57 protein-coding genes and 2 riboswitches (2 of these 59 running past the window's edge) are annotated in these 55614 nt (G+C 68.8%); of the genes, 10 read left to right on the top strand and 47 right to left on the bottom strand.

Annotated elements, in window-relative coordinates:
• From AB0L70_RS21675 to AB0L70_RS21610, 14 genes are all read right to left on the bottom strand, one after another.
• Positions 1-184, bottom strand: partial view of an AbgT family transporter gene (locus AB0L70_RS21675; protein ID WP_363686750.1) — the start only. The gene continues 1484 nt to the left of window position 1, outside the view; the window shows 184 of its 1668 coding nt (coding positions 1-184); it begins with the start codon at positions 182-184; the stop codon falls past the left edge of the window.
• A complete protein-coding gene (locus tag AB0L70_RS21670; RefSeq protein WP_363686748.1) occupies positions 181-1710 on the bottom strand; it encodes a leucyl aminopeptidase family protein in 1530 nt (509 codons plus the stop codon). The genes AB0L70_RS21675 and AB0L70_RS21670 overlap by 4 nt, the downstream gene beginning before the upstream one ends.
• A 21-nt stretch (positions 1711-1731) precedes the next feature.
• A complete protein-coding gene (locus AB0L70_RS21665; RefSeq protein WP_363686746.1) occupies positions 1732-2214 on the bottom strand; it encodes a DUF1269 domain-containing protein in 483 nt (160 codons plus the stop codon).
• Positions 2215-2303: 89 nt separating this feature from the next.
• Positions 2304-2825 carry an RDD family protein gene (locus AB0L70_RS21660; protein ID WP_363686744.1) on the bottom strand — a complete coding sequence of 174 codons (522 nt, stop codon included), beginning with the start codon at positions 2823-2825 and terminating at the stop codon, positions 2304-2306.
• Positions 2822-3256, bottom strand: a complete 435-nt coding sequence (locus tag AB0L70_RS21655) for a hypothetical protein (protein WP_363686742.1) — start codon at positions 3254-3256, stop codon at positions 2822-2824. The genes AB0L70_RS21660 and AB0L70_RS21655 overlap by 4 nt, the downstream gene beginning before the upstream one ends.
• Positions 3257-3313: 57 nt before the next feature.
• Positions 3314-6019, bottom strand: a complete 2706-nt coding sequence (locus AB0L70_RS21650) for a LuxR C-terminal-related transcriptional regulator (protein WP_363686740.1) — start codon at positions 6017-6019, stop codon at positions 3314-3316.
• Between the two features lie 114 nt (positions 6020-6133).
• Positions 6134-6961, bottom strand: coding sequence for a c-type cytochrome (locus AB0L70_RS21645; protein WP_363686738.1), 828 nt, complete (start codon positions 6959-6961; stop codon positions 6134-6136).
• A 119-nt stretch (positions 6962-7080) separates the two neighbouring features.
• Positions 7081-7638, bottom strand: a complete 558-nt coding sequence (locus AB0L70_RS21640; RefSeq protein ID WP_363686736.1) for a hypothetical protein — start codon at positions 7636-7638, stop codon at positions 7081-7083.
• A gap of 64 nt (positions 7639-7702) precedes the next feature.
• Positions 7703-7831, bottom strand: a complete 129-nt coding sequence (locus AB0L70_RS21635) for a hypothetical protein (protein WP_363686734.1) — start codon at positions 7829-7831, stop codon at positions 7703-7705.
• 138 nt (positions 7832-7969) lie between these two features.
• Positions 7970-8470 (bottom strand): class I SAM-dependent methyltransferase, encoded by a 501-nt coding sequence (locus AB0L70_RS21630; protein WP_363686732.1) that lies wholly within the window; start codon positions 8468-8470, stop codon positions 7970-7972.
• 64 nt (positions 8471-8534) lie between these two features.
• Positions 8535-8921, bottom strand: coding sequence for a VOC family protein (locus tag AB0L70_RS21625; protein WP_363686730.1), 387 nt, complete (start codon positions 8919-8921; stop codon positions 8535-8537).
• Between the two features lie 120 nt (positions 8922-9041).
• Entirely contained in the window at positions 9042-9845 is an 804-nt protein-coding gene (locus AB0L70_RS21620) for a DinB family protein (RefSeq protein ID WP_363686728.1), read from the bottom strand.
• Positions 9846-9914: 69 nt separating this feature from the next.
• Entirely contained in the window at positions 9915-11507 is a 1593-nt protein-coding gene (locus AB0L70_RS21615) for a DNA polymerase Y family protein (protein ID WP_363686726.1), read from the bottom strand.
• Positions 11507-12421: a hypothetical protein gene (locus AB0L70_RS21610; protein WP_363686724.1), complete on the bottom strand. Its 915-nt coding sequence runs from the start codon at positions 12419-12421 to the stop codon at positions 11507-11509. The genes AB0L70_RS21615 and AB0L70_RS21610 overlap by 1 nt, the downstream gene beginning before the upstream one ends.
• A 65-nt stretch (positions 12422-12486) precedes the next feature.
• Between AB0L70_RS21610 and AB0L70_RS21605 the strand changes: the two genes are divergently transcribed.
• On the top strand, positions 12487-12951 hold the full coding sequence (locus AB0L70_RS21605) for a PPOX class F420-dependent oxidoreductase (protein ID WP_363686722.1): 465 nt from the start codon (positions 12487-12489) through the stop codon (positions 12949-12951).
• Between the two features lies 1 nt (position 12952).
• The gene (locus AB0L70_RS21600) at positions 12953-13669 is read left to right on the top strand and encodes a PIG-L family deacetylase (protein ID WP_363686720.1); all 717 of its coding nucleotides are present in this window, start codon (positions 12953-12955) and stop codon (positions 13667-13669) included.
• Here AB0L70_RS21600 and AB0L70_RS21595 read toward each other — a convergent pair.
• From AB0L70_RS21595 to AB0L70_RS21535, 13 genes are all read right to left on the bottom strand, one after another.
• A complete protein-coding gene (locus AB0L70_RS21595) occupies positions 13659-14351 on the bottom strand; it encodes a GntR family transcriptional regulator (protein WP_363686718.1) in 693 nt (230 codons plus the stop codon). The two genes, AB0L70_RS21600 and AB0L70_RS21595, sit on opposite strands and share 11 nt — an antisense overlap.
• A gap of 187 nt (positions 14352-14538) precedes the next feature.
• Positions 14539-15477: a zinc-binding alcohol dehydrogenase family protein gene (locus AB0L70_RS21590; RefSeq protein ID WP_363686716.1), complete on the bottom strand. Its 939-nt coding sequence runs from the start codon at positions 15475-15477 to the stop codon at positions 14539-14541.
• 64 nt (positions 15478-15541) lie between these two features.
• A complete protein-coding gene (locus AB0L70_RS21585; RefSeq protein ID WP_363686714.1) occupies positions 15542-16441 on the bottom strand; it encodes an amidohydrolase family protein in 900 nt (299 codons plus the stop codon).
• Position 16442: 1 nt separating this feature from the next.
• Complete coding sequence (locus AB0L70_RS21580) at positions 16443-16835, bottom strand: cupin domain-containing protein (protein ID WP_363686712.1); 393 nt, start codon at positions 16833-16835, stop codon at positions 16443-16445.
• A complete protein-coding gene (locus AB0L70_RS21575) occupies positions 16832-18403 on the bottom strand; it encodes an FAD-dependent monooxygenase (RefSeq protein ID WP_363686710.1) in 1572 nt (523 codons plus the stop codon). Before AB0L70_RS21575 ends, AB0L70_RS21580 begins: the two co-directional genes overlap by 4 nt.
• Entirely contained in the window at positions 18400-19134 is a 735-nt protein-coding gene (locus tag AB0L70_RS21570) for an SDR family oxidoreductase (RefSeq protein ID WP_363686708.1), read from the bottom strand. The genes AB0L70_RS21575 and AB0L70_RS21570 overlap by 4 nt, the downstream gene beginning before the upstream one ends.
• The gene (locus AB0L70_RS21565; protein ID WP_363686706.1) at positions 19131-19826 is read right to left on the bottom strand and encodes a GntR family transcriptional regulator; all 696 of its coding nucleotides are present in this window, start codon (positions 19824-19826) and stop codon (positions 19131-19133) included. Before AB0L70_RS21565 ends, AB0L70_RS21570 begins: the two co-directional genes overlap by 4 nt.
• The gene (locus AB0L70_RS21560; protein WP_363686704.1) at positions 19823-20656 is read right to left on the bottom strand and encodes a fumarylacetoacetate hydrolase family protein; all 834 of its coding nucleotides are present in this window, start codon (positions 20654-20656) and stop codon (positions 19823-19825) included. Before AB0L70_RS21560 ends, AB0L70_RS21565 begins: the two co-directional genes overlap by 4 nt.
• 40 nt (positions 20657-20696) lie before the next feature.
• Complete coding sequence (locus tag AB0L70_RS21555; protein ID WP_363686702.1) at positions 20697-21092, bottom strand: RidA family protein; 396 nt, start codon at positions 21090-21092, stop codon at positions 20697-20699.
• Entirely contained in the window at positions 21092-22180 is a 1089-nt protein-coding gene (locus AB0L70_RS21550; RefSeq protein ID WP_363686700.1) for an Ldh family oxidoreductase, read from the bottom strand. Before AB0L70_RS21550 ends, AB0L70_RS21555 begins: the two co-directional genes overlap by 1 nt.
• The gene (locus tag AB0L70_RS21545) at positions 22177-23016 is read right to left on the bottom strand and encodes an ABC transporter permease (RefSeq protein WP_363686698.1); all 840 of its coding nucleotides are present in this window, start codon (positions 23014-23016) and stop codon (positions 22177-22179) included. Before AB0L70_RS21545 ends, AB0L70_RS21550 begins: the two co-directional genes overlap by 4 nt.
• Positions 23013-23822 carry an ABC transporter ATP-binding protein gene (locus AB0L70_RS21540; RefSeq protein ID WP_363686696.1) on the bottom strand — a complete coding sequence of 270 codons (810 nt, stop codon included), beginning with the start codon at positions 23820-23822 and terminating at the stop codon, positions 23013-23015. Before AB0L70_RS21540 ends, AB0L70_RS21545 begins: the two co-directional genes overlap by 4 nt.
• Positions 23823-23832: 10 nt before the next feature.
• Positions 23833-24858: an ABC transporter substrate-binding protein gene (locus tag AB0L70_RS21535; protein WP_363686694.1), complete on the bottom strand. Its 1026-nt coding sequence runs from the start codon at positions 24856-24858 to the stop codon at positions 23833-23835.
• A 353-nt stretch (positions 24859-25211) separates the two neighbouring features.
• Between AB0L70_RS21535 and AB0L70_RS21530 the strand changes: the two genes are divergently transcribed.
• Both AB0L70_RS21530 and AB0L70_RS21525 read left to right on the top strand, forming a co-directional pair.
• A complete protein-coding gene (locus tag AB0L70_RS21530; RefSeq protein ID WP_363686692.1) occupies positions 25212-26513 on the top strand; it encodes a histidine kinase in 1302 nt (433 codons plus the stop codon).
• 1 nt (position 26514) lies between these two features.
• Positions 26515-27168: a response regulator transcription factor gene (locus AB0L70_RS21525; protein ID WP_363686690.1), complete on the top strand. Its 654-nt coding sequence runs from the start codon at positions 26515-26517 to the stop codon at positions 27166-27168.
• A 3-nt stretch (positions 27169-27171) separates the two neighbouring features.
• Here the strand turns inward: AB0L70_RS21525 and AB0L70_RS21520 are convergent, their stop codons facing one another.
• On the bottom strand, positions 27172-27732 hold the full coding sequence (locus AB0L70_RS21520; RefSeq protein WP_363686688.1) for a MarR family transcriptional regulator: 561 nt from the start codon (positions 27730-27732) through the stop codon (positions 27172-27174).
• A 110-nt stretch (positions 27733-27842) separates the two neighbouring features.
• Here AB0L70_RS21520 and AB0L70_RS21515 point away from each other — a divergent pair, with 110 nt between their 5' ends.
• Entirely contained in the window at positions 27843-28511 is a 669-nt protein-coding gene (locus AB0L70_RS21515; protein WP_363686686.1) for an NAD(P)H-dependent oxidoreductase, read from the top strand.
• A 66-nt stretch (positions 28512-28577) separates the two neighbouring features.
• On the opposite strand, the gene AB0L70_RS21510 is transcribed toward AB0L70_RS21515, so the two are convergent.
• The 10 genes from AB0L70_RS21510 to AB0L70_RS21465 all read right to left on the bottom strand — a co-directional run bounded on the left by AB0L70_RS21510 (position 28578) and on the right by AB0L70_RS21465 (position 40284).
• On the bottom strand, positions 28578-29438 hold the full coding sequence (locus AB0L70_RS21510) for a putative RNA methyltransferase (protein WP_363686684.1): 861 nt from the start codon (positions 29436-29438) through the stop codon (positions 28578-28580).
• 19 nt (positions 29439-29457) lie between these two features.
• Entirely contained in the window at positions 29458-30330 is an 873-nt protein-coding gene (locus AB0L70_RS21505) for an ABC transporter permease subunit (RefSeq protein WP_363686682.1), read from the bottom strand.
• Positions 30317-31195 carry an ABC transporter ATP-binding protein gene (locus AB0L70_RS21500; RefSeq protein ID WP_363686680.1) on the bottom strand — a complete coding sequence of 293 codons (879 nt, stop codon included), beginning with the start codon at positions 31193-31195 and terminating at the stop codon, positions 30317-30319. The genes AB0L70_RS21505 and AB0L70_RS21500 overlap by 14 nt, the downstream gene beginning before the upstream one ends.
• A gap of 437 nt (positions 31196-31632) precedes the next feature.
• Entirely contained in the window at positions 31633-32742 is a 1110-nt protein-coding gene (locus AB0L70_RS21495) for a hypothetical protein (protein ID WP_363686678.1), read from the bottom strand.
• A gap of 115 nt (positions 32743-32857) precedes the next feature.
• The gene (locus AB0L70_RS21490) at positions 32858-33460 is read right to left on the bottom strand and encodes a hypothetical protein (protein ID WP_363686676.1); all 603 of its coding nucleotides are present in this window, start codon (positions 33458-33460) and stop codon (positions 32858-32860) included.
• The gene (bluB, locus tag AB0L70_RS21485) at positions 33457-34821 is read right to left on the bottom strand and encodes a 5,6-dimethylbenzimidazole synthase (RefSeq protein ID WP_363686674.1); all 1365 of its coding nucleotides are present in this window, start codon (positions 34819-34821) and stop codon (positions 33457-33459) included. Before bluB ends, AB0L70_RS21490 begins: the two co-directional genes overlap by 4 nt.
• The gene (locus AB0L70_RS21480; RefSeq protein WP_363686672.1) at positions 34818-36170 is read right to left on the bottom strand and encodes a cobyrinate a,c-diamide synthase; all 1353 of its coding nucleotides are present in this window, start codon (positions 36168-36170) and stop codon (positions 34818-34820) included. The genes bluB and AB0L70_RS21480 overlap by 4 nt, the downstream gene beginning before the upstream one ends.
• A gap of 25 nt (positions 36171-36195) precedes the next feature.
• Positions 36196-36810 carry a cob(I)yrinic acid a,c-diamide adenosyltransferase gene (gene cobO, locus AB0L70_RS21475; RefSeq protein WP_363686671.1) on the bottom strand — a complete coding sequence of 205 codons (615 nt, stop codon included), beginning with the start codon at positions 36808-36810 and terminating at the stop codon, positions 36196-36198.
• 1 nt (position 36811) lies between these two features.
• Positions 36812-38812 (bottom strand): putative cobaltochelatase, encoded by a 2001-nt coding sequence (locus AB0L70_RS21470; protein ID WP_363686669.1) that lies wholly within the window; start codon positions 38810-38812, stop codon positions 36812-36814.
• A 93-nt stretch (positions 38813-38905) separates the two neighbouring features.
• Positions 38906-38985, bottom strand: a riboswitch (cobalamin riboswitch).
• Between the two features lie 57 nt (positions 38986-39042).
• The gene (locus tag AB0L70_RS21465) at positions 39043-40284 is read right to left on the bottom strand and encodes a hypothetical protein (protein ID WP_363686667.1); all 1242 of its coding nucleotides are present in this window, start codon (positions 40282-40284) and stop codon (positions 39043-39045) included.
• Positions 40285-40520: 236 nt separating this feature from the next.
• Here AB0L70_RS21465 and AB0L70_RS21460 point away from each other — a divergent pair, with 236 nt between their 5' ends.
• On the top strand, positions 40521-41207 hold the full coding sequence (locus AB0L70_RS21460; RefSeq protein WP_363686664.1) for a 3-keto-5-aminohexanoate cleavage protein: 687 nt from the start codon (positions 40521-40523) through the stop codon (positions 41205-41207).
• A 106-nt stretch (positions 41208-41313) separates the two neighbouring features.
• Here the strand turns inward: AB0L70_RS21460 and surE are convergent, their stop codons facing one another.
• The 5 genes from surE to AB0L70_RS21435 form a co-directional block, all read right to left on the bottom strand.
• Complete coding sequence (surE, locus tag AB0L70_RS21455) at positions 41314-42078, bottom strand: 5'/3'-nucleotidase SurE (protein ID WP_363686662.1); 765 nt, start codon at positions 42076-42078, stop codon at positions 41314-41316.
• Positions 42079-42090: 12 nt separating this feature from the next.
• Positions 42091-45819 (bottom strand): cobaltochelatase subunit CobN, encoded by a 3729-nt coding sequence (cobN, locus tag AB0L70_RS21450; RefSeq protein WP_363686660.1) that lies wholly within the window; start codon positions 45817-45819, stop codon positions 42091-42093.
• A gap of 34 nt (positions 45820-45853) precedes the next feature.
• Positions 45854-45969: riboswitch (cobalamin riboswitch) on the bottom strand.
• Position 45970: 1 nt separating this feature from the next.
• A complete protein-coding gene (locus AB0L70_RS21445; protein ID WP_363686658.1) occupies positions 45971-46939 on the bottom strand; it encodes a DUF3500 domain-containing protein in 969 nt (322 codons plus the stop codon).
• Positions 46930-47610 (bottom strand): phosphoglycerate mutase family protein, encoded by a 681-nt coding sequence (locus AB0L70_RS21440; protein ID WP_363686656.1) that lies wholly within the window; start codon positions 47608-47610, stop codon positions 46930-46932. Before AB0L70_RS21440 ends, AB0L70_RS21445 begins: the two co-directional genes overlap by 10 nt.
• Positions 47601-48530: a cobalamin biosynthesis protein gene (locus AB0L70_RS21435; protein ID WP_363686654.1), complete on the bottom strand. Its 930-nt coding sequence runs from the start codon at positions 48528-48530 to the stop codon at positions 47601-47603. The genes AB0L70_RS21440 and AB0L70_RS21435 overlap by 10 nt, the downstream gene beginning before the upstream one ends.
• A 44-nt stretch (positions 48531-48574) precedes the next feature.
• On the opposite strand from AB0L70_RS21435, the gene AB0L70_RS21430 reads away from it, so the two are divergent.
• The 3 genes from AB0L70_RS21430 to AB0L70_RS21420 are packed head-to-tail and all read left to right on the top strand — an operon-like array spanning position 48575 to position 51299.
• Positions 48575-49381, top strand: coding sequence for a serine hydrolase (locus AB0L70_RS21430; RefSeq protein ID WP_363686652.1), 807 nt, complete (start codon positions 48575-48577; stop codon positions 49379-49381).
• Positions 49378-50436 (top strand): dipeptide epimerase, encoded by a 1059-nt coding sequence (locus tag AB0L70_RS21425; protein ID WP_363686650.1) that lies wholly within the window; start codon positions 49378-49380, stop codon positions 50434-50436. The genes AB0L70_RS21430 and AB0L70_RS21425 overlap by 4 nt, the downstream gene beginning before the upstream one ends.
• Positions 50433-51299 (top strand): C40 family peptidase, encoded by an 867-nt coding sequence (locus AB0L70_RS21420; RefSeq protein WP_363686648.1) that lies wholly within the window; start codon positions 50433-50435, stop codon positions 51297-51299. Before AB0L70_RS21425 ends, AB0L70_RS21420 begins: the two co-directional genes overlap by 4 nt.
• Before the next feature lie 49 nt (positions 51300-51348).
• Here the strand turns inward: AB0L70_RS21420 and AB0L70_RS21415 are convergent, their stop codons facing one another.
• The 3 genes from AB0L70_RS21415 to AB0L70_RS21405 all read right to left on the bottom strand — a co-directional run bounded on the left by AB0L70_RS21415 (position 51349) and on the right by AB0L70_RS21405 (position 53394).
• Positions 51349-52404 (bottom strand): TerC family protein, encoded by a 1056-nt coding sequence (locus AB0L70_RS21415; protein ID WP_363686646.1) that lies wholly within the window; start codon positions 52402-52404, stop codon positions 51349-51351.
• Positions 52405-52665: 261 nt separating this feature from the next.
• Positions 52666-53013, bottom strand: a complete 348-nt coding sequence (locus AB0L70_RS21410; RefSeq protein ID WP_363686644.1) for an MmcQ/YjbR family DNA-binding protein — start codon at positions 53011-53013, stop codon at positions 52666-52668.
• A gap of 12 nt (positions 53014-53025) precedes the next feature.
• Positions 53026-53394, bottom strand: a complete 369-nt coding sequence (locus AB0L70_RS21405) for a VOC family protein (RefSeq protein WP_363686642.1) — start codon at positions 53392-53394, stop codon at positions 53026-53028.
• Positions 53395-53485: 91 nt separating this feature from the next.
• Between AB0L70_RS21405 and AB0L70_RS21400 the strand changes: the two genes are divergently transcribed.
• Positions 53486-54448, top strand: coding sequence for a hypothetical protein (locus AB0L70_RS21400; RefSeq protein ID WP_363686640.1), 963 nt, complete (start codon positions 53486-53488; stop codon positions 54446-54448).
• Positions 54449-54451: 3 nt separating this feature from the next.
• Here the strand turns inward: AB0L70_RS21400 and uvrB are convergent, their stop codons facing one another.
• A protein-coding gene (uvrB, locus tag AB0L70_RS21395) for an excinuclease ABC subunit UvrB (protein WP_363686638.1) crosses the window boundary here: on the bottom strand, positions 54452-55614 show its 3' portion. It continues 943 nt past the right edge of the window; only the last 1163 of its 2106 coding nucleotides appear in the window; the start codon falls outside the window, past its right edge; its stop codon occupies positions 54452-54454.

Raw genomic sequence — 55614 nt, 5'->3', positions numbered from 1 at the left:
CCTCGGTGGTCACGCTGGCGCCGGTCCAGTCCAGCACCTGCGACAGCACGATCACGATGAAGATCAGCGCGAGGAAGATGATCGCCGGGTGCGGAACCTTGTTGCCGACGCGCTCGATCCCGTCCAGGACGCGTTGCATCCCGCCCTTCTTCACGGGCTTGTCGTGCACCGCCTCGGAACTCATGGCCGCGCTGCCTGGTTCTCGGCGTCCGCGGGCCGGGTGAACGCGCGGGCGAACTCGATCAGCAACTTGGTACCGAAACCGGTCGCGCCCTTGTTCCGCCAGGTCCGCGGTGCCGGAAGTTGCGCCGTACCGGCGATGTCGACGTGAGCCCACGGGCGGCCGTCGACGAACTCCTCGAGGAAGAGCGCCGCGGTGATCGAGCCCGCGTTGATCCCGCCCATGTTGGTGAGATCGGCGATCGACGAGTCGAGCTGCGACCGGTACGAGCGATGCAGTGGGAGCTCCCACACCGGCTCGTCGACGACGTCACCGGCCTGCCGCAACTGCTGCACCACGTCCGGGTCGTTGCCCATCACACCGGCGATCTCGACCCCGAACGTCCGGAGACAGGCACCGGTCAGGGTGGCGATGTCGACGATGGCGTCGACGGGTTCCTCGGTCGCGAGTGCGAGGGCGTCGGCCATCACCAAGCGGCCTTCGGCATCGGTGTTGAGTACCTCGACCGTCTTGCCGTTCCGCATCCTGAGGACGTCGCCGAGTTTCATCGCCGAGCCGGACGGCATGTTGTCCGTACACATCAGGTAGCCCGTGACAGCCGCCGTACAGCCGATGGCCTGCAGGGCTGTCATCGCGGCGAGTACGGCGGCGGCGCCGGTCATGTCGTTCTTCATCTGCGCGTGCGACTCGTCGCTCGGCTTCAGGCTGATCCCGCCGGAGTCGTACATGATCCCCTTGCCGACCAGCGCGATCCGGCCGGTCGGGTCGGCGGGCTGGTAGCGCAGGCGGATCATCCGGGGCGGATCGACACTGCCGCGGTTGACGCCGAGCAGTCCGCCGCAGCCCATTTCGATCAGCTGGTCCTTGTCGAAGACCTCCACGTCGAGTCCGGCCGGCGGACCGAGCTCCTGTGCGACCTCGGCGATCCGGACCGCCGACAACGTGGTGGCCGGGCAGTTCGCCAGATCCCGGCCCAGACAGCACGCCTCGGCAACGATCCGGCCGCGCTCGACCCCGGCGGCGACCTCCTCGGCATCCGCATCCGCCGCGACCACCAGCAGCGACTCGAGCTGTGGCTCGTCGGCACCCGCGCCGACGAAGTACCGCCAGCGGGCCAGCAGCACGCCCTCGGTCGCGGCCTGGGCGAACTCCGCCGCTGAGAGGCCGGTCAGGCGTGACGGCACCTCGATCGCGAGCCGCTTGTGCCACGGGACCGCACGGGCGAACTCGGCGGCCAGATCCCGGATCAGGGTGGCGTCGGCCTCGTCCGCCGTACCGGTCCCGACGGCGACCCGGACCGGTCCCCCGGCTCCGATCTGGACCAGGGTCTGACCTCTGGTGCCGCGGAACCCGGCCGACGCCAGACCCGCGGCGTCCGTACCCAGTTCCTCCGGCGGCTCCGCGCCGGCACCCACCGGCACGGCGAGCGCATCCGCCTCCTGCTCTGCCTGTTTCAGCGAACCGACGGCGACCGCTACCCGGCGCCGGGTCGAAGGAATCGGGTCGAAGTCGTCCGGGGTCGTGTTCACGAAATCTCCTCCGGCACCTGATCAGGACTGGAGGGCCTCGATGAGCTCCTCTTCGCGTTCCTTGGTCAGGTTGGTCTGGATGATCGTCGGGCTGAAGGGCTTGAGCGCGTCGACGACGCGGTCCACGGTGGCCGACCGGGCCAGCAGGAACACCGCCGCCTTGCCTTCCTGCAACTGCGCGCCGACCTGCTTGATCAGGTCGTCGTTGATCCCGACATCGGTCAGCTTGCCGGCCACCGCGCCACTGGCGGCGCCGGCGACCATGCCGGCGATCGGGTTCAGGAAGATCAACCCGATCAAGGTGCCCCACAACGCCCCGCTCGCCGCGGCCGGACCGGTCAGGCTGATCGACTGTTCGATCCGCACCTTGCCCTTGGCATCCTTGTAGGCGTAGGCGGCGTCCTCACGCTGCAACAGCTGCTGCTTCGCCAGGTCCTCGGTCAGCTGGACGACGCGCTCGGCGTCCTCACGACTGTCCAGACCGAGCACCACCAGATGGGTCATCTCCGACTCCTTCGGGGGAAGCTGGCGCGCCCGTACACCGGCGCTGGACGGCCATCCCATCAACCCAGCGCCCCGCCGGCCTCCTCCAATTAGGGTGAATCCGGCCCGGCACCCGCTCGGCGGAGGAAGTCGGACAGCGGTCCGGGCAGCTCGGCCGGCCGTTCGCCCCAGTCGTAGACGACCGCGGTGCCGGCGATCAGGTCGTGCAGGGCGCGATGCTCACGGTGGAACAGGATCAGGACGAACCCGAGTCCGGCCGGCAGCACGCTCAACGGAAACGCACAGACCCGCAGGAAGGCCCGGCCCGGCCGGATCGTCCCGCCGTCCGATCGCACCACCCGCAGTCCGACGATGCCCTGCCCCGGCGTTCGCGCGGCGACCGCGAGGAATCCGAAGGTGTAGCCGAAGGCAAGGACCACCAGCACGGCCGTGGCCTGCGGCGAGGACGGGTCGCGCCGCAACGACGTCGACCAGAACGCGGTGGTGAGCAGATCCAGCCCCGCGAAGCCGATCGTGAACGTCGTGATGATGATCAGTACGTCGAGAACCGCAGCCGCTGCTCTGCTCACCGCGCCGGCGTAGTGACCCGTGACGGTCAGCCGTTGATTCACAGCTGCTCTCGCAACAACACCGGCGTTGTCGGCTGCGCCCGTACGTCCCTGCGCAGCAGCCGATTGACGACCTTGTCGAGTACGGCGTCCAGTCCCGCGAACTGGCGCCGGATCAGGTCGAGCAGTGAGCCGGCCAGCCTGGTCTGGCTCTCGACCACGATCTCCGGCACACCGGACCGGCGTACCAGCTCCTCGACGTCCACGGTCCGCAGTAAGGCGTCGAGGTCGATCCGCTCGAGGAGGCGTTCGGTGTCGATGCGGTCGAGGAGGCGATTCACGTCGACGCGGTCGAGCAGCCGGTTGATGTCTATGCGGTCGACGAAGGCGTCCAGGTCGACGTGGTCGAGGATCAGGTCGGCGGGCACGGTCTCGACCATGCGGCCCGTGACCCTGCCGGCGAGCCGCCCGAGTGCTTCGACGGGGCGTGACATCACCACACACTGGTCTCGGTGCGGGTCCGGCGGATCACCCGCCGCGGGTGAGCCGGATCAGCTGGTCAGGCCGACGGACCGGGCCATCCGCAGCGCCGCGGACCGCTTCTCCACGCCGAGCTTGCGATACAGCGAGATCAGATGCGTCTTGACGGTGTTCTCGGTGATGAACAGCGCCTGCGCGATCTCCGTGTACGAACTGCCGAGCGCGAGTTGGTCGAGTACGTCGGCCTCCCGCGGAGTCAGCCGGATCCGGGCGCCGTTGATCACCGCGTCGAGGCGGCGTGGCGGCGTACTCCGCACGGTGGGCCGGGTCCGCTCCAGCAGGGTCATGCCGCCGGACTCGCTCCAGCCGGCTCGATAGGCGGTCAGCCGCTCGAGCGCGACCGCGGCGAACGGATGCGGGTTCGGGCCGGCCAGGTGCCGGTGCAACCGGTCGAGGAACTCCGGCTCGATACCGGCCGGGGTGAGCGCCAGCAGCATCCGCTGTGGAGTGACCCGGTTGAGGGTGTCGACGAGTGCGACATCGGCTGCCGCTTCGTCTCCCGTGCGCACCAGGAGGATGGTGCGGACCGACGCGGCGGCGGACGCGAGCGGCGGGTAGACGTCCGGCTGGTTCAACGCCTCCTCCAGCAGCTTCAGCGTGGTCTGGGCGTCGCCGCGCACGATCGAGGACATGGCCCGGACCAGCTCGGCCTCGGAGGTGTTCCCGGTCCGGTCGAGTACGTCGGTCTGGGATTCGGCGCCGGTCAGGTCCCCGAGGAGCGTCGCCAGTCCGAACCGGAGCAGCGCGCGGTCCCGGGCCAGGAACGAAGGCACCGGCCCGACCGACGTGGGATCGGCGGTGAGCTCGGTCAGTGCCTGGTCGAGGTGACCCGCCTCGACCAGTAGGCCTGCGCGCAGCAGCGCCCGCAGGCCCGCGACCACCGTGTCGGCGTCGCTGACCTGGGTCGCGACCACGAGCTCGTGCCGATGCCAGGCACCGTCCAGATCCAGCTGGCTCAGTGCGGCGAAGCCCAGTACGACGTGCGCGCGGGCGGCGTACTCCTGGGGAATCCCCTGCTCTCCGCCGGCATCGAGCGCGGCCTGGGCGGACTCGGCCGCGTTCTGGACCTGACCGCGGACGAACTGCACGACGGCTCGATGCGCCAGGCCGCCGGCGACGAGCCGTTGATGGCCTGCCATCCGGGCGGTGACGAGAGCCTCGTCCAGATGGCTGAGCGCCGCGTCCAGCTCGTCGGCCCAGGTCTCGGCCGCGGCGAGCTCGATCAGCAACCAGGCCAGCCGCTCGGGACCGAGTACGGCGCGCGGCCGGCCGTGCCCGTTGGTTGGATCCAGTGCCAGCAGCGACCGCGCCCGCCCGATCGCGGCCTGGAGGTCATGCCAGCCGTAGCGGGATTCCCACAGCCGGAGCAGTACGGCGTCTGCCTCGAGCGCGTCGTCGTCCGGTGTCGCCGGCCCGCCTTCGGCAGAGGATGCGACGGTGGCCAGTGCTGTGGCCAGGTCGTCGGCCGAGGCCGCGTCCATGACCGCGCCGGTCACGTCACCGGTGGCCCGGCGCAACAGACCACGGACGCCGACAAGGTGCGGATGCTCGTCGATGTAGCCGTCCGGGAGGCTCTCGAAGCCGTCCGCGACCAGACCGAGCTCACCGGCGGCCAGGATCGCCGGGCCGTGCCCGACCAGGATCCGGGCGACCAGCTCGGGGCTCTCGGCCCGCAGTGCGCTCCGCAGTGCCGTGCTGCCCGCACCGCGATTCTCGTAGTACAGCGCCGAGCGGTGCTGCGCCGCGACGACGATCTGCGCGTTCTTCGCACTGTTGGCGACCCGGCGCCGGAGCAGTTCGACCAGCAGTGGGTGGAACCGGTAGAACGGTTCACTGCCCGGGTCATCGGCGTACGCGGTCACCAGCAGGCCGTTGCCGGCGAGGTCCGCCAGCATCGCCCCCGCATCGGCGTCACCGCTCAGCATGGCTGCCTGGTGTGCGGTCACCGCGGCCGATCCGAAGGTGCTCAACAGCATCGCCTGGACGCGCTCGTCCAGCGTGCTGAGCGTTTCACCGAGGAGCAGATCGAGGACCGGCTGCTGGGTTGCGCTGGACCAGAGGGCGTCTCCGGACGCGGCGAAGCTGCGGGCCGCGAGGACCAGCGCCGCCGCCCACCCCGCCGTTTCGGCCTGGAACAGCTGGACGTCCGCCGGCGTGGCGTTCTCGGCGTGCGTCCGGACGAGGGCGGTGGCTTCGGCATCGGTGAAGCGCAGATCGCGCGTTCGCAGCGTCAGTGCCATCCCCCTCAGCTCGAGCTCGGGCACCGGCAGCGGGAGGTCGTACCGGCTGGCGAGCAACAACCGGACGGCGTACGGCGCCTTCTTCAGGACCTGGGACAGTTCGGCGAAGGTGGCTGCCGGCAACAGATGGGCGTCGTCCACGACGACCGGATGCGGCGCCGTCACCGGATCGGAGTCGGTCAGCTGCTCGAGGATCGCGCCCAGCGAACCCAACGTCTCGCCGGAGGTCCACACCACCGCCTGTCCCGAGCGTCTTCGGCGCGCGACCCAATCGGACAGCAGGACCGTCTTGCCGGTGCCGGCCGGTGCGACCAGCATCGTCAGCGGTGATCGGATGCCCAGATCAAGGGCAGAGTGCAACCGCTCGCGAGTCACCAGCGTGAGGGGCGGCCGCGGAATGCCTTCCGTGGTCAACTGCCGCCCGTTCTCGTCAGCCGGGTCGGTCTCGCGGGCAGGGTCAGGCGTCGGGATCGTCACACGCGTCGCCCTCCCCTGGCTGGCGTGCCGTCATGTTGAGCCGGTGGCGCTCCTCCAATTTCGAGACTAGCCCGTCTGACACGATTGTGGCAGTGGCCACAGGGGCCAATGCGACTAGGCGCGCGGGACTTTGGCCCCGATCCACACCGCCACCACGACCAGCAGGCCGATCCCGACGATCCATCCCCACAAGCCCTCGGAGACCGGTCCGAGCCGGCCCAGGCCGAATCCGCCCGGGTCCGGCTGCTGCCGCAGGCTCTCGACGTAGGCGATGATCGAGCGCTTGTCCTCCGGCAGCAGCACCTGGTCGGAGAAGACCGGCATCTGCTGCGGGCCGGTCAGCATCGCCAGATAGATGTTGCGATGCGACGTCTCCATCAGCGACGGCGCGTACTTGCCGTTCGGCAGGGCACCACCGCGGCCGGCGAAGTTGTGACAGGCGGTGCAGTTGGTCCGGAACAGCTCACCGCCGCGGGTGATCTCCTCCTGCGTCGCGTTGCTGACGTCGTAGTACTCCGAGGCCGGGATGGCGGGTCCCGGGGCCAGCGAGGCGATGTACGCCGCCAGCGCGGAGATCTCGTCCTCGGTGTAGACGGGTGGCTTCGCCGGGATCTGAGCACCGGGCTGTTGCGCGGGCATGCGGCCGGTGCTGACCTGGAAGTAGACGGCGGCCGCGCCGACGCCGATCAGTGAGGGTGCGGCGAAGCGCCCCTCACCGTTGGTGCCGCCTTCGGCGTGCAGGCCGTGGCAGCTCGAACAGCCGACCGCGAACAGCTTCCGGCCTTCCTCGATCTGCTGCGACTGCGGCCCGTCCGCGCCGGTCGCTCCACTCGGCACCAGTACGGCGTACGCCAAACCGACGGTCACCAGCGCCGACCCCACCACCAACACCCGAGCCAACCGCCCGCGACGCAGCGGTTTTGCGCTGTCCGCACCGCGCATCTGAGCACCTCCCGGCCGCCGCCCGAACAGCCAACCCGATCCGTCCCCGCGCCGGATCACCCGATTCGGGCGAGATCTCCGGTCATTGCCGGGCCGCGCGCTGGGTCCGGACATGGTGGTCAGCGCGCGTCGCGTTTGGCTTGGCGGCGGGCGCCGGCGGCTCTGGTTGACGCGTCCTTCTTCAGACCGCCAGTGGTCTTCGTCGCCCTGGCCGCCTTGTTGGCCTGCGCGGTCCTGGTTGCCCTTGTCTTGGTTGCCGTTGACTTGGTTGCTGTTGACTTGGTTGCCGGCGTCTTGGTTGCCGGGGGCGTCTTCGGCGAGGTGGCGGATCCGTTCGATCGGGCTGCTTCGATCCGCTCGGCGCGTAGCTGGGTCGACGCGCGGGTGGCCGCGGAGGCGACCTCCCGGCTCACCCGCGCGAGCGCCGACTCGAACAGCTCCGCCTTGCCACGATCACGTTGATTCTTCGGGTACGAGAACCCTCGCCCGCCGCGCGCAGCGACCGCCGAGCTCGCCGCCCGGCGATAGTTCTTCACGTACTTGGTCCGAGCCCGCCGGATCCGCTGGTGCAACTCCAGCAGTTCGTCCTCGTCCAGCCGCTTCAGCACATCCCGTTCGGTCTCCGCCATGAGGAGACGCTCGGCATCGGTCAACGAGTTCAGCAGCGCTTGGTTCATGGCAGGTCTCCCCGGCAGTGGTCCTCAGATCAGAGTCACAGGATCTTCCTGCCACAGCAAGGTTCTACGGCCTGACTGGGCGGCCCCAGGTGAGCTCGGCGACCACAGTCAGATCGAGTACACCGTCGTGGGCGTACGGGCTGACGGCCTGCTCGACGCCCGCGTCGAAGGCGGCGGCCTCGTCGGCCGGCATCAGGCCGCGGGCCAGGCTCGAGGTCGAGTGGAACTGCTCGATGTAGTCGGCAACCTTCTGCTGGTACGTGATCGGTGCGGTTCGCGCCGTACCGATCGACTCGAGCAGACCGCGCTCGTGGATGGCCTCGGCGACCTTCTACTTCGGGTCGTAGCTCTGCTTGCGCGAGTGCCGCTCGATCACCTTCACCAGCTCGCCCCACCACGGCATGTCCACCGGTCCGTGTTCGATCACCACGAGCTGCGCGTTGGGCGTCAGGTGCGGGACGATCCGCGCGAACGTCTCCTCCCACGGCATCCAGTGGATGCTGGCGCCGGCAGTGACGAGTGCGTACGGCCCAGTGAGCTCTGCGGTCTCGATGCTGCTGACCTGCCAGTGGATCGCCGGGTTGTCGCCGCCGGGCCGTTGCTTGCCCGCCGCGATCATCACCGGCGCGAAGTCGACCGCGTCGATCTCGTCGACCCGGCGCGCCAGCGGCCGCGCGATCGCCCCTTCACCGGCCCCGATGTCCAGCACCCGGCGCGGCTCGTCGGTGATCAGCGCGTCGAGCCGGTCGAAGACCTCGTCCGGGTACGGCGGCCGATGCTGGTAAGCCTCCGCCACTGCTTCCTGCTGAAACGTCGCCGCAAGTTCAGTCATGCCGGTCAGGCTAGTCCGAGCTCTCTGCCCAGCCACGGCTTTCTGCCAACAGCATCGTCCGCCCTCAAGCGTCGTGCGATCCGCCTTCTCCCCACACGGTTGCGCGTTCGGCGAACTCTTTCGGGTCGCTGTGCACGGGGATGACGCAGAGGAGATGGCCGCCGGGAGCCCGGAGCGTGTGACAGCCCTGCCAGCTGGAGACTTCGACGGCGCCGAGATCCGTGAGTCGGGCGACCTCTGCCGCCACGTCATCGGTCTCGATGTCGAGGTGGTAGCGGGGTTCGTCGTCGACGGACTGGATGGCGGTGACGTAGCCGGGGATCGCGTTCTTCAGGCTGATGAACTGCGGCTCCCCCGGCGGGCTCGAGGTCTCGACTCCCAGTGCACTCGCCCAGAACCCGGTGGCTTGCTCCACCTCGTCCCGGCGTACGTCGATCAAGAACGTGGACACGCGGCTCCTGTGCATGGACCCAAACCTAGTTGGACCAGCAGTTCCGGACGGTGAACGCCCGGAACCGGGGCGCCCGGCTCACCCACCCCACGCTCCGCCGCACGGTGATGCGGATCGACTTCAGCTGACTGGCGTGGCCTCCAGGGTGGTCAGGTCGCGGGCCGCGAAGCGGTAGTGCTCGCACTCCTCATCCATCAGTACGCCGAGACATTCGGCGACGGCTCGTTCTTCCTCGGGGTAGCCGGGCGCGGGCGAACGCAAGCAGGGTCGACCGAGCTCGGCGTTGGTCAATCCATCGAGAACGCTGTGCACGATCGCGATCCGATCCGCCCGCGCTTCGAGAACTTCGGCGTACGTCGGTTGTGCGTCGAGGTCGATGCCCAGCGTCGCGGCGTCGGCCGGCGCGTAGGCGGTCTGCGGCAACCCGAACGGGTGGAACGGTTTCGGCTGGTCGAGGATCGTGCGGCTCACCCAGGAGTCGGTGATGAAGACGAGGTGGCGCAGTGTTTCGGCGAACGACCACTCGTCGTTGACACGCTCGTCGCGGGCGGCCTCGGGCAGCCGCTCGACTCGCTCGGTCAACCCAGCCCATAGGCCTTCGATCGTGCTCCACATCACCCGGAAGCCGTCTGCGTCCTGGATGCTGCGCAGTTGGACCCGCTCGGGATGTCTCCGATCGAGCTCACTCTCGACGTACTCGGTCACGTCGACGCCGTTGACGACCAGATTGCTCACCCACCCCGACACGTCGACATCGACCAGGCATCCGTCGACGATCCGGGCGCCGGTCAGGTCGCAGTCCACCATCCGTGCGCCCCGCAGGTCCGCCACCATGAACGTGGCGCCACGGAACCTGGCGTTGTTCCCGTCGTCGTGATGCCCGGCCGACCAACGATGCGGCCCGTACTGCGCAGGTTCGTCCATCGCGCCATTGTCACCCAGACCACCGACAGTTCCGTCAGCCGGCCGAGGCCGGCGAATACGAGTCGCGGGTCAGTCGTAGGTGGCCTGGGCTTGCCAGGCTGTCTGGTGGAGGGTGAAGAGCCAGGCCCGGGTGTCGGTGGTGTGGAACTGGAAGCGGGCCTGGCGGGACTCGGTGGCGGGATCCCACCAGCGTTCGTCGGTGAGCCAGGGACCGGCCCAGGCGGTGATGGGATGCATTTTGTTGCTGTCAGCAACTTGAGGACCGGGACCCAGCTGGAAGGCGATGGGAGCGCCGGAGAGTCCGCCGCGGGCAGTGACCGAGACCTCGGTGCCGTCCTCGGCGAACACCTTCGCCGGCAGGGGTTTGGAGAAGATCGTGGTCGGCGCCAGCGTCGGCCACCGGACCGGGTCGGGGGAACTGATCGCCCCGGGCCACGGCTGATCCGGTGGACGGGCCGGCACCGGGCGGTCGCCCCACGGGATCAGCGTCTGCCGCTCCGCGAACCCACGCCCACCGCCGATCACCACCGTCGCGACCGCACCATGACCGAGCATGCTCTGCACCCGGGACAGCGCCCGGTGGATCCGCTCGTCCGGCCCACCACCCCACAGTCCGTCGGCATGCGCACCGACCGGATCCGCCTGATCGGGAATCAGCCGGAGCCGCACGACGGGTGACGTCAGCTCACTGGTCGCCGTCCCACTCCCCTGCAGTTGCCAGCGGACCCGGTCCACCACGTCGGCCGCGGTGAACCAGCGCGGATGCAACCACTCCCGGTCGTGGATCCGCCCGGACTCGGTGCCGATCTCGACCCGCAGCGTCGTACACACCAGGCCGAGCTCGGTCAGCCGGACGATCAGTTCGTCGGCGGCCGACCGGACCGCGAAGGCGACCTGGTCGACCCGGTCCACGGCCGGCTCGAAGTCGAGGGTGCGGGTGAGCTCCGGCGGGATCTCCCGGCCCACCACCGGGCGATCGTCGTACCCACAGGCCAGCCGGTGGGCGAAGGCGCCGGTCGGTCCGAACCTGGTCAGCACCTCGGTGCCGGACAGCCCCGCGAACGCCCCCAGCGACCGCAACCCGAGCCGGCGGAGCAGATCCGTCAGCACCGGCTGCTCGAGCACATCGACGGACAACGGCGCCAGGAACTCCGGCGACCCACCGACCGGCACCACCTGGATCCGGGTCTGCGCCGAACTCCGCCGAGCCGCCTGCTCGGCGGCGAACGGACCGTCGGCGATCCCGACCCGGCTGCCGAAGACCTCGAACGTCTCGAGCCGGTCGAGCAGCTTCTCCGCGGCCGCCGGCTCACTGCCGTAGAACCGGGCCGGGCCACGCGCCTTCAACGCACACATACCCGGCCGGATCACCTGGATGCCGGGTATGAGCGCCTCCAGACACCCGATCACCGGATCGAACGCCCGCGCGTCGATCACCGGGTCGTACTTCAGTACGACGAGCTCCGGGCACCGCGACTGCGCATCCCGGGCCCGCTGCCCGCGACGCACCCCCTCGGCCCGCGCGGCGGCGGACGTGGCGAGCACTTTGCCCTTCTCCAGCACGGCGATCGGCTCGGTGGGAGAACGGCCCGTCGCCACAGCAGCCGCCGTCACCGGCCAGTCCGGCACCCAGATCACCATCGTGCGGGTGAGACCACTCATCAGCCCACCGCCTCCTCACGCCAGCGTGCAGCCACGGTCTCGACCGACTCGACGGAGCGGACGGTCCCGTCCGGCGCGGGGAGCCACAGTTGATGCCGACGCGGATGCACGGCGACTCTCCGGCCACTCACCACGACCGTTGCCTGCCGGCCGGTGAGCAGCCCCTCACCGTCGCCCAGACCGGTCCAGGTGTTGGTCTCCACCTCCATCCGGGCCTCGCTCCCCGGCCAGGAACCGGACGCGATCAGCATCGCCCCGCGCGTCCGCAACCGCGCGGCGAGCCGGGACGCCTCCCCCGGCGTCACCTCACCGGGCGGGCGGACGACCACCACGGTCAGCGCATCGACGAGCGCGGCGACGACATTCAGCCAGTCGTGCCCCGGGTCGGGCACCAGCACGAGGCGCTCCAGGTCGACCCCGAGCCCACGCGCCGCCTCCGCACCGAACGACGGCAGCCCCACCACCCCGCACCACGCCCCGTCCGCGGACGGACCGGCCATCAACGCCATCACCAACGCGGCACTGCCACGCACCGAGTACGCCGAGCCGCCGCGCAGGCTGGCCCCCGACAGCAACTCCGAGACCGCCGGCAGCGTGGGCATGGCCCGATCCACCTCAGCGGTGTCGAGCGCCTGCTGCACCCGCGTCTCGGTGACCCGGGTCTCGAACCCGGTGATCGAGGCGAGGCGCGCCGGCGCAGGAGCGGGGTGATCGAGTGCGTCGGCGTCCGGATCGTGCGGGGAATCGGGATCGAAACTGGTGACCGCGGTGAGGTGAGGCGTGGCCGGCGGATGATCGGGGTCGGCCTCCTCGAACTCCTGGGCCTTGCGGGCCTTGGCCTGGGCGAGGAGCATCCGGGCCTGGTCCAGCGCTGTGACCTGGCGCTCGGTGCCGACTGCGGAAGTCCCCGTCATGAATCCATGTTCGAACACCTGTTCGAACATGTCAATCCGGTCGTCCACAGCCATAGGGTGGGGGCATGCCGAGGACAATTGCCACCAACACCAAGGTCGACCTCGAGGGGCTGCTGGAGTTCGTTCGCCCCCGTCACCACATGCTGCTGATCGCCACCCGGTCCGACGGTACGCCGCAGGCGTCGCCGGTGTCGGGTGGTGTGGACGAACAGGGTCGCATCGTCATCTCGTCGTACCCGGAGCGAGCCAAGAGCACCAACGTGAAGCGCGAGCGGCGGGCCAGTGTCGTCGTACTGTCCGACGAGTGGAACGGCGCCTGGGTGCAGGTCGACGGCAGCGGTGAGGTCATCGAGCTGCCGGACGCCGTGGAGCCGCTGGTCGACTACTACCGTTCGATCTCCGGTGAGCACCCGGACTGGGACGAGTACCGCGAGGCCATGCGGACGCAGGGCAAGTGCCTGATCCGCATCACCCCGGAGCGCTGGAGCCCACTCGCGACCGGCGGCTTCCCCGCCCGCCTGGCCGACTGACGTGCGTACGGCGCTGGTGGTGCACGCCCACCCGGATGATGAGGCGTTCGCCACCGGCGCCGCGACCTGGGTACTTCACGACGCCGGCTGGCGGGTCGTCCTGCGCGTCGCCACCCAGGGATGGGGAGGCACCGGAGACAAGTTGCCGGCATCATGCGAATTGCTCGGGATCGATGAGTGGGACTGGCTCAGCGACCCGGACCGGTGGATCGACGACGGAGGCGTGAACGGACCGCGCACACTGGCGAGTGCCGAGCCCGACGAGGTCGTGGCGGAGGTCGAGCGAGCCATCCGCACCCTGCAGCCGGAGCTGATCCTCACCGTCGGCAGTGACGGCCTGACCGGTCACCCGGATCACATCGCGATCTCACAAGCCGTCCGGCGTGCACAGAAGCCCTGTCGCGCCCTAGGCGCCCGACTGCGGGCCCAGGACGTCCGGGCCGGTGAGCAACTCCTCCAAGAGCTGTTGCCCGGCAAGCCGATCGGTTCCGGCCGCGTCACCGGATGCGATGACGCAACGCCCTTGGAGACGATCTCCAAGGCACCAGAGCTGCTCCGGCGCCAAGCACTCGACGCGTACTACGAAGGGCTCGGCACACAGGACCTGCCCGAGCTCATCACGTCACACAACTCACGCAGTGACGGGCTTCTGCTCAGAGCGGTCTTCGACGCGTCGGACGGCTGGCCGCAGGACCGGTTCGAGCTGCTCACGGCTTAGCTGAGCGGCGTTCCATCGTCTCGGTGATGCGCTGCATGGCGCCTTCGAGGTGCTCGCGCAGCGCCGCCTCCGCACCCGCTTCGTCATGGGCGACACAGGCGTCGAGGATGGCCTGGTGCTCGCGGCGGGTCTGTTCGATCCGGGCCTTGGTCTGGCGGGACCCGAAGCGGTAGCGCTCGCTGTTCTGCCAGACCGGCTCGATCGCGCGGGGCAGCCAGCGCGAGCCGCCGGACCGGTAGATGGCGAAGTGGAACTCGGTGTGGGCCTGCCGCGAGGCGATGTTGTCGCCGATCTTCGACAACCGGACGTGCTCGGCCAGTGCGGCCCGGGCCAGCGTCGCATCGGCGTCGGCGAACCGGGTCGCGGCCGCACGGACCGCGAGGGACTCCAGCGCCAGCCGGGTCGCGTGGGTGTCGCGCAGGTCCTCCATCGACAGCTCGCGGACCCAGGCACCCTTGTGCGGGACGATCTCGACCAGCCCGAGCGCGGCCATCCGCCGCAGCCCTTCCCGGATCGGCATCTGGCTCATGTCCAGCCGCTTGGCGAGCTCCTCCAGCCGGAGCGCCTGCCCGCTGGGGAGTTCGCCGGACAGGATGAGCTCATGCAGCTCGGCGGCGGCTTCCTCGGCGAGAGTACGACGGCCGGTCGGTCCCCCAGGCGTGAGCTCGAGTCGTCGGGTCATCGGTTGCGGGCTGCCTCTCTCCTCCACTGCATACAAATTGAGCACTGCATACAACTACAACTCTGGGAGGTAACCGTACGGCAGGCCAGGGCATCTCAGGGCGTCCACGGACAGATTGCTCAGCGGAAACGCCCAGAGCGATCAGTGGTCTAGGCCAACAGCGCCATCACAGACCTCAGCGCGGACCTCAGGGCAGAACTGACAAGTCCAGCAATACCCGCCCTGCTTGCTGATCCAGCACTTCACCGACCCGGTCCGCGGACAGCAGTTCGTACTCCGGCCGCCACTGCGCGGACGCGATATCGGCGAGCGCCTGACCGACCGCACCGGGTTCGAAAACGGTCCGCTGCAGGTTCACCGGCAGCACTCGCAGGTCCCGGCCGATCAACTGATGCAGATCGATCGTGGTGAACTCGCCGGCCTTGTAACCAAGTACGGCGACCCGTCCGCCCGGAGTGATGTGTCCGAGCACCCCACTGGTCACCGGACCGCCAACTGTGTCGATGGCAGCGGCACACCAGGGCAGCTCACGACCGACCTGCCCCAATCCGTCCACCCGGACGATCTGGTCGACCAGTGCAGCCGTCGGCTCGACGGAGTCGGTAGTCCACGCCAGCCCGATCACCTTGGTCGCCCCGGCCGACCGCGCCACCGCCGCGCACAGCCGCCCGAGCAGACTCGTGATCCCGGTAACCACGACCGTCTCACCCGCTACGACGTCCGCAACCCGTCGTACGGCGGTATGGGCCGTCAGCGCCGGTGTCAGCAACGCCAGAGCAGTGGCCGGCTCCAGACCGGACGGCAGCCGGTGTACGGCGGCATCCGGCACCACGGCGTACCGGCCCCAGAGACCGGACCTGGTCACCCCGACGCCCTCACCGCGAACGATCACCGCCGTCCCGGGCTCCACCGCGGACGACGTGACGACCACACCGGCTCCCTCAGAGCCGGGTGTGAACGGTGCAGTGGGCTGCTTGCCCGCGACCGCTGCCCGGTCCTGCTGCGTCACCGCGGCCAGCCGCATCTCCACCAGCGTCTCGCCCGGTCCGGCGACCAGTTCGATCTCTTCGGCCTTCAGCAACTCGCCAGGGCCGTGACTGCGCAAAACAGTCCCCCGCGTACTCATGCCTCATCCCCGTTCACCACAATTTGATATCTGATCACAGATGGCCTCAGCCAAAAGCTTCGTCTCACGACGCGACAACCCCCTTCGCCAGCGGACGCGTCAGCTCAGCCACAGCTGCCGCCCGAGCCGAGGACACGGTGTCGCTGCCCATCGGGAACGGCCAGTCGCTCCCGGCCAGCACCCGCTCGGCCCCGAAGGTCTTCGTCAGTAGGTCCAGTACGGCGTCGTCGTGCACCAGGTCGTCGACGTAGAACCGGCGCAGCGCCTCCCCGACCGGCAGGGACAACGGCTCGATCCCCGGCCGCTTCTGATCGACACCACGCTGCCAGCGCCCGGCCAGCGCCGCCGTCACACCACCCCCATGGCACAGGCAGAATCGGATCCCCGGAAACCGCCCCGGCACATCCGCGAAGACCAGCGAAGCCGCAGCGACCCCGGTCTCGTACGGATTCCCCAACAGATTCGACAGGTAGAACGACTCAAGCCGCTTGTCGTCACTGTCACCCGGATGGATGAGGGTGAACGCCTCCAGCTCGTGCAGTGTCTGCCAGACCGGATCCAGGCCCGCGTAGTCCGGCGTACCGAGTGCGAAGCCGCTGAAGACGCCTTCCTGAGCCAGGGCGGCAGCGACTGCCGGTGCGGCCGGATCGAGCAGGGGCAGCTGACCGAGGACGCGCAGCTGCGGAGTGGCGAGCTCACGGAGACCCTGGTTCACCAGCTCGGCCCACTCGACGCCGGCGTCGTACCGGAACAGCGCGGGCGGGACGGACACCACAGCACCATCGAGATCCTGGTCAGCGATCCACTGCAGCAGGGCGGCCGGATCGGCCAGGCGCTGCAGCGGCAGGCGCTGCCCGTCGACCACCAGAGCACCGGAGTCGATCGACAGACCGAACTCCGCCCGGTGCGCCGCCGACAGCACAGTCGGCGGGATCAGGTGCGTGTGGACGTCCCAGCCGGCCATGTCAGCGGGCGTCCTCGTCGTTGTCGTAGAACGCCGGCCGCTCCGGATAGTGCGGACCGTCGTACACCTCCAGCAGGATGCTGGTCTCCTCGGCGAGCGTCGGCCCGTGCACGTTGCCCTTGGGGTTCCAGTAGAAGCTGCCCTTGGTCAGCGTCGTCTTCGTCGGCAGGTACATGTACCGCCCGGACAGGCAGAACATGAACTGGTTCGAGGCGTGCTGGTGCTCCGACGGGATCCCGGACCCCTGCTCGAACCGCACCAGGGCGATCGAGGCCTCAGTCTCCGGATCGCGCCACAACATCTTGTGGGACAGCCCCGCCAGGGACTTCTCCACCCACTCGAGGTCCTCGGTCTGGATCAGCACTTCGTGCAACTGCTGGTCGAAAGTGGTCACGAGACCTCCCGGGGTACGGGGCGGTCGGTGATGTGGGTGTAGAGCTCCTCGGCCACACCGGTACCCATCGGAGCCACAGCAGCAACATGCCCGTCGGGCCGGACCAGTACGACGCTCTCCGGTGGTACGCCGTACCGGTTCGTGGCAATGCTGCCCGGGTCGAACAGCGCGCGGTCACGCAGGCCGGAGTCGTGCGGTGCATCCCACCGGGAGACCGCGTAGTGCTTCAGCGCCGGCGAGTCGTTCACCGGGATCTCCGGGCGGCGCCGTACGTCGGTGAAGTACAGCGCGACGAACGAGTCCTTGCACAGGTCATGGATCGTCACCCGGCCGGTCGGACTCTGCAGGGCCAGATCGGGAGCCCGGTCACCGGCGCGGACCGCAGGAGGTGCAGCGGTGGTCGCAACCATCGACCAGTCGCCCACGCCCTCCACGTCGAGCCGGACACTCAGCAGCGTCCGGTTGTACGCCGTCGCCCAAGCACCGGTGGCCTCGGTGACGGCACCTCGCTGCTGAGCCATGTACTTGCGCGCGGCTTCGGCCATCTCACCCGAGCCCTCGATCGCCACCGGTCGCTGCTCCTGCTCATAGCCGTCGAGCAAGGTCTCCGAAGCCCAGCCACGCAGCACCCACGCGAGCCGCCACGGCAGGTTGGACGCATCCAGGACACCGGTGTTGAGGCCCAAGGCCCACATCGGCGTGATCAGATGGGCCGCATCGCCCATCAGGAACACCTTGCGATCCACCGTCCACTGCTCGGCGACCCGGTGGTGCACGTTGTAGACAACTGATCCGAGCAGCTCGATCCGGTCCACCTCGCCGATGAACTGCTTCACCTTCACCAGCAGGTCCTCGTCCCCCGGCGGCTCGGCCCCCGGGCCGAGCGGGAACAGGAACCGCCAGTTGTCCGGCTGCCGGATCAGGACCATCCACTCGGACCGGTCCGCGAAGTACGCGAGGTACGGGTAGTCGCGCGCGTTGTTGACGTCCAGGTCGACCAGGACGTCGATCAGCATGTACCGCTCGGGCAGGGTCTCCCCCACCACCTTCACACCGAGCGCGTCGCGGATCTTGCTCCGGCCACCGTCACACGCGAGCAGATGCGATGCCTCGATGTCCCGCGGCCCGTCCGGCGTCTCCACGTGCAGCACGACCCGATCGTCCAGTACGTCGAACGACAGCAGGCGGTGCTGCGTCAGTACGGGCTGGTCCAGCGCCGCCGCCAGGATCGGCTCCATCTTCTGCTGCGGCAGGTTGATCACGAACGGGAACTGCGTGTCGTTGACCAGCTCGGCCAGCTGCACCGACGCACGGGGCGTGTTGGTGGCCCGGTCGATGTCACCGATCTCGTCGATCCGCAGTGCGGCGGACAGGATCCCGTCGACCGCGCCGTACCGGTTCCAGACCTCGAGCGTCCGGCTGAGCGTCGTACCGGCCTTGGTGTCGGAGGACAGGACCGCGTCCTCCTCCAGCAGCACGAACGGTACGCCGTAGTGCGCCAGGCCGAGGGCTGTCGTCAGCCCGATCGGTCCGGCGCCCACCACTGCGACGGGCAGCTGTTCAGTCACTCATCACTCCACAAGGTCGCGAGCTTCGCAAAGGCGCGTTCCCGGGTCAGCACCGACCCGGTCATCGCGGCCGCGTCGGACAGCAGGAACAGCAACGGGCCGACCACGTCCTCGGGGTCGCCGATACCAATGGTGTCCTGCCAGTGCTCCCGGTCCGCACCGGCGTTCGCTCCGCGGAACTGCTCGGTGTCGATCACCCCCGGCGCGATCACGTTCACCCGGACCCGGTGCTCGGCCACCTCCGCGGCCAGCGACTTCGCGAACCCGACCAGCGCCGCCTTGCTCGCCGCGTAGGCCGACGCACCCGGATACCCGGTCGTCGCCATCCCCGAGGTGAACACGACGACCGAACCTGACCGCCGCGACACCATGTGCGGTACGACGGCCTGACACAGCCACACGACACCGTCGAGGTTCACCTGCAGCGCACGGGTCCAGTCGGCCGAGTCCATCTCCAGCACCGGCGACCGGGGCTGCACAGCCGCTCCGGCGACCAGTCCGTCGATCCGGCCGAACCGTCTCAGCACACTGCCCACAGCGGCCTCGACCGACGACCGGTCCGCGACGTCGGTCTCGACGTACTCGACCGCGGGGTCGGCCGGCTTCACGACATCGAAGACCACCGCGGTACCACCAACCGCGTTCACCGCCCTGGCCAGCGCCGAACCGATGCCTTGGGCACCACCGGTGATCACCACGACCTCACCGGTCGCGTCGAAACGAACCTTCATGACGTCTCCTTCTTCGACGTCATAGTCTCGGTGATCCGCTGGAACGCGCCCGACAGGTGGTTGCGCAAGGCAAGCTCCGCCGCATTCGGATCGCGGTCGGCACATGCGTCCAGGATCGCCTGGTGTTCTTGCCGGTTCCGCTCGATCAGGAACGCGGTCGGCCGGCTGCCGAACCGGTACCGCTCACTGTTCTGCCACACCGGCTCAATTGCCCGCGGCAACCACTGCGATCCACTCGCCCGGTAGATGGCGAAGTGGAAGTCCGCATGTGCCTGCCGAGCACCCGCCGAGTCCTGCGCCCGCGAAAGCTGGAGGTGGTCGGCCAACGCGACCGCCGCCTTCTCACCGTCCGCAGTGGTGAACCGTTCCGCGGCAGCACGTACGGCGAGGGACTCCAACGCCAGCCGGGTCTCATGCGTGTCGCGCAGATCCTCGACCGACAAGTCACGCACCCACGCACCACGGTGCGGGATGATCTCGACCAGTCCGAGCGCCTCCAGCCGGCGCAGTCCTTCCCGGACCGGCATCTGGCTCATCTCCAGCCGATTCGCCAGCTCCACCAGGCGTAACGGCGTACCGCTGGGAAGCTCACCGGACAGGATCAGCTGGTGCAGCTCGGCCGCGGCGTGCTCCGCGAGCGTACGCCGACCGCCCTTGCCACCACCCGGCAACAGCTCCAACGGGCCGCTCATGCGCGGGAGACTTTGTTGCGGAGTTCACCGATCTTGTCGGCCCGGGTGATGACTACATCGCCTTCCTGCAGGAACACCTGGGGCTCGCGGGCGTTGCCGATACCGGCCGGCGTGCCGGTCAGCAGCAGGTCGCCCGGGCGCAGGGTCATACCGAAGGAGAGCTCACTGATCAGGGTGGCGACGTCGTACGCCATCTGCTTCGTCGACGCGTCCTGCCGCACCTCACCGTTCACCAGGCACTGCAGGTGGATGTCCTGCGGATCGCCGAGCTCGTCGGCAGTCACGATCCAGGGTCCGAGCGGCATCGTGTTGTCGATGCTCTTGCCCTTCAGCCACTGACCGCCGTGCTGCCGCTGCAGATCGCGTTGCGACACGTCGTTCGCCAGTGTGTAACCCCACACGTGGTCCAGGGCTTCGGCGACCGGGATGTTCCGGCCGGTCTTGCCGATCACCAGGGCGACCTCGGCCTCGTAGTCCCACTTGGCCGACAGTGCGGGGTCCCAGGCGATGTCGTCGTACGGGCCGATGACGACGTCCGGGCCCTTGGTGAAGAACGTCGGGTGCTCGGGCCGGTCCACGTCCTGGCCCTCGCGCTTGCCCTTGCTCTCCTCGAAGTGGTCCCAGTAGTTCCACCCGGTGCAGAGGATGTCACGCCGGAACCGGCGCAGCGGCGGCCGCAGAATCCCTTCGCTGAAAGGGATCTCGTCCACCACATCGGCCGGCGCGGAGATGACCTCGGTCAAGTCTGTTGCTGCAAGCAACAGAACCGAGTCCCCCTCGAGTACGCCGGGCCGTTCCTGCCCGGCGTACTCCACCATCACGTACCGCATCTCAGGTCCACTCGACGCCACGCACAGCCATCACCCCCGGTCATGAGACCACCGCGATCGCGCTGATCTCGATCAGATAGTCAGGGTGCGCGAGCTTGCTGACCTCGACCATGGTCGAGGCCGGCAGCGGCTCCGCGAAGAACTGCGCCCGGATCTCGTGGATCTTGGCGAAGTCCTCCATGTTGCGCACGTACACATCCACCCGGCAGACATCGGCGAGCGTCCCGCCGGCCGCTTCCACGGCCGACCGCACGTTCTCGCACACCTGCCGGGTCTGCTCCCGAATGTCACCGACGCCCGCGATGCTGCCGTCCGGACGACGTGCCGTCATCCCGGAGACGAACACCATCCGCCCGGTCGCCTCGATCACGGTGGCCTGCGAGAACACCCCGTTCGGGGTGTGCAGCGCAGGCGTCGACACCTGTGTCTTCGCCATCAGCTCAGTAGCCCTCCCGCCGGAACCACGGCACCGACCGCTCGCGCGGCCGCCAGCAGCCCGTCCAGCCCTGACCTCTCGATCAGTACGCCGTGCCGCCGCTGCTGTGCTGCCCGTTCCGCCTCGATCTCCCCCGGCAGGTACAGCCGGTTCACCCCCGGCGCCGTCGCACTGCCCCGGATCCGCGCGGCCAGCCCGGATGAACGCCGCCGGAAACTCTCCACCCCACCCATCAGTTCCGGGTCGATCGCCAGGAACAGATGCGCACAATCGTTCGGCCGGTCCGGCTCCCGGTACAACGGCCGGACCTGGTCACCCCACCCACCACCACTGAGTACGCCGGTCAGTACGTCGATCATCAACGCCAGCCCGAAGCCCTTGTGACCGGCGGCCGGCAGCAACATCCCGAGCACGGCCTCGTCTGGGTCCGTGGTCGGCGTCCCCGACTGGTCGGTCGCCCAGGTGTCCGGGATCGGCCGCCCGGACGACGCCGCCAGCCGGATCTTGCCCAGGGCAACGGCTGACAGGGCCATGTCCAGCACGATCTCCACCCCGGCCGAGGTCGGTACGGCGATCGCGAGCGGATTGTTGCCGACGAGCCGCTCGGCCCCACCCGGCGCCGGCATCAACGGGGTCGTGTTGGACATCGCGATACCGATACACCCCGCCTCGCCGGCCTGCATGGCCCAGCGGCTGGCGGCACCGAAGTGGTGAGCGTTGCGGACCGAGACCAGACCGAGTCCGTACCGGCCGGCCCGCTCGATCGCGTGTCCCATCGCCTGCGGGCTGGACAGCTGCCCCATCCCGCCGCGCGCATCCACGACCATCGCCGCGCCGGCGTCGTACAGGATGTCGAGCTCGCGTTCCCGCGTGACACCGCCGGCGTTCAGGCGCTCGACGTACATCGGGACCAGCATGACGCCGTGCGAGCTGACGCCGCGCAGGTCGGCCTCGACCAGGGCGGTGGCGATCTTCGCCGCGTCGGCGGGGTCGAAGCCGAGCGCGGTGAAGACGGCCGAGACGGTCGCTTCCAGCCAGGCGGGCCGGACCAGGACGCGGCGGTCCGCGTCGGACGCTTGAGCGGTCACCGGGACTCCTGTGCCCAGGGCAACAGCAGGTGCTCCAGCAGGACCAGCGCGTAGAACAAGACGATGCTCATGATGCTGAGCAGCGTGATCGCGGCGAACGCCAGCGTGGTGTCGGCGGTCGCACCGGACTGCTGGATCACATAACCCAGACCGCGGGTGGCGCCGACGAACTCCGAGATCACCGAACCGATCACGGCCAGCGAGATCGCGACCTTGAGCCCGGTGAAGATCTGCGGCATCGCGAACCGGATGCGCAACTTGAAGAACTCCTGTGTCCGGCTCGCGTTCAGCGACCGGAGCAACTCGACCAGCTCGGTCGGCGTCGACTTCATCCCCTGCGCGGTCGAGATGACGATCGGGAAGAAGCACATCAGCAGCACCATCACGACCTTGGGCCACTGGCCGAAGCCCATCCAGATCACCAGCAGCGGCGCGATCGCGACCTTGGGGATCGCGTTCACCATCAGCAGCAGCGGGTAGACCAGCCGCTCGAGGATCGTCGACGTCACGATCACCAGCGCGATCGGTACGCCGATCACGATCGCGAGAGCGAAGCCCTCGATCGTCTCCAGCAACGACGTACCGGTCTCCCCGAGCAGGTAGGCCGGCTGCTCGAAGAACTTGGCGAACACGTCCTTGGGGCTGGGCAACAGGTACGACTCGATCGAGAACACGACCGTGGCCAGCCACCACAGTGCGATGGCCGCGATCAGTCCGAGCACCGGAAGCAGGACGGCACCAGCGGTGGAGTCCTTCAGCCAGGAGCGCTTGCTCATCGCCCGCCTGGTCACCGCCGGCTTGGCCACCGCAGGCTTGGTCGCCGCAGGCTTGCTCATCGCGGCCACACCTCGTCGAGCAACCGCTGCTCGGTCGGCTCGGCCTTCTCCGCGAGCAGCCCGTGCAGCAGGCCGCTGATCCGCGCGACCTCGGTGAGGTGTGCGTTCTGGCCGAGGCTGCGCGGCCGTGGGATGTCGATGTCGACGATCTGCCGCATCCGGCCCGGCCGCGGCGTCAGCACGACCACCCGGTCGGCCAGTACGACGGCCTCCTCGATCGAGTGCGTGACGAACACGATCGTGGTGGACAGCTCCATCTTGATCCGCTGCAATTCCTCGGACAGCTCGGTCCGGGTGAGCGCGTCGAGCGCGGAGAACGGCTCGTCCATCAGCAGGACCTGCGGGTCGCGGATCAACGACCGGCACAGCGACACCCGCTGCTGCATCCCGCCCGACAACTCCTGCGGGAGCCGCCGCTCGAACCCCTGCAGACCGACCATCTCCAGCAACTGATGCGCCAGCTCCCGGTACGCCGTTTTACTGCGGCCACCCGTACGGCCGTCGATCTCGATCGGCAGCATCACGTTGGACAGCACCGACCGCCACGGCAGCAGAGCCGGGCGCTGGAACATGAACGACACGTCCGGACGCGGCCCGGTGACGGGGTCACCCGCCACCTTGACCGTGCCCGACGTCGGCGGGAGCAGCCCCGCGATCAGCCGGAGCAGGGTGGATTTCCCACACCCGGACCGGCCGATCAGCGTGACGAACTCGCCCTCGCGGACGTGCAGGTCGATCTCCTCGAGGGCCGTGACCTGGCCCTCGCGTCCGTCGAAGACCTGACCCACACCGTCCAGCTGGATCATCGAGGCCGGCTCAGCTCTTCGGTGCGAGGCTGAGGTTGACCACGTCCTCGGGCTTGACCGAGCCCTTCGGCTTGATCTGATCCGCGTCCTCCAGGGCCGTGATGACCTTGTTCACCCGGTCCAGGCTGACCGCGCCCAGCGGACCCTGGTAGTCCTTGGGCTTGGTGTAGTCCTTCATGATGGTCAGCTCTTCGGTCGCGACCGCGAGATCCGTGTTCGGCACGTACTTCTTCAGGATCTCGGCCGAGCCGGCCGGGTCGTCGTAGGAGTCCTGCAGACCCTTGAGCAGCGCCCCGGTGAACTTCGTCACCTGGTCCGGGTGGTCCTTGGCCAGGTCGGTCCGGGTGATGATCGCGTTGCCGTACAGGTCCGGCAGTGCCTCGCCGTACGGCAGCACGACGGCCTTGCGGTGCTTCTCCTTGTCGGCCTTCTCGATCAGCGGCTTGCCGACCACGAACTGGCCGATCGCGGGCACCTTGCCGGAGGCAAGCAATGCCGGCAGGCCGGCCGGCGGCGACGGGATGAACTTGACCGACTTGGGGTCGATGCCGACCTTCTTGGCATAGACCGGGAACATCACCGTGTTCGTCGAGCCCGGCTGGTCGCCGACCGACTTGCCGACCAGGTCCTTCGGACCCTTGATGCCGTAGCCCTCGAGCGAGACGATCGCGGCCATCGACCGCTGGTGGATCATCCCGACCGTGGTGACCGGCAGCTTCTGGTTCGCGAGCGTGATCACGGTCGCGGTGAAGTCACCGATGCCGTAGTCGGCCTGACCCCCGGCCACCAGCTTCATCACGTCGACCGTGCCGGATCCCGGCGAGATCTTGACGTCGAAACCGGCGTCCTTGAAGTAGCCCTTCTCCAGGGCGACATAAGCGTAGGCCTCGCGGCCGAAGGTGTTGAACGAAGTCAGGTAGCTGACCTTCGTCAGGCCGGAGTCCGCTTCCTTGCCGTCGTCACCGTTGTTGCAAGCACTGACCAGGGCGAGCCCCAGGACCGTCACCGCAGCGATGACGGAACGCCTCAACCTCATCTCGACCTCTCTCGTCCGATATTTGATCAAACATCAAATATGGAAAGGTGGTCAATCGGCCCACGCGGACTTCACGGTGACTTTACGTCCACCGCTCCGGATCCTCGCAGAGCCCGCTGGCCACCCGTCCTGGAGCCGTTCCCCATACCTGTCCGTTTCCGGACCGGCATCCCGCCCCGACCACAGACCGTACCCGCCTGGACAGCAGATCGCGACGCCCACCGGCGCCGAAACCGTCCCTGCCCTGTCAAATTTACGTAAACCCGCCGCTCCGGGTGACTCAGCGCACGCTCGAGGGACGGTTCCCTCCGGGGAGGGAGGTGGCCGGCGGCCGGGTTTGACACCATGAGGGGGTGACGGACGGACTCGCGCTGCGCAGGATGGCGTCGTACGCCGGATCCGCGCTGGCCAGCCTGGTCCGCCCGTCGACCTACCTGCGCTGGGTGTACCTGCTGCTCGGGGCCGCGCTGGTACTGGCGTTCATCCTGGTCGACAGCGCGCTCGGATCGGTCGCCGACGACCTCCAGCTGCCACAAGTTGCCACCGGCATCATCATCGCGATCCTGGTCGCCACTCCCCCGATCGTGCTCGGCATGCTGCCCGCGGTCCGCGAGGTGGAGGGCATCGCGGTCGAGTCCCTGCTCGGGGTGCGGTTCGAGGAGCGCCCGCTCGGTCCGTCCCGGAGCTGGGCGCAGCGGCGCAGGACCACGCTCTGGTTCTGCCTGCATCTGGTCGCGGGCGGCGCGATCGGCATCCTCAGCACGATCGTGTTCGCCGTCGGTGCGATGTGGGTGGCCGCGCCGTTCCGGTCCGCCGGACCGCGCGACATCGTTCCCGGGATGTCGTACGACATCAGCGGCAGCTGGCACGACCTCTGGTACCCGGCCGCCGCGCTGGGCGGCATCGTCGGACTGTTCTGGCTGTCCGCGGCGGTCGGTGCCCTGCTGGCCTACCTGGCGCCGCGCGTGCTCGGCCCGACGGCGGCGGAGCGGATCGAGCTGCTCGAGCGCCGGACCGCGACGCTTGCCGAGCGCAACCGTCTGGCCCGCGAACTGCACGACAGCGTCGGGCACGCGCTCAGCCTGGTCACCATCCAGGCCGCTGCTGCGCGCCGGGTGCTGGCGACCGATCCGGAGTTCGCCGAGACCGCACTGGCCGCGATGGAGACCTCAGCCCGGGCCGCGTTGGCCGACCTCGACCACGTGCTCGGTCTGCTGCGGGACGACCGCCGGCCGGGTTCGCGGACCACGCCGCAGGCGACCCTCGGCGAGCTGGACCGTTTGGTCGACGCGACTCGGGCCGGCGGGATCACGGTGGAGATCGAGCGATCCGGCCACCTGGAGCAACTGCCGGCAGCCGTGTCCCGGGAGGCCTACCGGATCATCCAGGAGGGCCTGACCAACGCGATCCGGCACGCCGGTCGCCCGGCCGGCGAACTCACCGTGGACCTGTCGATCCGGCTCGATGCCTCCGGCCTACGGCTCGCCGTGACCAACCCGGTCAACGGCGTGGCGGCCCCCTCGGTCGGCGGTGGCCGTGGGCTGGCCGGGATCCGTGAAAGGGTCGCCGTACTGCGAGGGACTGTGGACGCCGGCCGGGCGGACGACAGCTGGCGGCTCGCGGTCACCCTGCCGGTGAGCGTGACGAAGGGATGACATGAACCTGTCCGTGGTCGTGGTCGACGACGAGCCGCTGATCCGCAGCGGGCTGCGCGCCATCATCAACGCCGAGCCCGACCTCGAGGTCGTCGGCGAGGCCGGAGACGGCGCGGAGGTCCTCCCGGTGGTGCGCCGGACCGGGGCGGACGTCGTACTGATGGACGTCCGGATGCCCGCGGTCGACGGCATCCAGGCGACCCGGCTGCTGCTGGAGAACCTCGACCCGGCACCACGCGTCCTGGTCGTCACCACCTTCGAGAACGACGACTACGTGTACGACGCGCTGCGCGCCGGAGCCTCCGGGTTCCTGCTGAAGCGGACGCCGCCGGACGACATCATCGCGGCGATCCGTACGGTCGCCAGCAGCGAGTCACTGTTGTTCCCGGAAGCGATCCGGGCGCTCGCACTCGCGCATGTTGGCGATCACGCCCCGCGGACCGGGCTGGACGAGTACCAGCTGACCGACCGGGAGCAAGAGGTGCTGCGATTGATGGCGCGCGGCCTGTCGAACCTGGAGATCGCGAACGAGCTGATCCTCGGGCTGCAGACGGTCAAGACTCACGTCGCCAATGTGCTGGCGAAGCTCAACGCCCGGGATCGCACCCAGGCCGTGATCCGCGCGTACGAGTCAGGCTTCGTGCCGCTGCACTGACCCTCAGGTGTCGGCGGGGTCGACCGTCTCGTCGGCCAGCATGCAGGCGTTGTGGAGCGGGTCGACCGTGTTCGCGCGCATCGCCACGCGCTGGAGCAGCAAGCGGAAGCTCGAGCGCTCGGACTCCTCCAGGATGCCCAGGACCTCGTCCTCGGCGGTGCGCAGCCGGGCCTCCAGGTTGCACAGGGTTTCGAGCCCCTGCTCGGTCGGCTGGATCAGCCGCGCCCGCCGGTCGGCCGGGTCGGGCTGCCGCTGCACCAGGCCGGCCTTCTCCAGGTCGTCCAGCAGGTAGGTCATCACGGTCCGGTCCACGCCGAGCTGCGCGGCCAGATCGAGCTGCCGCTTCGGGCCTTCGGCGTTCGTGGTAGCCAGCACCTGATAGCCGCGCGGTCCCCCTGGCACGTCCCCCAGCGCCACCGCGGACGCCTTCGCGTACCGGCGGAACACGACGCCCAGCGCCCAGCCGAGATCGGACTCCACCGGCGCACCACTGGCGCTCTGGGGTTCCATCCCACGGGCGGTCCTGGTCGCGACCTCGGGCGAAGAGCTGCTCACGGTCCCCATCGTACGTGGTCTACGCCACTCGGAATACGATCTGACTTGAAGATGTTCTGCTCAACAGACTATCTTCAGTACAGCTCAACACCCTCAGCCCTCAAAGGGAGACCGAAAATATGAGCACCCTGTTACGTGTCGACGCGAGCATCCGTCTGGATGGATCGGTGAGCCGTGCCCTGGCGGACAGCGCGGAGGCCGCCTGGAAGGCGGAGCACCCCGACGGTGTCGTCGTACGGCGCGATCTCGGGCAGCACCCGTTGCCCGCCGGGGCCTGGCCGGCGCTGGCCGCGGCCCAGGTGGGCCAGCAGCCCGTCGCCAACGAGGACCACCTGCCACTGGCGGAGGCCAAGGCACTCGCCGCGGAGCTCGCGAACGAGGTCAAGACCGCGGACGCGATCCTGCTCGCGATCCCGCTGTACAACTACGGCATCTCGCAGCACGTGAAGACCTGGATCGATCTGCTGCTGATCGACAGGGAGCTCGTTCGCGGGCCCAGCCCGACGGCCGGTCGCCCGGCGATCTTCACGCTGGCTCGCGGTGGCGGCTACAGCCCCGGCACCCCGAAGCACGGCTGGGACCACGCCACGCCGTACCTCGAGCGCATCTTCGGCGACGTACTCGGCATGAACATCCGCACCGCCGCCGCCGAACTCACCCTCGCCCCGGTCACGCCCGGCATGGAGGAGCTCATCGACGCCGCCAAGGTCTCGGAGACCGAGGCCCACGTCAGCGCCGAGAACCACGGCTCCGTCGTGGCACGCGAACTCACCGCCAACGCCGCCTGACGGACCTGCCCCACTCACCAACCTCCGCCAACTGCTCGTTCCGGCGGACGCCGGAGCGTGAGCCGCTCAGGACGCGGGAGGTTGGTGAGTGGTGGAAGTCCGCCGCCAGGTCGAGAGCGTCACCGACAACGTGACGATCGACGGTTCCGGGAGGAGGGCGATCTGCCCCAGGAGCTCCCGGTAGTTCACGTGGCGCGCGCTGGGCGTCATCAGGACCAGCTGCTCGACCGCGGCCCGGTCGAGCCGCATCACGTCCTCGATCACCTCGGAGCCGGTCCGGGTGAACACACCCGCGAACGACTCCTGCAGCCGGCGCTCCTTCTCCTCATCCACCGTGACAAGTCCCAGTACGCCGACCAACTCGGCGAGGTGCTGTGGATTCGGCGTGACCACGAGCAGCGTTCCGTCGGGCGCGAGTACGCGGGCCATCTCGGCCGCGTTGCGAGGGGCAAACACATTCAGCATCAGCTGGGCGGTGTGATCCAGCAGCGGGAGTTCTTTCCAGGCGTCGCAGACCACCGAGCCGATCCGTGGGTCCACCTTGGCCGCACGGCGAGCGGCGTACCTCGAGACGTCGAGGGCGAGCGCGCGGCGGCCGGGTGCTTGGCCGAGGACGCCGGCCAGGTAGTAGGCGGTGCCGGCGCCGACTTCGACGACCACGTCGTCGGGCTGCAGGTCGACGGCGGCGAGGATCAGCGCGTCCCGGATCGGCGCGTAGTGGCGGCCGCCGAGGAACACCGTCCGGGCGCCGACCATCGCGGCCGAGTCACCCTCGATCCCAGTGGATGCCGAGGGCAACAGATTGAGGTAGCCCTGTTTCGCCAGGTCGTACGCGTGACCGCGCGGGCAGCGCGCCGTGCGGTCTGTCAGCGCGAGTGCATCGCTACAGACCGGACAGCGCAGTAGGGCGACCAGGTCGGGATCCATCGACCTAGTCTCTCAGGCATCAGGTGATGTCGCGGCTGGTGATGCGTGCCCAGGCGGCGGTGTAGAAGACGGCGAGGTAGGCGGCCTGGAGCAACAGGTTCCGGGCGATGTCATGCCAGTACGGCGGATCTCGGAGCAGGTCGGCGAACGACTGCCAGCGGTACATCAGCAGCCACGGGTGAATCGCGTGCAGCTGTGGGATCGCGGTCAGGATGCCCAGCACGATGAACGTGCCGAACGTGGCGGCCATCGCCGCGAGCGGGGTCGAGGTCAGCGATGACACGAACAGGCCGATCCCGGCCAGGCCGAGCAGCGACCCCGAGATCACCACGGCGATGCCGAGCGCACGCAGCAGTCCTTCACCGAGGGACACTGTCGTCCCGGACAGCAGGAGCACGTCGCCGACCGGGAACAGGATGAAGCCGACGATCAGCCCGCTGATCCAGATCGTCATCGTCGCGGCCAGGCAGAACACGGCGAGCGCGACCATCTTTGCCGCGAGCAACCGGGATCGACCGGCCGGCGCGGTCAGCATGTTCCGCAGGGTGCCGAGGCTCGACTCACCCGCCAACGACTCCCCCGAGATCACCGTCACGGCGGTCGGCAGGAAGAAGGGCAGCGACAATCCGAGACTGGCGACGATCAGGAACAGGCCGTTGCCGCCGATCTGACTGAGGAATCCGTTCCCGCCGTTGTCGTCGCCGGAGATCTTGATCGCGATCCCGATCAGCAGCGGGACGGCTGCGAGGACGCCCAGGCCGACCAGTGTGCGAGCCCGGCCGAAGACCAGGCGCAGCTCCGACAGGAACAGGCCGACCGTGTGCCGGCCGGCGCTGGGCCGGCTGACGGTTGCTTCGGCTGCCGTCTGGGCGACCGCGCTACTCGGCGACATCGAAACCCTCCCCGGTGAGTGCGACGAAGGCGTCTTCGAGGCTCGGTCGTTCCAGGCCGAAGCCATGGATGCGTACGTCGGCGGCGACCAGTGCGGCGGCGAATTTCTCGATCGGGAGTTCGCCGGGGTCGCCCTCGACGGTCTCGGGCGTGGTCTTGAGGTCGGTGACGCCCATGCCCTGGAGGGTCTCGGCGGCCGGGCCGAGGTCCGGCGTACGCACGCTCAGGCGCGGCCGGAGCTCGGAGCGGAGGTCGGCGACCGTGGACTGGCGGAGCAGGCGGCCGCGGCTCATCACGGCAGCGTGGGTGCAGACCTGCTCGACCTCAGCCAGGAGGTGGGTCGAGGTGAAGACGGTGGTGCCGTCGTTCGCTAGTTCGCGGATCAGGTTGCGGACCTCGCGGGTGCCTTGGGGGTCGAGGCCATTGGTCGGCTCGTCGAGGACGAGGAGCTCGCGGCGCTGCATCAGTCCTACTGCGATAGCTAGGCGTTGGCGCATGCCGAGTGAGTAGGCGCGGACCTTCTTGCCGGCTGCGTTCGAGAGGCCTACGCGCTCGAGGGCCTCTCCTGCGCGGGCTTTGCGGGTCCTGGGGTCGGCGGTGCGGTCGGCGGCGTCGAAGCGGAGCAGGTTGGCCTGGCCGGTCCAGAACGGGTAGAACGCCGGGCCTTCCACCAGCGCACCGACCCGCGGGAGGACCTTCAGGTGAGCCTTGGGCATCGGTTCGCCGAGCAGTTCCACGGACCCGGACGTCGGCGCAATCAGCCCCAGCAACATCCGAATCGTCGTCGTCTTCCCGGAACCGTTGGGCCCGAGAAACCCGAACACACTTCCGGCAGGCACCTCGAGATCAACCGAATCCACCGCCACCTGCCCACCCCGAAACCGCTTGGTAAGCCCCCGCGTAACAATCGGCGACTGGACCCCAACCCCAGCAGCGGGCAGCATCCCGCCCTCCGACAAAGGAGAAGAAGGAGGAACCGGCACTTCAGAGTCCGACGAGGTAGGTGGGTTCTCGGCCTCTACCCGACCGACGGGGAGCGTCTCGCCCTCCGGCGAGGTGGGTGGGTTCTTGGCCTCCACCCGACCGACGGGGAGCGTCTCGTCCTCCGATGGAGGAGAGGTCGGGGGGACCGGCGCTCCAGCCTCCGGCGAGGTGGGTGGGGGCTGAGTCCCCGCGTCCGACGCGGCGCTGGGGAGCGTCTCGTCCCCCGGCACCTGGGAGGTGGCGGGGGACGATCCCTTGGCTGGGGATGGGGGTGCCCCCTCCGCGGAGGGGGGCGGAGGGGGTGGGGTGGTGGTCACGGTTAGCGGGGGGCCTTTGCTGCGGCGGACTGGAGGGTGGCGGGGGTGACCAGGCCGACGAAGACCCGGCCGTCGTCGGTGATCAGGGCGCTCACCATCTTGCTGGTGAGGATCTTGCCCTTGCCCCACGAGCCCTGGACGGACGGAGCGTTCGCCAGCAGCTGGTCGAGCGGCCCGTTCCCCGCGGGCTTCGCGCCGCGCAGCATCGCCACGGTCTCCCAGCCCTGACCGATCGTCGTCGGCCCGTCGCCCTTCGTCGTACCAGGCTTCGCCGGCGGCAACTTCGGCGTGATCCCCTTCGGCGGGGTGACGTTCTTCGGGATCTCCCGACCCTTCGGCGCCTTCTCCTCCTTCACCGTCACACCCTTCGGCGGGGTGAACGTGAAGGTGCTGGCCGCCGGTACGTCGAACGACACCGCGGAGAACCCGACCTGAATGGCCGGATCGTTCCCGGTCCGCGGCATCACGGTCACCTGCAGCGGGACCCAGGTCTTGGCGTCGACCGCCAGCGTCACCGAGCCGACCGTCGTCTTGTCAGTCTTCGGCACCAAACGCAGCTTGTAGGCGTCGCGTCCGGCGACCTCGACCGTGCCGCTCACCTCGACCTTGGTGGTCGGGTCGATCGCGGCCAGGACCTGCTTGGCGACCGCCTGCGGGTCGTAGCCCTGCGGACGAGCCTTCTCAGGCTGCGCCGAGTGCGCGGGCACGGTCAGCTTCACGGCCTGATGGTTGGACGAGTCATAGGCCCAGGCCGACTTCCCGTCCGTCGTCCACACCCGCTCGTTCATGTTGTCCAGCACCGAGATCCGCGCCTTGTCCGGCGTAGCGAACGCGACCCGCGCGGTGTGGTCGCCGGTGATCAGCTCGAGCGCCTGGTTGCCGCCCTCCACACCGGGCAGTGCGGGCAGGCCGAGGTCGGTCTTCGAGCTCACCGTGCCGCTCAGACCGTCCACCTTCGCGGTCTGCACCTTCGTGAGCAGGTCCTGCGCGGTGATCCCGGGCAGATTCGGTGACGCGTCAGCGACCACTGGCCCGAGTGCCCCCACACCTGCCACTACCGCGACTGCCGTGACCGGAACCAACCACCGTCGACTGCGCTGCGCTACGCCCATGTGAACAAGACTCGCACCGGTGAGTGGCGGAACCAAGGTTCTCAGGGTGGGTTCACCCAAAAGAGTGAGTCCGGCCTACGACCACGGTCGTACGCCGGACCCGGGCTGTGACTGCTCAGCGGCTCTGGAGCGCGTCCAGGGCCACCGTCATCGCGGCGGCGACCCGGAAATCCAGCCGCTCGTCCTGGACCGTGATCCGGTACCGGTCGCGGATCGAGACCTTCCGCTCGACCGACAGCACCGGCTGTCCGTTGGTGGCCTCGGTGAAGTCGAAGTGGAAGATGAACGGCAGCGGGATCTCGCCGACGAACGGGACGAACTCCCAGACCCGGCGAAGGATCGCGATCGTCGGGTTCCGCTCGGTGCCGTTCGCGTGCACGTGCCCGCTGGACAGCTGCCAGCTGGACCGGAGCAGGCTCTTGCCGAACTCCTTCTTGAACCACCCGATCGGCTGCCCGTTCGCGTCCATCACGTCGTACCCGGAGCCGAGGTCGATCGCCTTGCGCGCCTTGAACGAGAACACCGGCTGGGTCTTGGTGTCGTCGGTGTAGAAGGTGACCTGCTCCTTGAACGCCATCCGCTTCTGCTGCGCGAACGCCAGCAGCGGACCGTCACTCCCGTCCGGGTTGGTGACGATCAGCTCGTACTTGTTCGCCATCAGCGTGACCCGCTGCTTCATCGAGAACGCGGGCACGTACATGGTGGACTCGGATGTCATGCGGAGGAGTGTGTCACCCCACAGGCTCGCGCGCCCACCCGTAAGCCCCGCGCCAGCCCATCTGCCTGCTCTGACTCTTCGACAACGCGTACGACGAGCTCCCCGACCCCCTGCAGCGCGAGGTCTCGCGCGATCTCCACGCCGAGCTCCACTGCCTCCACCGCCGTCCTGGCCGGCCGCCAAAGCACACCGAAGTCAGCGGGCGGCTTCTCACCATCTATTACGACGACCAGCGCGTCAGACTGCTCCAGATACGTCGCCGGGTCGCCGCCCACGACCACTCGGACCGTCTGCCGACCAGTCGCTCGTACGGCGTTCTCTCCGGCCTGCAGGGCGTCATCGGTAATGGACGCGTCCCGTTGACCCCACTGCTCATGGTGGACTGCCCACGCGAGCGGCCGCCGTGCGGCCCAGCCGGTACGCACGAGCTCCGGTGCGGCAGCGAACTCCTCCACATGCCCCACGCACAGGTAGCCGACGAGCTCGATGTGCGCCGGGAGGCCGAGAACTGCAGCCACTTCGGCCGGTTCGAAGAAGGAGACCCAGCCGACCCCGAGTCCTTCGGCCCGCGCAGCCAGCCACAGGTTCTGTACGGCGATCGCGGCGGAGAACCAGGTGGTCCGCGGATCCGCATGCCGGCCCAGCACATGCCGCCCGCCACGACCCGGATCGCAGGTGACCGCGATGTTGAGCGGAGTGTCGAGGATCGCCTCGATCTTCAGTCCGTCGAACGCCTGCCGTCGGTCGGGCGGCAGCGAGGCCGCGAACGCGTCCCGCTGCGCAGTCGCCAGATCATGCACCTTCCGCCGCGTCGCCTCGTCCCGGATCAGCAGGAAGTCCCACGGCTGACTCAGTCCCACGCTCGGCGCCCGATGCGCGGACTCGAGCACCCGCATCAGCACCTCGTCGTCGATCGGCAGGTCGACAAACCCCCGCCGTACGTCCCGCCGCTCCGCGATCACCCGATGTACGACGTCACGCTCGTCAGCCGAGTAGCCGGGTGCTGCCAGGAAGCGGCCGATCGCCGTGGTCGCATTGGCCGAACTCTGTTTGAGGACCACGAGCTCGGCTCCGATCGCGAGGACAGCGGCCTCCGCGACACTCGGCGTACCTGCAAGGCGTTCGACCTGGTCGCTCGGGGTCGGCACGGACTGGCGGGCCAGCTCATCGGCCGGCACGGTCTGGAGCTGGGCGCCGAGGGATGCTGCCAAGCGTTGCAGTCCCGGCTCGGACTCTCGGCCGGCGACTGTTACTACCGTGCGCACCTCGCCCGGGACCGATGTGAGCGCTTCGGCGACGAGATCGCGGAGTTCGCGGTAAGGCGTGCCGGCGCGGAGGCCTATTCCGACGACGAGGTTCACTTGTCCAGACCTGCGTGGACTCGGGCCGCCGCGACAAGGCGGGCGGGGACGTCTGGAGTCGCCGTCCAGTGCAGGTGCAGGTACGACGCGTGCAGTCGGGGCAGCGTGATCCCCTCGACGCCGCTGGGCAGGTGCCAGGCCGCAGCCACGTCGACGTCGAACTCGACCGCCGTACGGTGAAACTCGTGACCGCGGACGCGGCGCCCCTCGTCGAAGAAGGCGGTCGTTGTCGCGGCGATCGCCGTACGGTAGCCGAGGGTCAGGCGGCTCGTCATCCGGCCGGTCGCGGGCAGGACTCCGGTCATCGGGTGACCGTCGAGCTCGCGGCACAGATAGAGCAGGCCGGCGCATTCGGCGATCACTGGTAGGCCGGCCGCGATCTCGGTGCCGACCTGTCGACGTAGCACGGTGTTCGCGGACAGCGCCTCGGCGTGGAGCTCGGGGAACCCACCGCCCAGGTAGAGCGCCGCGGTTGCCTCGGGCAATGGATCGGTGAGCGGGTCGAAGGCAACGACTTCGGCGCCGGCGGCAACGAGAAGCTCGGTCGTCTCCGTGTAGTGGAAGGAGAAGACCGGGCCGCCGGCAACGGCCACCACCGGTCGGCCTTCCTCGGCCGCTGTCACGTCAGCCGCCGGATCCCAAGCATCGGCGTCGAACGGGGACGCGGCGCGGGCTGCGGCAACGAAAGCGTCCAGCTCGACGCCTCGCCGGACGAGCTCCGCGGCGGCGTCAACCGCGCCGACCGCTTGCTCCCGCTGCTCGTTGGCCGGCACCAAGCCGAGGTGCCGACTCGGGACGGTCAGGCGAGTGTCGCGGCGGAGTACGCCGAGCACCGGTACGCCGGTCGGCGCGACGCCGGCGCGAACCTCGGCCTCGTGCCGATCGGAACCGACCTTGTTCAGGATCACGCCGACGATCCGCACCTCGGTGTCGAAGGCAACGAACCCCTGCACGACAGCACCGACACTCCGCCCTGCTGCCGATGCATCGACGACCAGGACGACGGGCGCCTTGAGCAACTTCGCGACGTGCGCGGTGGACGCATACCCCTCGGTGCCGAGGGCACCGTCGTACAGGCCCATCACGCCCTCGACGACGGCGAGGTCCGCACCTGCGGCACCATGGGCGAAGAGTGGTGCGACCCGCTCTTCGCCGGACAGCATCGGGTCGAGATTCCGGCCGGGGCGGCCGGTGGCGATCGCGTGAAAGCCGGGATCGATGTAGTCCGGCCCAACTTTGAAGCCGGCCACACTGTGACCGGACCGCCGCAGCGCGGCCATCAACCCGACGGCGACCGTGGTCTTACCCGCACCGGACGAGGGTGCCGCGATGACCACTCTGGGGATCACGCGTACTCCCCCACGCGTTCTGCCCTCACCACTCGATGCCCTTCTGGCCCTTCTGGCCCGCATCCATCGGGTGCTTGATCTTGGTCATCTCGGTGACGAGGTCGGCGGCCTCCAGCAGCCGCGGATCCGCGCTGCGTCCGGTGATGACGACGTACTGATGGCCGGGGCGGTTCACGAGCGTGTCGACCACCTCGTCGACGTCGACCCAGCCCCATTTCATCGGGTAGGTGAACTCGTCCAGCACGTAGAGGTCGTGGGTCTCCGCGGCGATCCGGCGCTGGATCTCCCGCCAGCCCTCGAGTGCGTCGGCGGCGTGGTCCGCCTCGGTGCCGGCCTTGCGCGACCAGCTCCAGCCCTCGCCCATCTTGTGCCACTCGACCGGTCCGCCCTGACCAGTTGCCTCATGCAACTGACCGAGCGCCTTGAACGCGCCCTCCTCGCCGACCTTCCACTTCGCACTCTTCACGAACTGGAACACGCCGATGTTCCAGCCCTGGTTCCAGCCGCGCAACGCCATCCCGAAGGCAGCGGTCGACTTCCCCTTCATCTCGCCGGTGTGCACCATCAGCAGCGGCCGGTTGCGGCGTTGCCGGGTGGTCAGGCCGTCCTCCGGCACGACGGCCGGTTGTCCCTTCGGCATCTCAGGCCGCCCGCTCGGTCACGGTGCGAATGAGGTTGCCTGCGGCAACTTCACCGAGATCGAGGTACTCGGCATGCAGGGCCGCGGCGATCTCGCCGGCCAGACCGAGCCGTACGCCGCGACGCGGTTCGCAGTCGACGACGACGGCAGCAATCCCTTGCTGGGCAAGCCATCCGGCTGCTTGCCTGGCCCGGGCGAACGCCATGTCGCCGTGGGTCGCGCGGCCGTCGGTGACGAGCACGAGCAGCGGGCGGCGCCTTGGATCGCGGATCGCGGCGATCCGCAGTACTTCGGCTGCTTGCAGGAGTCCTTCGGCGAGCGGTGTACGTCCGCCGGTGGGTAGGGATTCAAGTCGTCGTACGGCGGTCTCCACGCTGCCCGTCGGCGGGAGCGCAACCGTGGCGGCGGCGCCGGCGAACGTGACCAGTCCGACGGTGTCGCGGCGTTGGTACGCGTCGAGCAGCAGCGAGACGATCGCGGTCTTCACCTCACCCATCCGCTTCTTCGTCCCCATCGAGCCGGACGCGTCGACGCAGAACAGGACGAGGTTGCCCTCACGACCCTCGCGTACGGCGAGACGCACATCGGACGCTCGTACGGCGAGACCCGGGCCGGTGCGACCGCGCGCGTGCTGGTGTGGCGCTGCGGATCGGATGGTCGCGAGGAGGTGCGGCCGACCGGCCTCACGGCCGACGCGCGAACGGTCGCCAACTACGCGGCCGACTTCGGTGATCGCCCGGGATCGTCGACCGGCGACGCCCATGCCGGCGGCCTGGACGCTGAGCAGCCGAGCCTTGTACGGCTCCGAACTGCCGGCAACGTCACCCACCGGCGCGGGTCCGGGCTGGCTGTTGCTGTCCCCGTCCTTGGCATCCGCGTCAGCGCTGGCCGGTTCAGAAGGGCCGCCGTCGTTCGTCGGGTCCGCTCCCCCGCCCGGACCGTCCGGACCGTCCGGATCGTCGTCCGGGTCCTCCGGGGGTGGCGTGCTGTTGTTGATCGCTTCTTCCAGTTGCTCATCGTCAAGACCAGGCGCATCGAACGGATTGCGCCGACGCCGATGCGGCAACGCGAGCTTGGCCGCCGCGCGCACGTCGTCGACCTCAACGACCGTCCGACCCGACCAGGCCGCGTGCGCAACCGCCGTACGCGCGGTAACCAGGTCGGCCCGCATCCCATCGACGTCGAACGACGCACAAATCTCCGCGATCTGACGCAAAGCGGAGTCGGTGAGAATTACCTCGGTGAGCAGAGCACGGGCCTTCACGATGCGCTCAGCGAGCTCCCGCTGCGGCCCGTCGTACCGAGCAATGAAGGCATCCGGGTCAGCTTCGTATCCCAGCCGCGCCCGCATCACCTCGACCCGAACCGCAGGATCCCGGCTCGCGACAACATCAACAGTCAGCCCGAACCGGTCGAGCAGCTGCGGCCGGAGCTCGCCCTCCTCCGGGTTCATCGTCCCGACCAGGACGAACCGCGCCGGGTGCGTGACGGAGACCCCATCACGCTCGACCGTCGCCCGCCCCATAGCCGCCGCGTCGAGCAGTACGTCGACCAGATGGTCGTGCAGGAGGTTGACCTCATCGACGTACAGGATCCCGCGGTGCGCCGCAGCCAGCAGTCCTGGCTCGTACGCCGTGATGCCCTCGGCCAGCGCCTTCTCGAGATGCAACGACCCGAGAACCCGGTCCTCAGTCGCACCAACCGGCAGCTCGACCAGCCGGGCCGGCCGGGATTCGCCTGCCGACGAGTGCGGGCCGTCGGGACAGGCAGCATCCGGGTGATCCGGGTCGCAGGAGAAGCGGCAACCGGGTACGACGTCCACCGGCGGGAGGATCTCCGTCAACGCGCGGACCGCGGTCGACTTCGCCGTACCCTTCTCGCCTCGGATCAGCACTCCGCCGATCGCCGGCGAGATGGCTGCCAGGATCAGGGCGAGCTGAAGGTCGTCCATCCCGACCACGGCGGTGAACGGGAAACCAGTGGACGGTGAGGCAGGCCGCATGTGCGGTGGATCCCTTCGTCGAGCGGGTATCCACGCCCGCCGGCAGCTGGTACGCCGCACCACGGAGACCGCGGCCCGACGGACGGATGTGGATGTCCTGGCTTCCGGGATTCCTCCCGGTCACAGTGGCGGGACCGCCCCGGACTCCCGGCCGAAGCCGGTCACCGGTGTTCCTCCACAACCGTCCGCCCGATCATGACACACTCCCCTTCGTCGCTCAGCGACGAGGATCACCTGGGGCGGACCGCGTTCCAGCTGTAGGTGTCGTAGCCGAAGTTGCCGCCGCCGGGGGCCAGTTGCTTGTCGTCGGACTCGAAGGCCACGTGCTGGCCGTCCGATGAGATCGCCGGGCCGTAGCTGCCGATCCGGCCGCCGAAGGGATCGGTCTGGTCCTGGGCCTGGGTGATCCAGACCAGTGCGCCGGTCCTGCGGTCGAGCCGGAACACATCCGCGAGGATGCCTTGATCCGCGCTGGTCAGGACGCCTGGCGTGGAGAAGGTCACGTACCTCCCGTCGGCGGACACGCCACTGCGGAACACCGGTCCGACGGCTGTCGAAGGCCTGCCCTGGGAGTCGGCCGAGATCAGCTGCAGGCGATTGGTCCGCAGGTCGCGCAACCAGACGTTCGGGATCGCGTCGACGCCGATCCCGAGCCAGGAGATCTGGGTGAAGACGAGGTACCGGCCGTCGTCCGAGAAGGATGGGTAGGCGGCCTCGGTGATGAAGGCACGCGGGTCAGACGTCGTACCCAGCGACACCGCTCTGGTGGTGGCGGCCTTGCGATCGCGGACGTACAGCAGCGTGTCGGTGATGGGTGGCGCGGGCGGGACGGGCACCAATTGGGCCGGCGTTCCGAAAGCCACCAGGCGCCCATCGCCCGAGATCGCGGACACGTTGGAGAAGACGTCGAGCTGACTGCCGTCCGAGGCCACCGAGACCCGTTCGGTCCGCCGGGTGCGGAGGTCGCGGACGAACACGTCCTGTGTGTCGTTGGTGTCGCCGGCCACCAGGTTGGTCGCGGCGGACGTGAACGCCACGTGGCTGCCGTCGGCCGAGATCTCCGGCCCGATCGAACTCAGGTCCGCCTGGCCGCTGCGGCCCACCGAGACCCGCGTCGTACGCCCGGCCTTCAGATCGCGGACGAAGACATCCCATTCACCATTCGTGTCGCCGGGGACCAGGGTCGAGGCGACCGAGTTGAACGCGACGTACCGGCCGTCGGCCGAGATCGACCCCTGCCGGCTCTCGCCGTCCCCCTGCACCCCACCATCGCCGACCGAGACGCGCGTCGTCTGCCCGCGGACCAGGTCCCGGACGAAGACATCCCGCTGCCCGTTGGTGTCGCCCGGCACGAGATTGCTCGCGTACGACGAGAACACGACATACCGCCCGTGCCCCGACACCCCCAGCCCCTTCTCCGTCCCCGAGAACGACGCCTCGTTGCCACCGACCCCGTTCGGCCCAACGGACACGAGCGCAGTCCCCCCACTCCCCCCATCAGCCACCGCCGGCCCCCCAACCGCTCCCCCCACAACCGCGGCCACCACAACCACCGCAACCAAACCCCGAACCGGCTTCCGAACACCCAACACAAATTCCATAACAGCCCCCTTAGGACAACCCCTAGATGCCCCCAAACCCCCCAAAGTTACGGTCGAACGCTTGATCAAACCCCTACCCCGTCAAGGCCTCCCGTTAGCTTTGGGGGATGTTGAAGGTTTGTTTGAATGGGGATCGGGGGCGGGGGGAGCATCCGGGGGTGCCGGTTACGGCGGTGCAGTTGGCTCGGGAGGCGGAGGGTGCTGTGCGGGCGGGGGCGGAGGCGGTTCATCTGCATCCGCGGGGAGGTGATGAGGCCGAGAGTTTGCGGTGGGCGGATGTTCGCGCCGCAGTCGACGCTGTGCGGGCTGTCTGTCCGGGCGTGCCGGTCGGAGTGTCGACGCGGCAGGAGATCGAACCGGATCTCTCGCGCCGACTGGAGTTGATCGGTGGGTGGGAGCGTGGGCCGGACTTCGCGAGTGTGAACTTTCACGAGGCCGGGGCGGAGCGGGTGGCGGATCTGCTGATCGACCGTGGGATCGGGATTGAGGCCGGGCTGTTCACAGCGGACGCGGCGGACAAGTACCTGGCCTGGGGTGGGCCGGTTGTAAGGGTGCTGGTTGAAGCGATCCCTGGCGTGTCACCAGGCTCCGATGGGATCGCGGCGGCTCAGGCGGTGCTGGACGTACTGCCGACGACCGACGTGCTCGTGCATGGTGAGAACGAGTGGGCCTGGCCGGTGCTGCGGTGGGCCGCGCAGCAGGGGTACGACGTACGCGTCGGGTTCGAAGACATGCTGACCGGGCCAGAAGGACAGCCGGTACGGTCCAACGCGGACCTACTGGGCTACCTCTAGACAAAGGACGCGCAGGACACCCCGCTGGTCCGGGGCGATCAGCCGGAGATCCCGTCCCAGCAGGTCGCCCCAGCAGTGGTGGCGCCGGGCGACGCGGCGAAGAGGTTCATGACAAGCGCTTGGCCAGTGCGATTGCGGCCGTGTCGTCCTTCACCTCGCGGATGCCGACGATGGGTGTGACGGTGACGAAGCCGGCCACGAGAAGAGCCTCGTCGGAGTCGGCTACGGCGCCGGGGCGAGGAGCTTCGAGCTGGATCATCGGCTCGCCGCTCGGGGCGGTGGTGCCGACGATGCGCGAGCGCTTGATCGGGGCGAGGGAGGCGTGGCGTACGCCGGCCAACTGGTCGAGCGGCCGATCCGGGACGTTGATCGTCAGCACCGTGCCGGCGGGTTCCGGCACGATCCAGGTCAGCGCCTCGGCCGCGACGGTGGCCGCGGTCTGCCAGTGCGCCGGGTCCTCGGAGTCGATGCTGATGGCAACGGCCGACAGGCCCTGCCCGGCCGCGGTCAGCGCCGCGGCGACGGTGCCGGAGTGAAAGATCGGTACGCCGATGTTGTGGCCCCGGTTGATCCCCGAGACGACCAGGTCCGGGGCGCGCCCGAAGGCACCCACGGACGCCAGCGTCACCGCGAGAGCCGGCGTACCCTCGACACCGATGTAGGTGACGCCACCCTCCTCCTCGGACGCGGTCCGGATCGGACGGCCGACCATGCCCGCACGGGCCGAGCCGACACCACTCTCGTCCTCGAGCGGTGCGACCACGAGTACGTCGTACCCGAGCTCGGCGATCGCCGGCGCGAGCGCCCGGATCCCCGGAGCCTGGTAACCGTCGTCGTTGGTGATCAGGACTCTGAGCTGCTCAGGCGGCATACCTCTACCCAATCAGCCGCGGTCCTCGATGTCACCTTCCGTCTCAAGTACCGCGGTGCGTAGCGTCTCGAGTGCCTCCGGTGATGGTTCCGCCCAGAGACCGCGTTGCGCCGCCTCGAGCAGGCGCTCGGCGATGCCATGCCGGGCCCACGGGTTCGATTTCTGGAAGAACTCGGCCATCTCGGGGTTGGCGACGTACTCCGTTGTTAAAGTCTCGTACATCCAATCGTCGACCACGCCCGCGGTCGCGTCGTACCCGAACAGGTAGTCCACGGTCGCGGCCATCTCGAACGCACCCTTGTAGCCGTGCCGCCGCATCGCCGCCATCCACCGCGGGTTCACCACCCGGGCCCGGAAGACCCGCTTCGTCTCCTCCTCCAGCGTCCGGGTGCGGACCTGCGCCGGTACGGCGGAATCCCCGACGTACGCCTTCGGGTTCGAGCCGGTCAGGTGGCGGACCATCGCGATCATGCCGCCGTGGTACTGGAAGTAGTCGTCGGAGTCCATGATGTCGTGCTCGCGGGTGTCCGCGTTCTTCGCCGCCACTTGGATCCGGGCGTACGCGCGTTCCATCGAGCCGCGCGCCTCCGCGCCGTCGAGATCCTTGCCGTACGCGTACCCGCCCCAGACCGCGTACACCTCGGCCAGTTCGGCGTCGGTCCGCCAGTTCCGCGCATCCACGAGCGGTAGCAACCCAGCTCCGTAGGAACCAGGTTTCGACCCGAACACCCGCGCGGTGGCCGACCGCAGATCATTGCCTTCAGCAACGTCAGCGTCCACGTGCGCGCGCAGGAAGTTGTCCGCGGCCGACTCGTCCAGCGATGCGACCGTACGCACGGCTTCGTCCAGCAGGGCCACCACATGCGGGAACGCGTCCCGGAAGAACCCGGAGATCCGGATCGTCACGTCGATCCGCGGCCGGCCGAGCTCCTCCACGCCGACCACCTCGAACCCGGTGACCCGTCGCGACGCCTCGTCCCAGACCGGGCGGCAGCCGAGCAGCCATAACACCTCGGCCAGGTCGTCGCCCTGCGTGCGCATGGCCGACGTACCCCAGATCGTCAGGCCGACCGAGCGCGGCCACTCCCCCGTCTCGGCCTGGTGCCGCGCGAGCAGCGAGTCGGCCAGCGCAACCCCGACGTCCCAGGCGTTGCGGCTCGGGATCGCCTTCGGGTCGACGGCGTAGAAGTTCCGGCCGGTCGGCAACACGTTGACCAGACCACGGGTCGGCGAACCCGACGGCCCGGCCTCGATGAAGCGACCGTCGAGCGCCCGGAGGACGTTGGTCACCTCGTCGCCGGTCCGGGCAAGTCGCGGGACAACCTCGGTGGCGGCGAAGGTCAGCGAGGCCGAGACAGCCTCCGACGAACGACCGAGCACCTCGGTCACGACTACCGGCACCTTGAGCGGGTCCCAGCTCAGCGTCTCCATGCTGACGACGAGTTTGCGCGCGACGGCCTCCAGCAGATCCACGCCATCCGCACCCGTCACGGCCGGCAGATCAGCCAACGTCGCCAGGTCAGCCAGATCGGCAGCCTTTCCGGGATTGGCGAGCAGCTCGGACTCAGAGACCCCGAAGGTGTCGCCGAGTGCCGTCCGCAATCCGGGGATCGAGTACGAACCACCCCACAGCTGACGGGCCCGCAGTACGGCGAGCACGAGGTTCACCCGCGCTTCCCCATCCGGTGCGCCGCCGAGGATGTGCAGCCCGTCGCGGATCTGCACATCCTTGATCTCACACAGATACCCGTCCAGATGCAGGACGAACTCGTCGAAGTCGTCGTCCTCGGGCCGCTCGTTGGTGTGCAGATCGTGGTGCAGCTGTGCGGCCTGGATCAGCGTCCAGATCTGCGCCCGCAGCGTCGGCACCTTGTCCGGGTCCAGCGCCGACACGGTCGCGTACTCGTCGAGCAGGTACTCCAGCTTGGCCATGTCGCCGTACGTCTCGGCACGTGCCATCGGCGGGACCAGGTGGTCGACGACGGTCGCGTGCGCGCGCCGCTTGGCCTGCGTACCCTCACCCGGGTCGTTGACGATGAACGGGTAGATCATCGGCAGGTTCCCGAGTACGGCGTCCGGCGCGCACTCGGCCGACATCCCGATCCCCTTGCCCGGCAGCCATTCGAGCGTCCCGTGCTTCCCGAGGTGTACGACGGCGTGCGCCCCGAAGCCGCCCTGATCCGTCGAGGTCTCGAGCCACCGGTACGCCGCCAGGTAGTGATGCGACGGCGCCATATCCGGGTCGTGGTAGATCGCCACCGGGTTCTCGCCGAAACCGCGCGGCGGCTGGATCATCAGCACGACGTTCCCGAACCGCAAGGCAGCCAGGGCGATCGCCCCGGACGGATCGACGTACAGCGAACCCGGCGGCTCACCCCACGCCTCGGTCATTGCCTCGCGCAACGACTCAGGGACCTGACCGAACCACTGCTGGTACGTCGACAGTGGGACCTTCGCGACCGCGTTGTCCAGTTGCTCGTCGGTGAGCCAATCGACGTCATGACCTCCGGCCGCGATCAGCCGGTGGATCAGCCCGTCGGCGCCGTCCGCACCCTGCAGCTCACTGAGGTCGAGCCCACCGAGGTCGTACCCAGCCTGCTCCAACTGCCCAAGCAGGACGACCGCGGACGCGGGCGTGTCCAGACCGACTGCGTTCCCGATCCGGGCGTGCTTGGTCGGATACGACGACAACACGAGCGCAAGCCGCTTCTCGGCGGCCGGGACGTGCCGGAGGCGTGCGTGCGCGACCGCAATCCCGGCCAGCCGGGCGCACCGCTCCGGGTCCGGCGCGTACCGGGCCAGGCCGTCGGCGTCGTACGACTTGAACGAGAACGGGATCGTGATCAGTCGTCCGTCGAACTCCGGGATCGCGACCTGCGTAGCCGCGTCGAGCGGACTGATCGCCGCGTCACTGGCCAGCCACTGCTCACGGGTCGAGGTGAGCGCGAGCCCCTGGATCAGCGGGATGTCGAGGGATGCGAGCGCACCCGCGTCCCACGCGTCGTCCGCACCGCCGGCACTCGCATTGGCCGCAACGGACCCACCCGCTGCCAGCAGAGTAGTGACCAGTACGTCGCACTTCCGCAGCAGCTCGAACAGCCCGGCGTTCTCGGCACTGGTCGGATCGAGTCCGCGCAGGGTCCCGCAGTACACGGGCAGCGGCTGCGCGCCCGCCTCCGAGACCGCGGCCGCGAGGGTGTCGACGAACGCGATGTTCCCGGAGATCTCGTGGGCGCGGTAGTAGACGATCCCGACGGTCGGCTTCTTGGACAGCTCATCGCGTCCGGGCGGCCGCTCGTCCTCGACGTACGTCCCACGCACGCCGTACGCCGGAAGCGCGCGAGGCGGGTCGAACTCGTCACCAGTCAGGAGCAGCGTGTCGCGGAGGAAGCCGGCCAGGTTGCGTAGATTGTCGGCGCCGCCTTCACGCAGGTAAGCGAGTGCCTCGGTCACCGCACCCGCGGGCACGGTCGACAGCGACATCAGCTCAGCATCAGGCGCAGCCTCACCGCTGACCACCACGGCCGGCTTGCCGGACGCGATGACCGCGTCCAGGCCGTCCTCCCAGGCCCGCCGCCCGCCGAGCAGACGGACCACGACGACCGCGGCGTCCTCGAGCAACGGAGCCAGGGCGTCCAGGTCGAGCCGGGCCGGGTTCGCGACCTTCCAGCCGGCGTCCGCCTCGGCGGCCGCGAGCAGGTCGGTGTCGGCGGTCGAAAGCAGCAGGAGGTTCGCACGCATGCGCGACCGGTCCTTCCTCGGGGTGTCCACGCCCCGTCCGGAGGTACGACGGCGGCAGTTCCTGACTCCCCACAAGGTGGGTCACAGTGGCGGGACCGTCCCGGACTTGCACCGGGTTCCTGCGTGTTGCCGTCGAATGACTTGGCTGACTCTAGCTGTGCATCGCGTAGTGGGCGGCCAGGAGGTCGGTACCCCAGTCGTTGCGGACGTCGCGCCAGACGGAGTGGATGTGGTTGGCGTTGTCCTGGGTGTTGTCGTACTCGGCCAGGAAGCTCGGCCCGGCGATGGAGTAGTAGTGCCGGTTGCCGACCCCGGGCTCGGTCTCGCCGGCCCAGGCGAACGTGAGTCGTTCGATGCCCTGGTCGGTGATGTCCTGCCACGTCTGCAACCCGATCGGCCCGGCGGCGCGTCCGACGTACTGGCCGATGAGCAGGCTGAGCAACTGGCGTTGGTCCGCGGTCATATCGCCGTACGGGAGGCCCTTGTGCAGGAGCTTGGCGTCGGCAACGGGGTCATGCCGGGTGAGGATGTCGTCGGGCGCGTCCGGCGAGACGATGGCGACGTCGCGCTGATCCGGCTCGAGAGCGTTCAGGAGCTGGAAGCCCAGGTCCTGCTCAGCTGCGAGGAACCGGCGACCGGCTTCCGGCCCGGTCAGCACCTCGGCCGGGTTGGACCCGAGGAACTGCGGCGTGAAGGCGATCGCACCGTCCACGAGCGTCACATGCAGCGCGAGGTGGTGACCGTTCAGTCGCCACGCCCACGGCTCGGTCCCGGCCGGATCGCCCAGCACCCGGAGGAAGTACCGGTCGCCGACGACGGACCCCTCCCACTCCCCCGACGGCGGCAGCGGCGGGATCTCGCGGACGATGACCTCCGCGTCCATCACGGCCCAGACGTCGGCGACACCGCGCTCACTGCACCCGATCGAGACCAGCCGCTGCACCAACTGCTGCTGCACGGGCGTCAGCTCCGTCAGCGCGAGGCCCGGTACGGCGCCCGGCAGATAGGTCCACTCCTGGTGATCAGGGGTGTCGAACGCGGCCTTGATCTTGTCGAGCTGCGCGGGCGACAGGCTCGCCAGCAGATCGAGTACCGCATCCCGCGTCTGCTCTACAACCATGCGGATCGCTCCCGTTCCGTCGGTTCGTAGTGGGTCCACTGTTCGAACGGCCGATCCAGCTTGTACCGGAAATCGGGTTGCCGCAGCAGGACGCGTGTTTCCGCGTTGCCCGGGTTCCGCAGCGTCTCGAAGAACCTTACCGACCAGTGGAACCAGCGCATGCAGAACAACCGCATCGTGAGCCCGTGCGACACCAGCAGCACATTGCGCGGCGCATCGGGGCTCTCGAAGTCGCGGTGCATCGTCTCCAGGAACGTCGACACCCGGTCGTACACGTCCGAGCCCGATTCACCGTGCGTGAACCGGTAGAAGAAGTGCCCGAACGAGTCCCGGAGCTCCTCCTGCCGCTCGATATCCGCGGTGTCCTGCAGGTTGGCCCAGTCCTGTTCCCGCAGCCGCGGCTCCTCCCGCGGCAGCTCGATCAGGTCGTCCAGCCCGAGCGAGTCGAGCGTCTGCCGGGCTCGCAGGTACGGCGAGACGTAGACGCGGACCGGCTCGCCCGCGAACATCTCCCGGAGCCGCTTGCCCGCCTCGACCGACTGCTCGTGGCCGAGCGGAGTGAGCGGGACCGCGTGGTCGGGGATGCGCTCGTAGATCGTCTTGTCCAGATTCGCCTCGGACTCGCCGTGCCGGATCAACGCGATCCGCATCGGCCGATGGCTCAGCCCCATCGTCTCCCCTTCCCCAGTACCGCGATCATCGCCGCGACTCCTGCTGCCGCCAGACCGACCCGCCGCGCGAGCGCCGCGGTCCGGCGTACGTCGGCAACCTCCGGGGCCGGCCCGTCACCGAGCGTCCCGCGATCCTCCTGGTACGTCCCGTAGCTGTTCGTGCCGCCGAGCGTCAGCTCGAGCGCCCCGGCGAACGCCGCCTCGACGGGACCGGCGTTCGGACTCGGATGCTTCGGCGCGTCCCGCTGCCACACCTCGACCGTCTCGCGCAGCCGGCCCGCGGCGAGTCCGGTGAGTACCGCGCAGACGCGGGCAGGGAGCAGGTTGAGTACGTCGTCCAGTCGCGCCGACGCCCACCCGAAGTTCAGGTACTTCGCGGACTTGTAGCCGACCATGGCATCCAGGGTGTTGGCCGCGCGGTAGCCGAGCAGACCGGGGAGGCCGAGCACGCCGCCCCAGAGCAGCGGCGCGACACACGCGTCCGAGGTGTTCTCGGCGATCGATTCGACGGTGGCGCGGGCGAGTTCGTCGGCTTCGAGGTTGGTGGCGTCGCGGGCACAGAGGTGGCTGAGCCGGTCGCGGGCGGCCGGGATGTCCTTGGCCTCGAGAAGCTCGGCCATCGTTTCGGCCTCGCGGTCCAGGCTGCGGGCGCCGAGCACGGTCCAGGTCGCAGTGGCGGTGACGAGGGTGTGGAGCACCGGGTGGTTCTTGGTCATCCGCTCGACCACGATCGCGCCAGCTGTCGTCGCGCCGACCAGAGCGGCTGTGTAGACGGTCCCGGCCGCCCGGGAGTCGGCGTACAGGCTCTGCTCGAGGCGGTTGGCGGTGCGGCCGAAGCCTGCGACCGGGTGGAAGCGGCGCGGGTCGCCGAGGACGCGGTCGGCCGCGAACCCGAGGAGGATGCCGAGAGCGCGGGACACCCTCGGCAGTCTGCCAGGTGTCAGCCTGTGATTGGGTGATCGGCATGGGAATCGCGGAGCTGCTCGCCGGGGTCGACGGGAGCGGGGAGTTCGGGGTCTGGCTGGGCGGACTGGACGGCGTACCGGTGTTCGAGCACGCGGCGGAGCGGACGCACTACTCCGCCAGCACGATGAAGCTGCCGGTGGCAATGGCGATGATGCGGAAGGTCGAGGCGGGTGAGCTGGCCCTCGATCAGCCGGTGACCGTCCACAACGACTTCGCGTCCGCGGCCGGCGGCCGGTTCGGCGTGAACCCGGACGAGGACGAGGCGCCCGCAACCTGGACGAAGCTGGGGACGGCGGTGCCGCTCAGCTGGCTGGCCACCGAGATGATCAGCCGTTCCAGCAACCTCGCCACCGACCTGGTGCTGGAACAGGTCGGCGTGGACGCGGCGCAGGCTGTTCTTGCCGAGTACGGTCCTGGTGGCAGTGTCATCATGCGCGGGATCGACGACGCGGCGGCGCAACGAGCGGGGATCAGCAACCTGATGAGCCCCGCCGGATTGGCCGGAGTGCTTGTTGCTGTTGGCAATCAACCCGACGGTGACTATCTCCGCGACCTCCTCGCGGCCAATCAGTGGAACGGCGAGATCCCGGCGCTTCTGCCCACCGGCACCCGGGTCGAGCACAAGAACGGCTGGGACACCCGGATCCGGCACGACGGCGGCATCGTCCGCCCGACCGACGCCGATCCGTTCGTGCTCGTCGTCTGCACGACGTCCGACCTACCGGACTCCGACGCGCAGAAGCTGATCGCCGCTATCGCCCTCGAAGCCTGGAACCACCGGCACGACCTGGGAGCGGTGCGATGAAACTCACCACGCATCTGGTCTCGTCCCCGCTCCACACCCCCTTCATCACAGCGCTGCGTACGGCGACGCACGCCGAATCCCTGCTCGTCGAGATCACCGACGGCGACCTCAGCGGCTGGGGCGAGGCCCCGCAGGTCTGGAAGGTCACGGGCGACTCGCTCGCCGGCAGCCAGGCATGTGTCGAAGGCCCGATCGCCACCGCGCTCGACGGCCTTGGCCCGGACGACCTGACCGAGGCCCTGCGCCGCGTCCAGAACGCTGCCGCCGGCAACTTCGGCGCCAAGGCAGCCGTCGACATCGCGCTGCACGATCTGGCCGCGCGTCGACATGGGCAGACCCTGCATGGCTTCCTCGGCTCGACGGTGGACGTCGTACGCACGGATGTGACGCTGTCGGTGGGTGACGCGGAGGCCCTGGCGGCCGCTGGGCGAGCGCGGGTCGCGGACGGGTTCGACGTACTCAAGGTCAAGGTCGGCACTGACGCGAAGGCCGACGTCGAGCGGGTCCGGCGGGTGCGCGAGGCGATCGGCCCCGGGGCGACCCTCCGGCTGGATGCCAACCAGGGCTGGTCCCGGCGCGACGCGGTCAATGCGATTCGCGCTCTCGAGGACTGCGACATCGAGCTGGTCGAGCAACCCGTCGAGGCCGCCGATCTCGAGGGCATGGCCTGGGTGACCGACCGGGTCAGTACGCCGATCCTCGCCGACGAATCGGTGTACGGCGTACGCGATCTGGTCAACGTGATCCGGCACGGTGCCGCGGACATGGTGAACGTGAAGCTGGCCAAATGCGGCGGACTCGCACCGGCCCGGACACTGCTCGAGCTGGCCCGGTCGCACGGGATCCGGACGATCGTGGGCTCGATGATGGAGAGCCACGTCGGAGTCGGTGCGGCGGCGGCGCTGGTGTCGGCGTACCCGACCTCGGCGGTCAACGACCTGGACGCCGCATGGTGGCTCCGGGAAGCTCCGGTGGCCGGCGGAATCCGCTACGAAGGCTCGCTGATTCACCTGCCTTCGACTCCTGGCCTCGGCGTGACAGGCTTGGTGTCATGAAGCTCCTCGCCGCCAAAGTCCCGGTCAGCACCGTGTGGACTTCCCCGGACGCGCCGCGTGACATCGACGCGCCGGCCGTCGCCGCCCAGCCCGATGTCGCCGGCTGGGCCAAGTCAATGGACACCGAGACCCGTCTGGGTCTGCACAACCGGACCCTGACCCAACTGCTGTTCGCCGAGCCGGTGCTGGTTCGGTCCGAACGTGATGGCTGGTCCGAGATCGTCGCGCCCTGGCAACCGTCCTCACAGGACGAGCTGGGGTATCCGGGCTGGGTCCCGTCGAGCCACCTCGGCGAGCTGCCCGGGAGTGCGTCGGATCCGGTCGCAATCGCCGTACCGACGGCTGTGCTGCAGGGCGAACCTGGTGGTCGCGCGGTGGCGGAGCTGTCGTTCGGGACCGTACTGGCGTCGATCGAGCAGGCCGACGGGTACACGCGGGTCGCCACGCCGGACGGTGGATCCGGCTGGCTCGCGGACAACGCACTGCGGTCTGGTGTGGAGCCGTCCGAGCCCGAGGATCGGCTCCGGCTGGGCGCGCAGTTCCTTGGCCTCGAGTACCTGTGGGGCGGTACGGCGGCCTATGGGCTGGACTGCTCGGGATTGGTCCACGCGGTCAGCCGGGTGCTCGGGCTGCGGACGCCGCGGGATGCCCACGACCAGGCGGACGCGATCCAGAACATCCCGATCGACGAGGCTCAGCCGGGTGACCTGTACTTCTTCGCCCGCCCTGGGAAGACGGTCCACCACGTCGGTTTCGTCTCCGCCGAAGGCATGTTGCACGCCTCGGAGACCGGCAAGCGGCTCGAGAACGAGCCGCTCACCGACGAGCGTCGGGCCACGCTCATCACCGCTGCCCGGTTCTGACCTGAGAATCGCCCCGGACGGTGTGTCCGGGGCGATCGTCAGCTCGGGGTCAGGAGTTCTTGGCCTCTGACTCGTGGGCCTCTGACTCGTGGGCCTCTGACTCGTCGGCCTCAGGAGCGGCATCCTCCGGGGCCGACTCCAGGATGCGGGACTTGTGCAGGCTCGCGACCGTGGTGATGCCCAGGGTGATGATGATGAACCCCAGCGAGAACCAGATCGGGATCTCGGGCGCCCACTCGATGTGGTGGCCGCCGTTGACGAACGGCAGCTCGTTCACGTGCATCGCGTGCAGGACGAGCTTCACGCCGATGAACGCCAGCACGACGGACAGGCCGATCGACAGGTAGACCAGGCGCTTGAGCAGATCGCCGAGCAGGAAGTACAGCTGCCGCAGCCCCATCAGTGCGAAGACGTTCGCGGTGAAGACCAGGAACGGCTCCTGGGTCAGGCCGTAGATCGCCGGGATCGAGTCGAGCGCGAACAGCAGGTCCGTCGTACCGAGCGCGACGATCACGATCGCCATCGGGGTGACGAGGCGCTTGCCGTTCTTCACGATCGTGAGCTTCACGCCGTTGTACTCGTCGGTGGCGTTCAGCCGCTTCCGGGCGAACCGGATGATCGCGTTCTCCTTGAAGTCCTCGTCGTCGTTCTCCCCCTGCATGGCCAGGTGGATCGCGGTGTAGACCAGGAACGCGCCGAACAGGTAGAAGATCCAGGAGAACTCGTTGATCGCGGCCGCGCCGACGGCGATGAAGATGCCGCGGAACACCAGCGCCAGGATGATGCCGACCAGCAGTGCGGTCTGCTGGTACTTCCTCGGCACCCCGAACCTGGACATGATGATCAGGAAGATGAACAGGTTGTCGACGCTCAGGCTGTACTCGGTCAGCCAGCCGGCGAAGAACTCGCCCGCGTAGTTGCCGCCCGAGAAGACCCAGACGCCGAGGCCGAACACCACCGCCAGACCGACGTAGAACGCGATCGCCCGCGCGGACTCACGGGTCGTCGGTTCGTGCGGGCGCCGGCCGATGATGAAGACGTCGAATGCCAGCAGCGCGAGCAGTACGCCGACCGTGATGTACCAAACGTAGTCAGCAACGTGCACTTGAAACCTCCGGAGCTCAGTTGAAACAGGACTCCGAAGGTCTCTTCCGCCGAACTCAGTGACGAGTCCGACCGGTGGCACCGGGCGCGGGACCAAGCCCTTGACCGTGATGACGATGCCGCCGCCGAGGAATACTCCCCTTCTCAGACACCATTCTGACGGGTCGGCAGTCGAGTCGCCAAATCCAGGACGCCGTGTCCACCTGTCGAAATGATCACAGTGCTCGGCGGGAATAGTTGCGCTGCGTGATCAATCGGAATGCTATGGACGTCTGCTCCTCGGCAGTTTCGCCACGATCGTGTCGTACGAGGTGTCGATGAGCTCGAGGATCTCGTCGTCGGGAACGGCGCCGCCGAGGCGGACCGAATTCCACCCCGAGCGCCCGATGTAGGCCATCTTGCTGACGTCCTCGGGGTAGGTGTCGACCAACTCGTCGGCCTCCTCCCGGTTGGCCCCGCACTTGAGCCCGACCCCCTCGCCACCGCCGAGGAACGCGAAGATCTTGTCGCCGACCTTGGCGACGACATCGCCCTCCCACGGCTCGTCCTGCCAAGCCCCGGGCTTGGCCAGGCAGTGCTCGAGGATCTCGCTCCCGGTAAGCCTCGCCATCTCCTGCTCCTGTCAGCTGTGAGAGACAACCTCGACATTGTTGCTGTCCGGGTCCCGCACGAAGACCGCGTAGTAGCCGGGGTGGTACTCGGGCCACTCCTTCGGCTCATGCAGAACCTCGGCCCCCAGTTTGCGCACCGCCTGGTAGATCTTGTCGACGACCGAACGGTTGGGCGCGGTGAACGCGACGTGGATCTCGCGCTGGCTTCCCCCGGTCGTCTGCTTCCCCAGCCAGAACTTCGGTACGCCGTCCTGCCCCGACAGCCCGAGGACGGTGCCGAAGTCCATCGACACGGTGATGCCGAGGGGCGCCAGGACGGTCTCGTAGAACTCGCGGCTCGCGGTCAGGTCGTCGCACTGCAGTGACACGTGGTCGAACATGGTTCCTCCCCTGGTGGCCCTGAAAGGCACAGTAGACCTCCCCGGGGACAGAAGACGATGGCCGCCGTACGCACAGTCGTAGGGTGGAAAGGTGACAGACCTGGGGCTGATCGAGTCGACCGGTGACCGCGGATACGACCGGCTCGCTCAGGGCGTGATCGGTGTCTTCGAGGTCGCGTTCCCGGACCGCGTGCGTGGCTACTACCTGCGCGGCAGCCATGCCAGCAGTACGAGCATCGCCGGAAGCGATCTGGATCTCTTCATCATCTTCAAGGACCGGTTCGCCGATGCGGCCGAATATGAGCGGGCTCGCGCGCTGTCCGATCACTGCGGCCGGCTCTCGCCGGTGTTGCTGGAGCTCGTGCTGACCGGTGAGCGTGGTCTTCGCGGTCCGGAGGGCGTTGGCGCAGCGCTGAATCTCAAGTTGGCCACGCGGTTGCTGTACGGCGAGGACATCCGCGCGGAGCTGCCGCCGTTCGACGCCGACACCTACGTGCGGTCGGTGGTCCATACGCCGTACCTCAGCTACGCCTATCCGAAAGAGCGGCGGGGTGGACCGCTGGTGTATCCGCTGCGGCACCTCGATCCGGACGGGCCGTTCTTCGGCTACGACCAGTGGACGATGCCCGGCCCGGATGGGGTCGAGCACCCGAGCACCAAACTGCTGGTCGGATCAGTCGGCTGGACGGCGACCGCGATCGTTGCCTTGGGCAGCGGTCAGTATGTGCGGGACAAGGCGGCCTGCGTCAAGCTCTACCAGAAGTACGTCGCGGACGAGTGGACCGACCTGGTGACGGACGTGCACGAGCTGTGCCGCAATCGCTGGCACTACCAGCTGCCGTCAGACCCGGCCGAGCGTGCAGTGCTGCGCGAGCTCTGTGATCGGGCGCTCGACTTCCAGAACCATTTCCTCACGCTGTACCGGAGCTATCAGCTTGACGAGCTCGCGTCCGGCGACCCGGACCGGCAGCGGCTCGCGATCCAGAGGCTGCAGCGGATCGTGTTCGAGGACCAGGAGGTCGCCGACGCTCTCTCGAGCGCCGGCACCACCTAGGGCCTATTTCGCGCCGGCGTTGGTCATCTGGCGGAGCTCCTTCTTGAGCTCCGAGATCTCGTCGCGGTAGCGGGCCGCGACCTCGAACTGCAGCTCGGCCGCCGCGTTGTGCATCTGGTCGGTGAGCTGCTGGATCAGGTCGGCGAGATCCGACGACGGCAGGCCGCCGGCCAGCTCCTTCGCCTTCTCCCCCGCCTTCGCCTTGCCACCACCCGGCACCGGCGCCTTGCCGCGCGACTGGTTCCGGCCGGAGCCGAGCAGCTCGGCAGTGTCGGCGTCCTCGCGGGCGAGCATGTCGGTGATGTCGGCGATCTTCTTCCGCAGCGGCTGCGGGTCGACACCGTTCGCCACGTTGTAGGCGGTCTGTTTGGCGCGGCGCCGGTTGGTCTCGTCGATCGCCTGCTCCATCGACGGGGTGATCTTGTCCGCATACATGAACACCTGGCCGGACACGTTACGAGCCGCACGGCCGATGGTCTGGATCAGCGACCGGCCCGAGCGCAGGAAGCCTTCCTTGTCGGCGTCCAGGATCGCGACCAGCGACACCTCCGGTAGGTCGAGGCCCTCCCGCAGCAGGTTGATGCCGACGAGGACGTCGTACTCACCCATCCGGAGCTCGCGGAGCAGCTCGACCCGGCGCAGGGTGTCGACCTCGCTGTGCAGGTACCTGGTCCGGATCCCCATCTCCAGCAGGTAGTCGGTCAGGTCCTCGGACATCTTCTTGGTCAGCGTGGTGACCAGGACCCGCTCGTTCCGCTCGACCCGACCGCGGATCTCGTGGATCAGGTCGTCGATCTGGCCCTTGGTGGGCTTGACGATCACCTCGGGGTCGACCAGACCGGTCGGCCGGATGATCTGCTCGACGAACCCGTCGGACTTGTCCTGCTCGTACTGCCCCGGGGTCGCGGACAGGTAGACGGTCTGCCCGATCCGCTCCAGGAACTCCTCCCAGCGCAGGGGCCGGTTGTCCATCGCCGACGGCAGCCGGAACCCGTGCTCGACCAGCGTGCGCTTACGGGACATGTCGCCCTCATACATCCCGCCGATCTGCGGGACGGTCACGTGCGACTCGTCGATGACCAGCAGGAAGTCCTCGGGGAAGTAGTCCAGCAGGCAGTGCGGCGCGGTCCCGGCCTCGCGGCCGTCGGTGTGCCGCGAGTAGTTCT

Source organism: Kribbella sp. NPDC051952 (assembly GCF_040680855.1).
In the GTDB taxonomy this organism is placed as follows: domain Bacteria; phylum Actinomycetota; class Actinomycetes; order Propionibacteriales; family Kribbellaceae; genus Kribbella.
This window is presented reverse-complemented; position numbering and strand designations above follow the sequence as displayed.

Excerpts from the sequence above, each read along its gene's own strand:
- AB0L70_RS21665 (WP_363686746.1), bottom strand. The coding sequence starts at position 2,214 with ATGACCCATCTGGTGGTGCTCGGTCTGGACAGTCGTGAGGACGCCGAG.
- AB0L70_RS21655 (WP_363686742.1), bottom strand. The coding sequence starts at position 3,256 with ATGTCACGCCCCGTCGAAGCACTCGGGCGGCTCGCCGGCAGGGTCACG.
- AB0L70_RS21645 (WP_363686738.1), bottom strand. The coding sequence starts at position 6,961 with ATGCGCGGTGCGGACAGCGCAAAACCGCTGCGTCGCGGGCGGTTGGCT.
- AB0L70_RS21640 (WP_363686736.1), bottom strand. The coding sequence starts at position 7,638 with ATGAACCAAGCGCTGCTGAACTCGTTGACCGATGCCGAGCGTCTCCTC.
- AB0L70_RS21635 (WP_363686734.1), bottom strand. The coding sequence starts at position 7,831 with ATGCCGGCCGACGAGGCCGCCGCCTTCGACGCGGGCGTCGAGCAGGCC.
- AB0L70_RS21630 (WP_363686732.1), bottom strand. The coding sequence starts at position 8,470 with ATGACTGAACTTGCGGCGACGTTTCAGCAGGAAGCAGTGGCGGAGGCT.
- AB0L70_RS21620 (WP_363686728.1), bottom strand. The coding sequence starts at position 9,845 with ATGGACGAACCTGCGCAGTACGGGCCGCATCGTTGGTCGGCCGGGCAT.
- AB0L70_RS21615 (WP_363686726.1), bottom strand. The coding sequence starts at position 11,507 with ATGAGTGGTCTCACCCGCACGATGGTGATCTGGGTGCCGGACTGGCCG.
- AB0L70_RS21610 (WP_363686724.1), bottom strand. The coding sequence starts at position 12,421 with ATGACGGGGACTTCCGCAGTCGGCACCGAGCGCCAGGTCACAGCGCTG.
- AB0L70_RS21605 (WP_363686722.1), top strand. The coding sequence starts at position 12,487 with ATGCCGAGGACAATTGCCACCAACACCAAGGTCGACCTCGAGGGGCTG.
- AB0L70_RS21595 (WP_363686718.1), bottom strand. The coding sequence starts at position 14,351 with ATGACCCGACGACTCGAGCTCACGCCTGGGGGACCGACCGGCCGTCGT.
- AB0L70_RS21590 (WP_363686716.1), bottom strand. The coding sequence starts at position 15,477 with ATGAGTACGCGGGGGACTGTTTTGCGCAGTCACGGCCCTGGCGAGTTG.
- AB0L70_RS21585 (WP_363686714.1), bottom strand. The coding sequence starts at position 16,441 with ATGGCCGGCTGGGACGTCCACACGCACCTGATCCCGCCGACTGTGCTG.
- AB0L70_RS21570 (WP_363686708.1), bottom strand. The coding sequence starts at position 19,134 with ATGAAGGTTCGTTTCGACGCGACCGGTGAGGTCGTGGTGATCACCGGT.
- AB0L70_RS21565 (WP_363686706.1), bottom strand. The coding sequence starts at position 19,826 with ATGAGCGGCCCGTTGGAGCTGTTGCCGGGTGGTGGCAAGGGCGGTCGG.
- AB0L70_RS21560 (WP_363686704.1), bottom strand. The coding sequence starts at position 20,656 with ATGCGGTACGTGATGGTGGAGTACGCCGGGCAGGAACGGCCCGGCGTA.
- AB0L70_RS21555 (WP_363686702.1), bottom strand. The coding sequence starts at position 21,092 with ATGGCGAAGACACAGGTGTCGACGCCTGCGCTGCACACCCCGAACGGG.
- AB0L70_RS21545 (WP_363686698.1), bottom strand. The coding sequence starts at position 23,016 with ATGAGCAAGCCTGCGGCGACCAAGCCTGCGGTGGCCAAGCCGGCGGTG.
- AB0L70_RS21540 (WP_363686696.1), bottom strand. The coding sequence starts at position 23,822 with ATGATCCAGCTGGACGGTGTGGGTCAGGTCTTCGACGGACGCGAGGGC.
- AB0L70_RS21535 (WP_363686694.1), bottom strand. The coding sequence starts at position 24,858 with ATGAGGTTGAGGCGTTCCGTCATCGCTGCGGTGACGGTCCTGGGGCTC.
- AB0L70_RS21525 (WP_363686690.1), top strand. The coding sequence starts at position 26,515 with ATGAACCTGTCCGTGGTCGTGGTCGACGACGAGCCGCTGATCCGCAGC.
- AB0L70_RS21520 (WP_363686688.1), bottom strand. The coding sequence starts at position 27,732 with ATGGGGACCGTGAGCAGCTCTTCGCCCGAGGTCGCGACCAGGACCGCC.
- AB0L70_RS21515 (WP_363686686.1), top strand. The coding sequence starts at position 27,843 with ATGAGCACCCTGTTACGTGTCGACGCGAGCATCCGTCTGGATGGATCG.
- AB0L70_RS21510 (WP_363686684.1), bottom strand. The coding sequence starts at position 29,438 with ATGGATCCCGACCTGGTCGCCCTACTGCGCTGTCCGGTCTGTAGCGAT.
- AB0L70_RS21505 (WP_363686682.1), bottom strand. The coding sequence starts at position 30,330 with ATGTCGCCGAGTAGCGCGGTCGCCCAGACGGCAGCCGAAGCAACCGTC.
- AB0L70_RS21495 (WP_363686678.1), bottom strand. The coding sequence starts at position 32,742 with ATGGGCGTAGCGCAGCGCAGTCGACGGTGGTTGGTTCCGGTCACGGCA.
- AB0L70_RS21490 (WP_363686676.1), bottom strand. The coding sequence starts at position 33,460 with ATGACATCCGAGTCCACCATGTACGTGCCCGCGTTCTCGATGAAGCAG.
- cobO (WP_363686671.1), bottom strand. The coding sequence starts at position 36,810 with ATGCCGAAGGGACAACCGGCCGTCGTGCCGGAGGACGGCCTGACCACC.
- AB0L70_RS21470 (WP_363686669.1), bottom strand. The coding sequence starts at position 38,812 with ATGCGGCCTGCCTCACCGTCCACTGGTTTCCCGTTCACCGCCGTGGTC.
- AB0L70_RS21460 (WP_363686664.1), top strand. The coding sequence starts at position 40,521 with ATGTTGAAGGTTTGTTTGAATGGGGATCGGGGGCGGGGGGAGCATCCG.
- surE (WP_363686662.1), bottom strand. The coding sequence starts at position 42,078 with ATGCCGCCTGAGCAGCTCAGAGTCCTGATCACCAACGACGACGGTTAC.
- cobN (WP_363686660.1), bottom strand. The coding sequence starts at position 45,819 with ATGCGTGCGAACCTCCTGCTGCTTTCGACCGCCGACACCGACCTGCTC.
- AB0L70_RS21445 (WP_363686658.1), bottom strand. The coding sequence starts at position 46,939 with ATGGTTGTAGAGCAGACGCGGGATGCGGTACTCGATCTGCTGGCGAGC.
- AB0L70_RS21440 (WP_363686656.1), bottom strand. The coding sequence starts at position 47,610 with ATGGGGCTGAGCCATCGGCCGATGCGGATCGCGTTGATCCGGCACGGC.
- AB0L70_RS21430 (WP_363686652.1), top strand. The coding sequence starts at position 48,575 with ATGGGAATCGCGGAGCTGCTCGCCGGGGTCGACGGGAGCGGGGAGTTC.
- AB0L70_RS21425 (WP_363686650.1), top strand. The coding sequence starts at position 49,378 with ATGAAACTCACCACGCATCTGGTCTCGTCCCCGCTCCACACCCCCTTC.
- AB0L70_RS21420 (WP_363686648.1), top strand. The coding sequence starts at position 50,433 with ATGAAGCTCCTCGCCGCCAAAGTCCCGGTCAGCACCGTGTGGACTTCC.
- AB0L70_RS21410 (WP_363686644.1), bottom strand. The coding sequence starts at position 53,013 with ATGGCGAGGCTTACCGGGAGCGAGATCCTCGAGCACTGCCTGGCCAAG.
- AB0L70_RS21405 (WP_363686642.1), bottom strand. The coding sequence starts at position 53,394 with ATGTTCGACCACGTGTCACTGCAGTGCGACGACCTGACCGCGAGCCGC.